The organism is Enterococcus italicus (genome assembly GCF_023743875.1).
Lineage (GTDB): Bacteria > Bacillota > Bacilli > Lactobacillales > Enterococcaceae > Enterococcus_G > Enterococcus_G italicus.
In genome coordinates this window covers 1,323,702-1,381,372 of the sequence record NZ_JAMRVB010000001.1, presented here as the reverse complement: position 1 = coordinate 1,381,372, position 57,671 = coordinate 1,323,702, and the positions used below count along the sequence as shown (strand labels likewise).

Annotated in this window: 55 protein-coding genes, 1 pseudogene and 1 other annotated feature (1 of these 57 only partly in view); of the genes and pseudogenes, 22 read left to right on the top strand and 34 right to left on the bottom strand. The window is 38.6% G+C overall.

Annotation, left to right across the window (positions count from 1 at the left end):
* The 14 genes from NE257_RS11760 to dnaA form a co-directional block, all read right to left on the bottom strand.
* A protein-coding gene (locus NE257_RS11760; RefSeq protein ID WP_350028887.1) for a VOC family protein crosses the window boundary here: on the bottom strand, positions 1–29 show its start. It extends 151 nt beyond the left edge of the window; only the first 29 of its 180 coding nucleotides appear in the window; it begins with the start codon at positions 27–29; the stop codon falls past the left edge of the window.
* A gap of 255 nt (positions 30–284) precedes the next feature.
* Positions 285–1,577 (bottom strand): adenylosuccinate synthase, encoded by a 1,293-nt coding sequence (locus tag NE257_RS06725; RefSeq protein WP_251854606.1) that lies wholly within the window; start codon positions 1,575–1,577, stop codon positions 285–287.
* A 219-nt stretch (positions 1,578–1,796) separates the two neighbouring features.
* A complete protein-coding gene (dnaB, locus tag NE257_RS06720; protein ID WP_251886060.1) occupies positions 1,797–3,167 on the bottom strand; it encodes a replicative DNA helicase in 1,371 nt (456 codons plus the stop codon).
* 32 nt (positions 3,168–3,199) lie between these two features.
* Positions 3,200–3,655 carry a 50S ribosomal protein L9 gene (gene rplI / locus NE257_RS06715; protein ID WP_007207808.1) on the bottom strand — a complete coding sequence of 152 codons (456 nt, stop codon included), beginning with the start codon at positions 3,653–3,655 and terminating at the stop codon, positions 3,200–3,202.
* 5 nt (positions 3,656–3,660) lie between these two features.
* Complete coding sequence (locus NE257_RS06710) at positions 3,661–5,118, bottom strand: GGDEF domain-containing protein (RefSeq protein ID WP_251854607.1); 1,458 nt, start codon at positions 5,116–5,118, stop codon at positions 3,661–3,663.
* Positions 5,119–5,321: 203 nt separating this feature from the next.
* On the bottom strand, positions 5,322–5,558 hold the full coding sequence (gene rpsR, locus NE257_RS06705; protein ID WP_007207810.1) for a 30S ribosomal protein S18: 237 nt from the start codon (positions 5,556–5,558) through the stop codon (positions 5,322–5,324).
* 26 nt (positions 5,559–5,584) lie between these two features.
* Positions 5,585–6,082 carry a single-stranded DNA-binding protein gene (gene ssb / locus NE257_RS06700; protein ID WP_007207811.1) on the bottom strand — a complete coding sequence of 166 codons (498 nt, stop codon included), beginning with the start codon at positions 6,080–6,082 and terminating at the stop codon, positions 5,585–5,587.
* Between the two features lie 40 nt (positions 6,083–6,122).
* The gene (gene rpsF / locus NE257_RS06695) at positions 6,123–6,422 is read right to left on the bottom strand and encodes a 30S ribosomal protein S6 (RefSeq protein WP_007207812.1); all 300 of its coding nucleotides are present in this window, start codon (positions 6,420–6,422) and stop codon (positions 6,123–6,125) included.
* A gap of 308 nt (positions 6,423–6,730) precedes the next feature.
* A complete protein-coding gene (gene gyrA, locus NE257_RS06690; RefSeq protein WP_007207813.1) occupies positions 6,731–9,202 on the bottom strand; it encodes a DNA gyrase subunit A in 2,472 nt (823 codons plus the stop codon).
* A gap of 23 nt (positions 9,203–9,225) precedes the next feature.
* Entirely contained in the window at positions 9,226–11,175 is a 1,950-nt protein-coding gene (gyrB, locus tag NE257_RS06685; protein WP_007207814.1) for a DNA topoisomerase (ATP-hydrolyzing) subunit B, read from the bottom strand.
* Positions 11,172–12,293 (bottom strand): DNA replication/repair protein RecF, encoded by a 1,122-nt coding sequence (gene recF, locus NE257_RS06680; protein WP_251886059.1) that lies wholly within the window; start codon positions 12,291–12,293, stop codon positions 11,172–11,174. Before recF ends, gyrB begins: the two co-directional genes overlap by 4 nt.
* The gene (yaaA, locus tag NE257_RS06675; RefSeq protein WP_007207816.1) at positions 12,280–12,516 is read right to left on the bottom strand and encodes a S4 domain-containing protein YaaA; all 237 of its coding nucleotides are present in this window, start codon (positions 12,514–12,516) and stop codon (positions 12,280–12,282) included. The genes recF and yaaA overlap by 14 nt, the downstream gene beginning before the upstream one ends.
* Positions 12,517–12,734: 218 nt before the next feature.
* Positions 12,735–13,865: a DNA polymerase III subunit beta gene (dnaN, locus tag NE257_RS06670; protein ID WP_251886058.1), complete on the bottom strand. Its 1,131-nt coding sequence runs from the start codon at positions 13,863–13,865 to the stop codon at positions 12,735–12,737.
* Positions 13,866–14,032: 167 nt separating this feature from the next.
* Complete coding sequence (gene dnaA / locus NE257_RS06665; protein WP_007207818.1) at positions 14,033–15,373, bottom strand: chromosomal replication initiator protein DnaA; 1,341 nt, start codon at positions 15,371–15,373, stop codon at positions 14,033–14,035.
* 537 nt (positions 15,374–15,910) lie between these two features.
* On the opposite strand from dnaA, the gene rpmH reads away from it, so the two are divergent.
* The 5 genes from rpmH (at position 15,911) to NE257_RS06640 (ending at position 19,068) form a co-directional block, all read left to right on the top strand.
* Positions 15,911–16,045, top strand: a complete 135-nt coding sequence (gene rpmH / locus NE257_RS06660) for a 50S ribosomal protein L34 (RefSeq protein WP_007207820.1) — start codon at positions 15,911–15,913, stop codon at positions 16,043–16,045.
* Positions 16,046–16,165: 120 nt separating this feature from the next.
* Positions 16,166–16,504, top strand: coding sequence for a ribonuclease P protein component (rnpA, locus tag NE257_RS06655; protein WP_007207821.1), 339 nt, complete (start codon positions 16,166–16,168; stop codon positions 16,502–16,504).
* Between the two features lie 17 nt (positions 16,505–16,521).
* Complete coding sequence (locus NE257_RS06650; protein WP_040366353.1) at positions 16,522–17,355, top strand: YidC/Oxa1 family membrane protein insertase; 834 nt, start codon at positions 16,522–16,524, stop codon at positions 17,353–17,355.
* A 29-nt stretch (positions 17,356–17,384) separates the two neighbouring features.
* The gene (gene jag, locus NE257_RS06645) at positions 17,385–18,077 is read left to right on the top strand and encodes an RNA-binding cell elongation regulator Jag/EloR (protein ID WP_251886057.1); all 693 of its coding nucleotides are present in this window, start codon (positions 17,385–17,387) and stop codon (positions 18,075–18,077) included.
* Between the two features lie 220 nt (positions 18,078–18,297).
* On the top strand, positions 18,298–19,068 hold the full coding sequence (locus NE257_RS06640; protein WP_251886056.1) for a hypothetical protein: 771 nt from the start codon (positions 18,298–18,300) through the stop codon (positions 19,066–19,068).
* A 131-nt stretch (positions 19,069–19,199) separates the two neighbouring features.
* Here the strand turns inward: NE257_RS06640 and NE257_RS06635 are convergent, their stop codons facing one another.
* Positions 19,200–19,544 (bottom strand): heavy metal-binding domain-containing protein, encoded by a 345-nt coding sequence (locus NE257_RS06635; protein WP_040366355.1) that lies wholly within the window; start codon positions 19,542–19,544, stop codon positions 19,200–19,202.
* A 215-nt stretch (positions 19,545–19,759) separates the two neighbouring features.
* On the opposite strand from NE257_RS06635, the gene mnmE reads away from it, so the two are divergent.
* Together mnmE and mnmG are read left to right on the top strand one after the other, a co-directional pair.
* Positions 19,760–21,157 carry a tRNA uridine-5-carboxymethylaminomethyl(34) synthesis GTPase MnmE gene (gene mnmE, locus NE257_RS06630; RefSeq protein ID WP_251870152.1) on the top strand — a complete coding sequence of 466 codons (1,398 nt, stop codon included), beginning with the start codon at positions 19,760–19,762 and terminating at the stop codon, positions 21,155–21,157.
* Positions 21,158–21,176: 19 nt separating this feature from the next.
* On the top strand, positions 21,177–23,072 hold the full coding sequence (gene mnmG, locus NE257_RS06625) for a tRNA uridine-5-carboxymethylaminomethyl(34) synthesis enzyme MnmG (protein ID WP_251886055.1): 1,896 nt from the start codon (positions 21,177–21,179) through the stop codon (positions 23,070–23,072).
* Between the two features lie 76 nt (positions 23,073–23,148).
* Here mnmG and NE257_RS06620 read toward each other — a convergent pair whose 3' ends face one another.
* Positions 23,149–24,312: a site-specific integrase gene (locus NE257_RS06620; protein ID WP_251886054.1), complete on the bottom strand. Its 1,164-nt coding sequence runs from the start codon at positions 24,310–24,312 to the stop codon at positions 23,149–23,151.
* 100 nt (positions 24,313–24,412) lie between these two features.
* A complete protein-coding gene (locus tag NE257_RS06615) occupies positions 24,413–25,012 on the bottom strand; it encodes a helix-turn-helix domain-containing protein (protein WP_251886053.1) in 600 nt (199 codons plus the stop codon).
* Positions 25,013–25,275: 263 nt separating this feature from the next.
* On the opposite strand from NE257_RS06615, the gene NE257_RS06610 reads away from it, so the two are divergent.
* Both NE257_RS06610 and NE257_RS06605 read left to right on the top strand, forming a co-directional pair.
* Positions 25,276–25,533 (top strand): DNA-binding protein, encoded by a 258-nt coding sequence (locus tag NE257_RS06610; protein WP_251886052.1) that lies wholly within the window; start codon positions 25,276–25,278, stop codon positions 25,531–25,533.
* Between the two features lie 123 nt (positions 25,534–25,656).
* Positions 25,657–25,821: pseudogene (locus NE257_RS06605) on the top strand (IS30 family transposase); the annotation flags it as partial.
* Between the two features lie 1,507 nt (positions 25,822–27,328).
* Here NE257_RS06605 and NE257_RS06595 read toward each other — a convergent pair.
* From NE257_RS06595 to NE257_RS11755, 9 genes are all read right to left on the bottom strand, one after another.
* Positions 27,329–28,966: a glycoside hydrolase family 13 protein gene (locus NE257_RS06595; RefSeq protein ID WP_251886050.1), complete on the bottom strand. Its 1,638-nt coding sequence runs from the start codon at positions 28,964–28,966 to the stop codon at positions 27,329–27,331.
* The gene (locus NE257_RS06590; protein ID WP_144316837.1) at positions 28,956–29,669 is read right to left on the bottom strand and encodes a hypothetical protein; all 714 of its coding nucleotides are present in this window, start codon (positions 29,667–29,669) and stop codon (positions 28,956–28,958) included. The genes NE257_RS06595 and NE257_RS06590 overlap by 11 nt, the downstream gene beginning before the upstream one ends.
* On the bottom strand, positions 29,663–30,697 hold the full coding sequence (locus NE257_RS06585; RefSeq protein WP_161999456.1) for a LacI family DNA-binding transcriptional regulator: 1,035 nt from the start codon (positions 30,695–30,697) through the stop codon (positions 29,663–29,665). The genes NE257_RS06590 and NE257_RS06585 overlap by 7 nt, the downstream gene beginning before the upstream one ends.
* A gap of 17 nt (positions 30,698–30,714) precedes the next feature.
* Positions 30,715–32,988 (bottom strand): glycosyl hydrolase family 65 domain-containing protein, encoded by a 2,274-nt coding sequence (locus NE257_RS06580; RefSeq protein WP_251886049.1) that lies wholly within the window; start codon positions 32,986–32,988, stop codon positions 30,715–30,717.
* A 13-nt stretch (positions 32,989–33,001) separates the two neighbouring features.
* On the bottom strand, positions 33,002–34,717 hold the full coding sequence (locus NE257_RS06575) for a glycoside hydrolase family 36 protein (RefSeq protein ID WP_251886048.1): 1,716 nt from the start codon (positions 34,715–34,717) through the stop codon (positions 33,002–33,004).
* Positions 34,717–35,541, bottom strand: a complete 825-nt coding sequence (locus tag NE257_RS06570; RefSeq protein WP_144316833.1) for a carbohydrate ABC transporter permease — start codon at positions 35,539–35,541, stop codon at positions 34,717–34,719. The genes NE257_RS06575 and NE257_RS06570 overlap by 1 nt, the downstream gene beginning before the upstream one ends.
* 1 nt (position 35,542) lies before the next feature.
* Positions 35,543–36,442, bottom strand: a complete 900-nt coding sequence (locus tag NE257_RS06565; RefSeq protein WP_229084974.1) for a carbohydrate ABC transporter permease — start codon at positions 36,440–36,442, stop codon at positions 35,543–35,545.
* Between the two features lie 108 nt (positions 36,443–36,550).
* On the bottom strand, positions 36,551–37,813 hold the full coding sequence (locus NE257_RS06560) for an ABC transporter substrate-binding protein (RefSeq protein ID WP_251886047.1): 1,263 nt from the start codon (positions 37,811–37,813) through the stop codon (positions 36,551–36,553).
* Between the two features lie 382 nt (positions 37,814–38,195).
* Positions 38,196–38,402 carry a DUF3955 domain-containing protein gene (locus NE257_RS11755; RefSeq protein ID WP_420871120.1) on the bottom strand — a complete coding sequence of 69 codons (207 nt, stop codon included), beginning with the start codon at positions 38,400–38,402 and terminating at the stop codon, positions 38,196–38,198.
* Positions 38,403–38,621: 219 nt separating this feature from the next.
* On the opposite strand from NE257_RS11755, the gene NE257_RS06555 reads away from it, so the two are divergent.
* The 3 genes from NE257_RS06555 (at position 38,622) to NE257_RS11670 (ending at position 41,665) form a co-directional block, all read left to right on the top strand.
* Entirely contained in the window at positions 38,622–39,800 is a 1,179-nt protein-coding gene (locus tag NE257_RS06555; RefSeq protein ID WP_251886046.1) for an IS256 family transposase, read from the top strand.
* A 1,148-nt stretch (positions 39,801–40,948) separates the two neighbouring features.
* Positions 40,949–41,209, top strand: a complete 261-nt coding sequence (locus NE257_RS11675) for a hypothetical protein (protein ID WP_338127549.1) — start codon at positions 40,949–40,951, stop codon at positions 41,207–41,209.
* A gap of 30 nt (positions 41,210–41,239) precedes the next feature.
* Positions 41,240–41,665 (top strand): DUF2087 domain-containing protein, encoded by a 426-nt coding sequence (locus NE257_RS11670; RefSeq protein ID WP_338127548.1) that lies wholly within the window; start codon positions 41,240–41,242, stop codon positions 41,663–41,665.
* Between the two features lie 3 nt (positions 41,666–41,668).
* Here the strand turns inward: NE257_RS11670 and NE257_RS06545 are convergent, their stop codons facing one another.
* Complete coding sequence (locus NE257_RS06545) at positions 41,669–42,295, bottom strand: SdpI family protein (RefSeq protein ID WP_251851889.1); 627 nt, start codon at positions 42,293–42,295, stop codon at positions 41,669–41,671.
* 113 nt (positions 42,296–42,408) lie between these two features.
* Here NE257_RS06545 and NE257_RS06540 point away from each other — a divergent pair, with 113 nt between their 5' ends.
* The gene (locus NE257_RS06540; protein ID WP_251886045.1) at positions 42,409–43,221 is read left to right on the top strand and encodes an alpha/beta hydrolase; all 813 of its coding nucleotides are present in this window, start codon (positions 42,409–42,411) and stop codon (positions 43,219–43,221) included.
* A gap of 289 nt (positions 43,222–43,510) precedes the next feature.
* On the opposite strand, the gene NE257_RS06535 is transcribed toward NE257_RS06540, so the two are convergent.
* Positions 43,511–43,981, bottom strand: a complete 471-nt coding sequence (locus NE257_RS06535; protein ID WP_251851886.1) for an NUDIX hydrolase — start codon at positions 43,979–43,981, stop codon at positions 43,511–43,513.
* An 89-nt stretch (positions 43,982–44,070) separates the two neighbouring features.
* Here NE257_RS06535 and NE257_RS06530 point away from each other — a divergent pair, with 89 nt between their 5' ends.
* Positions 44,071–44,574: a hypothetical protein gene (locus NE257_RS06530; RefSeq protein WP_251886044.1), complete on the top strand. Its 504-nt coding sequence runs from the start codon at positions 44,071–44,073 to the stop codon at positions 44,572–44,574.
* A gap of 130 nt (positions 44,575–44,704) precedes the next feature.
* Here the strand turns inward: NE257_RS06530 and NE257_RS06525 are convergent, their stop codons facing one another.
* Complete coding sequence (locus tag NE257_RS06525) at positions 44,705–45,112, bottom strand: GNAT family N-acetyltransferase (RefSeq protein WP_251851884.1); 408 nt, start codon at positions 45,110–45,112, stop codon at positions 44,705–44,707.
* 206 nt (positions 45,113–45,318) lie between these two features.
* Between NE257_RS06525 and NE257_RS06520 the strand changes: the two genes are divergently transcribed.
* From NE257_RS06520 to guaB, 8 genes are all read left to right on the top strand, one after another.
* Positions 45,319–45,591, top strand: a complete 273-nt coding sequence (locus NE257_RS06520; protein ID WP_251886043.1) for a DUF2922 family protein — start codon at positions 45,319–45,321, stop codon at positions 45,589–45,591.
* Between the two features lie 216 nt (positions 45,592–45,807).
* Entirely contained in the window at positions 45,808–46,524 is a 717-nt protein-coding gene (rsmG, locus tag NE257_RS06515) for a 16S rRNA (guanine(527)-N(7))-methyltransferase RsmG (protein WP_251886042.1), read from the top strand.
* Between the two features lie 12 nt (positions 46,525–46,536).
* Positions 46,537–47,301 carry a ParA family protein gene (locus NE257_RS06510; protein WP_007207853.1) on the top strand — a complete coding sequence of 255 codons (765 nt, stop codon included), beginning with the start codon at positions 46,537–46,539 and terminating at the stop codon, positions 47,299–47,301.
* Positions 47,291–48,178, top strand: coding sequence for a ParB/RepB/Spo0J family partition protein (locus NE257_RS06505; protein WP_007207854.1), 888 nt, complete (start codon positions 47,291–47,293; stop codon positions 48,176–48,178). Before NE257_RS06510 ends, NE257_RS06505 begins: the two co-directional genes overlap by 11 nt.
* 24 nt (positions 48,179–48,202) lie before the next feature.
* Positions 48,203–48,391, top strand: a complete 189-nt coding sequence (locus tag NE257_RS06500) for a DUF951 domain-containing protein (RefSeq protein ID WP_007207855.1) — start codon at positions 48,203–48,205, stop codon at positions 48,389–48,391.
* A gap of 7 nt (positions 48,392–48,398) precedes the next feature.
* Complete coding sequence (ychF, locus tag NE257_RS06495; RefSeq protein ID WP_251886041.1) at positions 48,399–49,499, top strand: redox-regulated ATPase YchF; 1,101 nt, start codon at positions 48,399–48,401, stop codon at positions 49,497–49,499.
* A 22-nt stretch (positions 49,500–49,521) separates the two neighbouring features.
* A complete protein-coding gene (locus NE257_RS06490) occupies positions 49,522–50,220 on the top strand; it encodes a DUF1129 domain-containing protein (protein WP_040366359.1) in 699 nt (232 codons plus the stop codon).
* Between the two features lie 303 nt (positions 50,221–50,523).
* The gene (gene guaB, locus NE257_RS06485) at positions 50,524–52,008 is read left to right on the top strand and encodes an IMP dehydrogenase (RefSeq protein ID WP_251886040.1); all 1,485 of its coding nucleotides are present in this window, start codon (positions 50,524–50,526) and stop codon (positions 52,006–52,008) included.
* Between the two features lie 97 nt (positions 52,009–52,105).
* Here guaB and NE257_RS06480 read toward each other — a convergent pair whose 3' ends face one another.
* From NE257_RS06480 to croR, 5 genes are all read right to left on the bottom strand, one after another.
* Positions 52,106–52,813, bottom strand: a complete 708-nt coding sequence (locus NE257_RS06480; RefSeq protein WP_251886452.1) for a polysaccharide deacetylase family protein — start codon at positions 52,811–52,813, stop codon at positions 52,106–52,108.
* A gap of 208 nt (positions 52,814–53,021) precedes the next feature.
* A complete protein-coding gene (locus NE257_RS06475; RefSeq protein WP_251886039.1) occupies positions 53,022–53,558 on the bottom strand; it encodes a hypothetical protein in 537 nt (178 codons plus the stop codon).
* Positions 53,559–53,704: 146 nt separating this feature from the next.
* Complete coding sequence (gene serS / locus NE257_RS06470) at positions 53,705–54,985, bottom strand: serine--tRNA ligase (protein ID WP_251886038.1); 1,281 nt, start codon at positions 54,983–54,985, stop codon at positions 53,705–53,707.
* A 57-nt stretch (positions 54,986–55,042) separates the two neighbouring features.
* Positions 55,043–55,240, bottom strand: a binding site (T-box leader).
* A 34-nt stretch (positions 55,241–55,274) separates the two neighbouring features.
* The gene (locus tag NE257_RS06465; RefSeq protein WP_007207860.1) at positions 55,275–56,453 is read right to left on the bottom strand and encodes a sensor histidine kinase; all 1,179 of its coding nucleotides are present in this window, start codon (positions 56,451–56,453) and stop codon (positions 55,275–55,277) included.
* Positions 56,443–57,132 carry a response regulator transcription factor CroR gene (gene croR, locus NE257_RS06460; RefSeq protein WP_007207861.1) on the bottom strand — a complete coding sequence of 230 codons (690 nt, stop codon included), beginning with the start codon at positions 57,130–57,132 and terminating at the stop codon, positions 56,443–56,445. The genes NE257_RS06465 and croR overlap by 11 nt, the downstream gene beginning before the upstream one ends.
* Between the last annotated feature and the right edge of the window lie 539 nt (positions 57,133–57,671).

Here is a 57,671-nt window from a genome sequence, read left to right as displayed (position 1 = left end):
TCCTTGAAAAATTTCGTCGCCTCATCCATATCAGGTACAGTCATACCTAAATGATTGATTCCTAAAATAAACTTTGTCCTATACTCACTCCCTTTCTTTTACTATAAAGAAACAGTTGAAAAAAGAAACAGAAGAGGCACTCACTTCTCGATCTAATCAGAATAGTTGACAGAAAGGTGAAAAATGGACTTGATACATTTGTTGCCATGGCAAGACAGCATGAACGAAAAAAAAGAAAAGCCAAAAGTTTAAGAATCGACTTCCGGATTTTCTAGTCTTTATGCTTATATTTGCGACCAAACGCTTTCTAAAATATTCGTTTGCGTCCGATCTGGTCCAACAGAGAACGTCGAAATGCGTACACCAACTAATTCCGATACGCGACGGACATAGTTGCGCGCATTTTCCGGTAAGTCAGCTAATGTCTTACAACTTGTAATATCTTCTGACCAACCAGCTAATTCTTCATAGACTGGCTTGCAGCGTTGCAATTCTTTCAAGCTTGCTGGGTAATGGTAAATTAATTGACCATCTAGCTCATACGCTGTACAAATTTTCACTGTTTCTAACCCACTTAAGACGTCGATTGAATTCAGTGATAAATTAGTAATACCTGACACGCGACGAGAGTGACGCATAACAACGGAATCAAACCAACCAACTCTACGTGGGCGGCCAGTTGTCGTGCCATATTCACGGCCGACTTCACGAATCTGACTACCAATTTCATCAAATAACTCAGTAGGGAAGGGACCATCGCCGACACGTGAAGTGTAAGCTTTACAAACACCTACCACTTTGTTAATTTTTGAAGGACCTACACCGCTACCGATTGTTACACCACCGGCTACAGGATTAGAAGAAGTCACAAATGGATACGTTCCTTGGTCAATATCCAGCATAACGCCTTGAGCACCTTCAAATAAAACTCGTTTTCCTTCATCGAGAGCATCATTTAAAATCACCGAAGTATCGGTTACATATTTTTTAATTTGTTGGCCGTATTCGTAGTATTCTTCAAAAATATTTTCGAATGCTAAAGCTTCAGAATCAAACATACGCTCAAATTGCCGATTTTTATCTTCTAAATTCGCACGTAGGCGTTCTTCAAAGATTTCCTTGTCTAATAAGTCAGCAATCCGAATACCTACACGTGCAGCTTTGTCCATGTAAGCTGGGCCGATTCCTTTATTAGTCGTACCGATTTTATTGACGCCTTTTGCCTCTTCTTGCAATTGATCTAATTTTATATGATAAGGTAAAATCACATGTGCGCGATCAGAAATTCGTAAATTGTCAGTGTCGACATGATGTTCTGCTAAATAAGCAAGCTCTTTCACTAGCGATTTAGGATTGACTACGACCCCATTACCAATGACACTAATTTTTTCTTTGTAAAAAATACCAGAAGGAATCAGATGCAATTTATACGTCACGCCATCAAATTTAATGGTATGTCCTGCATTGTCCCCACCTTGATAACGAGCAATCACTTCTGCATTTTCGCTAAGAAAATCCGTAATCTTCCCTTTTCCTTCGTCGCCCCATTGCGTTCCAACTACTACTACTGATGACATATGAATACCTCTTTCTTTGTTTGTTGTATTCCCAAAACATTGTAGCAATTTTTTGTATAAAATTCAAGCAATAATCGAATGTTGAAGCATATGCATTGCAAAAATACACCAAAATACGAACATTAATGGGTTGGTACCTAATTGTTCTCTTATCAGCTAGAATTTAGGTAAAAAAGAAGGGAGCGTGAAAAACTCTCACACTCCCCTATGGATACACACTTACGCAAACTCTTCCCTTAATGATAGTGAGGAGAATTTGTTGTACTCTTTTATAAAAAGTAGCTCAACGGTACCTCGTGCGCCACTTCTATTTTTTTCAATGATTACTTCTACTTTGTTGTTCACTTCTTTTTCTTCGTGATCTTCATCTTGATCGCCTTCGCGTTCATAGTAATCCTCACGATATAAGAAAGCCACAATATCCGCATCTTGTTCAATTGACCCTGATTCACGGATGTCACTTAAAACAGGTCGCTTGTCTTGTCTTTGCTCAACTCCCCGAGAAAGCTGCGATAAAGCAATCACTGGGACTTTTAGTTCTTTCGCTAATTTCTTTAGCTGTCTTGAAATTTCCGATACTTCTTGTTGACGGCTTTCACGACCAGTCCCTTCAATTAGTTGCAAATAATCAATTAGAATGAGTCCTAAATTGCCTTTTTCTTGTGCCAATTTACGACAACGGGCACGAATCTCAGAAATTTTAATCCCTGGCGTATCATCAATGTAAATATTGGCACGCGATAAGCTTCCCATAGCGACGATCAGCGAGCGCCATTCTTCATCAGTCAATTGACCTGTCCGCAGATTCCCTGCTTGAATCGAACCTTCTGCACAGAGCATCCGATTGACCAGCGACTCTGCCCCCATTTCAAGACTAAAGATTGCCACTGATTGGTCGGTCTTAGTCCCAATATTTTGCGCAATGTTTAGGGCGAAAGCTGTCTTCCCAACAGCAGGTCTGGCCGCTATGATAATCAGCTCTTCTTGATGCAAGCCAGCTGTCATTTTATCCAACGCTTGATACCCTGTCGGTAACCCTGTGATTGCTTCACCTTGTTGTGCCAGCTGATCAATATTTTCAATTGCTGTATTTAAGACATCGGCAATCGACTTAAAGCCTGAACTGTTGCGTTTTTCCGTTACTTCCAAAATACTACGTTCTGCATCATCGACGATTGATTGAACATCCTCGCCTTGTTCAAATCCCTTGGTTACGATTTGATTGGCTGTGTGAATCAAATTACGCAACACAGCTTTGTCATCGACAATCTTCGCATAATAACTAATACTTGCTGCTGAAGGTGACGCTTGACTTAGCTCTGTTAAGTACAAGATGCCACCGATATCTTCCAATGACTGTATACTTTCTAGTTCTGCTTTCAACGTAATGACATCAATCGCTTCGTTACGATCGTTTAATTGGATCATTGCTTGAAAAATAATTTGATGCGCACGGCGATAAAAGGCTCTTGGTTCAAGAATCTCCATGGCATCAATGATGGTGTCATTATCTAAAAAAATCGCACCTAAAACAGCTTGTTCTGCCTCAATATCTTGTGGCGGAATGCGATCTTGCCCAACTTCATTCATCCGTTACGCTCCTATGCTTCTTTTACTCTAGACTATTTACCTTCTTCAATATGAACCCGGATAGAAGCAGTCAATTCAGGATGCAACTTCACTGGGATATCTGTATAGCCCAAGCTTCTAATTGGTTGTTTCAAATCAACTTTTCGCTTGTCAACTTTGATGCTGTATTGTTTTTCAAGTGCATCGGTAATTTGTTTTGATGGAATCGAGCCAAATAGACGACCATCTTGGCCTGCTTTGGCCTTTAGTGTTACGACTGTTTTTTCATCTTCTAAGACTTTTTTTAATTCTTTTGCTTCGGCTAGAATTTCTTCTTCGTGTTTCGCTTGAGCTTTTTGTTTCCCAGCTAACGCAGAAATACTTTCTTTTGTTGCTTCTTTTGCCAAATTATTTTTAAGAAGGTAGTTTTGGGCATATCCTGTGGGTACTTCCTTAACGTCACCTTTTTTCCCTTTACCTTTTACATCTGCTAAAAAAATTACTTTCATTTTGGTCACTCCTTGGTACGTTCTAGTTTATCTAATTCTTGAAATAGCTCTTGCTGGACTTCATCTAAGGTTTTCCCTTTGATTTGAGTAGCAGCATTGGTGAAATGGCCCCCTCCGCCTAGTGCCTCCATGATGGTCTGGACATTGATGGTCCCCGAGCTTCTAGCACTAATGCCAATCACATCACCTGCTTGTTTGGTAATCACAAATGACGCATGAATGCCATTTAATGACAGTAGGGTATCGGCTGTTTTGGCGACTGTCACACCGTCGTATACTTCTCGTTCATCTGCTACGGATACTACGATATCTTTTCGGTAATAATCACTTCGGGCGACAAGGCGACTAATCGATAAATACGAATCCAAATCAGAACTCAAAAGGTACTGGACTAATGCAATATCAGCCCCCTGTGTTTTTAAGAAACTAGCCATATCAAATGTTTTCCCCGTCGTACGGACAGCAAAGCTCTTCGTATCCACGTAGATTCCAGCCAACAATAACGTCGGTACAAATTTAGGCAATCGTATTTTACGATTGGTTTGAAATTGAATAAATTCCGATACTAATTCGGACGCTGAGGAAGCTGACGTTTCAATATACGTTAAGAGTGGCTTATTGGGAAATTCATCTCCCCGTCGATGGTGATCGATGATAATAATTTTTTCAAAGGCATCATAGACCGTTTGCGAGATTGACAGTGATGGCTTATGGTAATCTACCATCACCAAGACACTACGATGATCAATTTTTTGCAGCGCTTCTTTTTCAGTTATGACCATCTCAGATAATTCTGTATATTTATCCAATTCGTTCAAACAGCGCGTCATATCAGGATTGACTTCTTCCCGATTGAGCAAGACATACGCTTCTCGATTGGCCAATTTAGCTAAGCCAGCAATTCCAAAAGCTGCCCCCACAGCATCCATATCAGGGAAACGATGGCCCATAATAAATACTTTTTGATTTTCTAAGAAGATCTTCTTTAGCGCCAAACTCATAGCTCGAGAACGTGTTCTTGTACGTCGTATGGTCCCATCCGTATTGCCCCCGAAAAATTGGGGCTTAGCATTTGGATCAGTGTCTTTGACGACCACTTGATCACCACCACGAGCCTGTGCCAAGTCAAGATTATTTTGCGCAATCTCGCCGATCTTCTCGATCTCAGCATCGCCATATGCAATGCCCATGCTCAATGTCAACACGAGCTCACTATTGATCTCAGCTTCTTTGACTTGCTTCAAGAGCACAAACTGATGCTCTTTCATCCGGTCAACATCAGCTTCTTTTGCAACAAAAAAGTATCGTTCAGAGTTGATGCGCTTATAAAAAATATGGTTATCGTTTGCCCAATCTGATATCATCGTCGTGATTAATGTATTCAACGCTGAAACATATTTATCATCCATTCGATCAATGATGTCATCATAATTATCTAATGAGATAATCCCTATCGCTGTCATAATCCTACTCCTCATATTTTACCAATTAGTCCCCTAATTCTAATAGCCATTGACTACTTGTTCGCTTAGTTTGCGAAACTCATACTCTATTCTACCATAAAGTTGACTACACTCCTAGCTGGTACTATGTTTCACATGAAACATCCATACCGCATGAGTGCATGAAAAAAAGAACCTCACAAAGTGAGATTCTTTCGGGCTGATTATTCTTCAGTAGCAAATGGTAATAGACCCATGATACGTGCGCGTTTGATTGCAATCGTTAATTTACGTTGGTTTTTAGCGCCAGTACCTGTTACACGACGTGGTAAAATTTTGCCACGTTCAGAAATGAATCTTTTTAATAATTCGATATCTTTGTAATCAACATGTTCAATGTGATTTGCTGCTAAATAATCTACTTTACGACGTTTACGTCCGCCTCTTCTTTGTTGTGCCATCCTATTTCCCTCCTATCAAAAATTTTCTAGAATGGTAAGTCATCGTCTGAAATGTCAATTGATGAACTTCCGAATGGATCAGAAGTATCGCGATCAAAATTAGGCATTCCGTTTGATGGTTGAGATGTTTGAGTTTGATTATTGTTAAATGTTGTCGATTGATTCCCACTAAAGCCAGTGTCTGTCCCGCGACGCTCTGAAGCATTACGAGATTCTAACAATTGAAAGTTTTCTGCCACAACTTCTGTCACATATACTTTTTGACCTTGTTGATTTTCGTAGTTTCTAGTCTGAATTCTACCAGTCACCCCTAGAAGCGTACCTTTGCGAGCATAGTTCGCTAACGTTTCTGCTGGTTTGCGCCAAATCACACAGTTGATGAAATCTGCTTCTCTTTCACCGCTTTGATTCGTAAAATTACGATTGACAGCTAAAGAAAAAGTTGCTACAGCGGCACCATTTGCAGTATAACGTAATTCTGGGTCTCTTGTTAATCTTCCAACTAATACAACGTTGTTAATCAAGATTCATCATCTCCTCATCGTTTTGTTTCACGTGAAACAATTATTTTTCTTCTTTCACAATCATGTGGCGAACGATATCGTCATTGATTTTAGCAAGACGATCAAATTCGCTAACAGCGCTTGCTGATGATGGAGAAGAAACTTTAACGATGTGGTAGATACCTTCACGGAATCCGTTCATTTCGTACGCTAGACGGCGTTTTTCCCAATCCTTTGATTCGATAACTTCTGCTCCGTTATCTTTCAAGATTGAATCGAAACGTTCGATTAAAGCTGATTTTGCTTCTTCATCAATGTTTGGACGAATAATGTATAAAATTTCATAGTTCGTATTGTTCATTGATTTTTCACCTCCCTATGGACTTTGGCTCTTAATTCTCTAAGAGCAGAGAGAGTTGTCTTTAGACTACTCACAAACACAAATTATACAGAATTTGCTGTGAAAACGCAAGAAATTTCTTTTCGCTCGGTTTCTTCTCTTCTCACTATATAGTTACGTATGAAGAACGAGGCTAAGACAAAAATAATTTTATCCTGCTAAATTCCAAGAAACCGATGAAATAGCATGCGTGACAACAAAAAGCCATAAAATCCAAAAGTTTAAAAATGACTTCTGAATTTTATGGTCTTTTTGCTTGCAGCTTTTATTTACTCAGTTGGTTGATTGGTGGATTCTTCTGCTTCGATTTCTTCTGGTTCGACAGTCGCCATGGTAACAACTTTCGCCTCGTTTTCCATTTTCATCAATCGAACGCCCAGTGTGGCACGTCCGGTTTGTGAGACTGTGGCTACATTGAAGCGGATAATCACCCCTTTATCGGTGATGACTAAAATATCTTCTTCACCAGAAACCGTCGTTAAACCAGCGAGTGGTCCATTTTTAGGCGTAATATTGGCGGTCTTGATTCCTTTCCCACCACGGCCTTTCACAGGGTATTCTGAGCTAGCTGTCCGTTTTCCGTACCCATTTTCGGTGATGACCAATACTTCGCTCTCAGGCGTCAATATGGCCGTCCCAACGACATAGTCCCCTTCGCGTAATCGGATCCCTCTAACACCTGCTGCAGCACGTCCCATATCACGAACGACACTTTCAGCAAAGGTAACGGAATACCCACCATGAGTACCAATAATGATTGTGTCGCTTCCCTTTGTTTGTAGCACATTAACCAATTCGTCTTGCTCTTTTAAGCCAATAGCGATCAAGCCATTGCTGCGAATATTTGAGAATGCTTGCACATCAGTCCGCTTAACCACACCCAGCTTGGTCGTAAAGAAGAGGTACTGCTCGGCTGCTTCATGATTTTTCACCGCAATAATCGCCTGTATACGCTCAGATGAATCAATTCCTAATAAATTAATGACAGGAATTCCTTTTGCTGTCCGGCCATATTCTGGAATTTCATATCCTTTTGCTTTGTAGACTTTGCCGGCATTCGTAAAGAACAAGAGCGTATCGTGTGTGGAACAGGATACTAGCGTTTTGACAAAATCTTCATCGTGTACGCCCATTCCTTGGACACCGCGTCCACCCCGTCTTTGCGCACGAAACTCTGTGTTTGCGACGCGCTTGATGTAACCATTGTTGGTGAGTGTAATGACGATTTCTTCTTCTTCAATCAAGTCTTCATCTTCTAATGACAAGACTTCACCTACGAGTAATTCGGTGCGACGAGCATCGCCAAATCGTTTTCCTAAATCGAGTAATTCCTCTTTAATGATTTGTACAACACGTTCTGGACGAGCCAGAATATCTGTTAAATCAGCAATGAATGCCAACAACTCTTGGTATTCATTTTCGATTTTTTCGCGTTCCAATCCTGTCAAACGACGAAGACGCATGTCTAAAATGGCTTGCGCTTGACGATCAGAAAAGTCAAAGCGTTCGATTAACGTTGCTTTTGCCAAGTCATCACTTTTTGATCCTCGGATAATGGCAATGATTTCATCGATATGGTCTAATGCAATCCGCAGACCTTCTAAAATATGCGCACGTGCTTCTGCTTTTTTCTTATCGAAAATCGTACGACGGGTAATCACTTCTTTTTGATGCTCGATATAATTTTCTAAAATGCGTTTTAGGCTTAAAATTTTCGGAACGCCTTTTTCAATAGCTAGCATGTTAAAGCCAAAGGACGATTGCAAGGCGGTCATCTTGTAAATATTGTTCAAAATAACGGATGCACTCACATCGCGACGGACTTCAATCACGATACGCATGCCTTTGCGACTGGATTCATCGCGCAAAGCAGTAATTCCTTCAATCCGCTTGTCACGGTGTAATTCAGAGATGCGTTCGATTAACTTTGCTTTGTTCACCATGTATGGTAATTCGGTGATTAAAATGCGTTCTTTGCCATTGCTCATCTCATCGATTTCAACACGTCCACGAACGATGATGGAGCCTTTTCCGGTCTCATACGCCCGACGGATACCTGATTTCCCCATCACAATCCCACCAGTTGGGAAGTCTGGTCCAGGTAAGACCTCCATCAGTTCACTTGTTGTGACGTCTGGATTATCCATTAATAAATCGATAGCGGCGATTACTTCATTTAGATTATGAGGTGGAATATTGGTCGCCATCCCAACTGCAATCCCAGTTGTTCCATTAACCAATAAGTTAGGGAAACGGGCTGGCAAGACGGCTGGTTCGCGCTCAGTATCATCGTAGTTGCTTTGAAAATCAACGGTGTCTTTGTTGATGTCGCGCAGCATTTCGACTGCTAATTTACTCATACGAGCTTCGGTATACCGCATCGCTGCCGCTCCATCACCATCGACAGAACCAAAGTTTCCATGACCGTCGACAAGCATATAACGATAGCTAAACGGCTGTGCCATCCGAACCATCGACTCATAAATGGCACTATCACCGTGAGGATGGTATTTCCCCATTACATCGCCGACAATTCTGGCCGATTTTTTATGAGGTTTATCTGGTGTCACGCCTAATTCATTCATTCCGTATAAGATACGACGGTGAACAGGTTTTAGACCATCTCTGACATCTGGAAGGGCCCTAGCAACAATGACACTCATAGCATAATCAATAAAGGACTCTTTCATTTCACTGGTCAAATTGACACTGTGAATATTTTGTTTCGCTTCTTCACTCAACTACATTTCCTCCTTTATGACTGTTAGATATCTAAATTCTTCACGTAATGTGCATTCTCTTCGATAAATGCTCGGCGTGGCTCTACACGGTCTCCCATTAACATCTCAAATACTTGATCGGCTTCAATGGCATCATCGACACTTACTTGTAACATCATGCGATTTTCAGGGTCCATCGTGGTCTCCCAAAGTTGATGGTCATCCATTTCTCCAAGACCTTTGTAGCGCTGTACGTTGGGTTTTGGTGAAGCTGGTAGGGAAGAGACAATTTGTTTTAGCTCATCTTCTGCTTGCTTACCTGGTTGCACATAGGTGATATTTTTTCCTTGTTTGACCCCATACAATGGTGGTTGGGCAATATAAACATAGCCAGCCTCTACGATTGGGCGCATGTATCGATAAAATAGCGTTAGGAGTAACGTCCGAATATGCGCTCCATCCACATCCGCATCGGTCATAATAACTAATTTATGGTAGCGTGCTTTTGATACATCAAAATCCGCCCCAAATCCCGTTCCCATTGCTGTAAATAGTGAACGAATTTCTTCGTTGGCTAAAATTTTGTCCATGCTTGCTTTTTCGACGTTCAAAATTTTCCCACGAATAGGCAAAATGGCTTGAAATTCACGGTCACGTCCTTGTTTAGCTGATCCACCGGCTGAATCTCCTTCGACGATAAACAACTCACACTTATCCGCCTCACGACTCGAACAATCGGCTAGTTTACCAGGTAAACTACTAATTTCTAATGCCCCTTTGCGGCGTGTCACTTCTCGCGCCCGTTTGGCAGCCAAGCGAGCTTTTGAGGCCAATAGACCTTTTTCAACAATTTGGCGACCAACAGTCGGATTTTCCATCAAAAATTTCGCAAAGTGCTCTGAAAATAAGCGGTCTGTTACGGTACGCACTTCTGAATTACCTAATTTGGTTTTGGTTTGTCCTTCAAACTGTGGATCTGGATGCTTAATAGAAATGACCGCCGTCAATCCTTCACGCACATCTTCCCCTGAAAGATTTTCATCGGATTCTCTCATAAGTTTTTGCTTCCGGGCATAATCATTGATGACACGCGTTAACGCTGTTTTAAAGCCTGATTCATGCGTTCCACCTTCGTATGTATGGATATTATTGGCAAAGCTCAATAAATTCGTGTGGTAGCCATCTGTGTATTGCATGGATACTTCAACACTAATATCTTGTTGGTTGCCTTCTAGATAAATTGGCTCTGGGAAAAGAACTGTTTTCGTTGCATTTAAATGCTCGACATAACTTTTAATCCCGCCTTCAAAGTGGAATGCTCGAACTTCGGCTTCCTCTTTGCGCTTGTCTTCAATCGAAATATGTAGTCCACGATTTAAAAAGGCCAATTCACGAACCCGTGTTGCTAATTTTTCAAATTCAAAAGTCGTCGTTTCGCGGAAAATTTCAGGATCTGGTACAAAGTGAACTTCTGTCCCATGACGGTCAGTCTCACCAATAATCGTCAGATCAGATACGACAGCACCACGATGGTACTCTTGGAAATAGACTTTGCCTTCTTTGAATACTTTGACATCCAATGTCGTCGATAAGGCATTGACCACTGATGAACCCACACCATGTAGTCCACCAGATACTTTATATCCGCCACCGCCGAATTTTCCCCCAGCATGCAGTACGGTAAAGACCGTTTCGACAGCTGGACGACCAGTTTTCGCTTGAATATCGACTGGAATTCCACGACCATCATCTGTAACGGTAATACTATTGTCTTTTTCAACAACCACTTCGATTTTTGTGGCAAATCCTGCTAACGCTTCATCGATAGAATTGTCAACGATTTCCCAAACTAAGTGATGTAGACCTTCTGAACTAGTCGATCCGATATACATTCCCGGACGTTTTCGAACGGCCTCTAATCCTTCTAACACCTGAATTTGACTGGCATCATATTCTTTGGCGCGCTCGACTAAGCTTTTTTCCTCTTCAGTCATTCCGTCTTCTCTCCTTCTAATTTTCCTTGATTCACATAATAAATCGCCGGCTGCACGGTCATTTTATCGCGTACATGTTCAAGCGTTGTTGTCGTTAAAAAGGTTTGTACTTTGCCTTCAATTGCCTCTAGCAAATGCACTTGTCTTGAATCATCTAGCTCACTCATGACATCATCCAATAATAAAATCGGGTATTCGCCTGTTTCAGCTTTCATCAGATCAATTTCTGCTAATTTCACACTCAAAGCAGTCGTTCGTTGTTGCCCTTGAGAGCCATATGTCTGGACATTTTTGCCATTGATGAAAAAAACCAATTCATCTCGATGAGGGCCGATGAGCGTCATTTGCCGAAACAATTCTTTGGCACGAATCGCTGCAAATGCTTGGCTGTATGCCGCTTCGATGTCAGCCAAATTCGCCTCTTCAAATGTCACTGTCGCATCATAGTGCAACGTTAACGTTTCTTTTTCTTGGCTAATGAGCTGATGCAATTGATTGGCCCAATATTCCAACTTCTTAACGAAATTGATGCGTGTCCACAAAATTTTGCTACCAAACGTCACCAATTGCTCCGTCAAAATATCTAAATAAAGCGGATCTGTTTGTTTTTTTTCAGCTAATTGTTTTAAATACTGGTTACGCTGCTTCAATACTTGTTGATACTGGACCAAATTGTATAAATATACAGAATCAATCTGACCAATCTCCATATCAAGAAATTTTCGTCTTAATTGCGGCGTGCCTTTTACTAAAGACAAGTCTTCTGGCGCAAATAAAATAACATTCAATTGACCGATATAGCTGCTTAATTTTTTTTGTTCGATATGATTCACTTTGGTTTTGCGGCCTTTTTTACTTAAGCCTAATTCAAGTGGAATGGTTTGTTGCTTTTTTTCCACAACACCTGCTAAATAAGCCTCCGCGCAATCCCATTCAATTAATTCTTGCTCGTTGGTTGTCCGATGACTGCGTGTCATCGCCAAAACATAAATACTTTCAAGTAGATTGGTCTTTCCTTGCGCATTTTCGCCCAAAAAAATAATCAAATCTTTCGCAAATGGTAACTGCAACTCGTCGTAATTACGAAAATGTCGCAACGTTAAACTATTCAGCCGCATCGCTCGCCTGCTTTGCTATGAAATACGTCCCATAAGAAGGAATCTCGATCATCATACCACTGTATAACTTACGGCCACGACGATTTTCTAGTTCACCATCGACGAATACACTATTTTCTGCCAAAAACCATTTTGCTTGCCCACCACTACTAATAATGGAGGCCTCTTTTAGCATTTGTCCCAAAGTCATGTACTCTGATGTCAAAAAGATTTTCTCTTTCATTTTTTCCCTCTATTCTTCGTTAGACATATGTTCTTATTATACCCTTAAAATAGCGAGAAAACAAATTTTGATGGATATTTTTCGCTATACGCTTCGATAGACATTTTTGATAGATTTTAATAAAAACAAAAAACAGGGCTTAAACGTTCATTTAGGCCCTGTTTTTGTTTTTTCACTTGTTTTGTTCATTTTCACTTAGAATTTCAATTTTTTGAAAATTAGTTTGTCCGAACCGGGGTAATTAATTGAATGAACGATGCTTGTCCTTCAGTTGGTTCAAGCGTAAAGGGACGAATCGCTGAGATAAACTTAATTGCAATGGTCGTATCGCCAAATGCGCGTAAGGCGGCTTTCATGTAGTCCGGATTAAACGAAATGTCTAATGGATCGCCACTTACTTTGTCGTAACTCAACGACTCTTCGACTTTTCCGACTTCCGGTGAATTCCCATACAAAATAACATCTTGATCTGTAATTGATAATTTAACAATGTTGTTTCGGCCTTCATGAGATAACAAAGACGCACGCTCGATAGCCGCTAATAAAGCTGGTACTGAAAATTCAATTTCGGTATTAAAACTTGTCGGAATCAAGCGATTGGTATCAGGATAGGTCCCTTCTAGTAGACGTGAATAAAATTTCATTGTCTCTGTTTCAAACAACACTTGGTTTTCCATAATGCTAATGTCGATTTGTTCATCTGTTTCCGCTAATGATCGTGACAATTCCGTCAAACTTTTCCCTGGAATGACGATGTCTATTTGATCAGATTGGCTTTCTAGTGGGATGGTTCGTTGACTCAAACGGTGAGAGTCTGTCGCCACTGCTACGAGTTGATTATTTTTCAAGGTTATGTGGACACCAGTCAAGATAGGGCGGCTTTCATGTTGCGATACGGCAAAGACAGTTTCGCTAATTAGCTGATTCAAAACTTCGACAGGAATGGTTAGCTGCTGGTTGGTTTCGACAACTGGTAAATGTGGATAGTTATCCGCATCTAGACCATTGACGGTAAAGCTAGCTTTGCCAGAAGTAATAAGCACTTGATTGTTTTCAATTACTTCAAGCGTAAAGGTTTCTTCTGGTAAACGGCGGACAATTTCGCCAAAAAAGCGTGCTTGTAAGACGATTGCTCCTGTTTGCTCAATTTGCATGTTGGCTTTTTCATTGGTGGCACTTAAAAAAGTTTCAATGGAAATATCTGCATTGCTCCCAGTTAAAGTTAAGCCTTGATGACTCAATTGAATTTTGACACCCGTTAAGATGGGAATGGTAGTTTTACTAGAAATCGCACGTTGTACGGTTTGTAATTCTTGAATGAACGTTCCTCGATGCAAGGTTACTTTCATAGTGTTGGACAACTCCTTTTAATTAATGGTAAATAAAAAATAGTCGTAGTAATAGGCTTGTTTATTCTGTGGATAATTAGGATAAAAGTCAATATTGTCAAGTTTTCCACTTGTGTATAACTTGTGGAAAACTTCCTAGTTTTTTTGGGATAACTATCCACAGCGAATTAGCCAAGTATGATTTGTTTGATCTCAGCAACTTCATTTTGAAGAATTGCATCACTTTGGAGTAAATGCTGAATCTTTTCATGCGCATGAATAACAGTCGTGTGGTCTTTCCCACCAAATTCTGCCCCAATCTTAGGCAAAGAATTGTCTGTCAACTCGCGTGAAAGAAACATGGCAATCTGTCTTGGAACAACAATACTTTTTACCCGTTTTTTTCCTTTTAAGTCCTTTAGTGGAATATGGTAGTACTTTGCGACCTCTTCTTGGATGTGCAAAATAGATACTTGGTTTAAATGATGGGTCGACTTTAAGGCTTTTAAAGCTTCTGCTGCAAGACTTGTTGTTATATCGACGTTTCTCATGGCAGCAAAGGCCTGTACACGGACAAGTGCCCCTTCTAATTCACGGATATTGGAATCAATTTGACCAGCAATGTAGCTAAGCGTGTCATCAGGAATTTCCAAATTTTCGGCTTCTGCTTTTTTTCGTAAAATGGCCGTCCGTGTTTCTAAATCTGGTGGTGTAATATCGACAGACAAGCCCCAAGCAAAACGAGAGACCAGCCGTTCAGGCAAGGTCGGAATTTCATTGGGTAGTCGATCACTAGTCAAAACGATTTGTTTGTTGTTTAGGTAAAGTTCTTCAAAAGTATTGAAAAATTCTTCTTGCGTGCCCTCTTTGTTCACCAAAAATTGAATATCATCGACTAGTAATAAGTCGACAGTGCGGTATTCATTACGAAATTCTTCCATTTCCTTCCGTTTAATAGAATTAATGAAATCATTTGTAAAATTTTCGCTACTGACATATTTAATCCGTGCATTGGGGCGTTTTTGGAGCATTTGATGCCCAATCGCGTGCATCAAATGGGTTTTCCCTAGACCGACGCCACCATAGAAAAATAGTGGATTGTAAATAGATCCTGGATCTTCGGCTACTACGAGTGCAGCAGCATGTGCCATTTGGTTCCCTTTCCCAATGACAAACGTATCAAATGTGTATTTTGGATTCAGCATGGCTTTTGATGGCACTTCTTCGGCTTGTTCAGGCTGAACAGCTTGAGGTTCTTTCTTTTTTTGATAAACGTCGGCTTCTTCTGGTGTCATGAATGTCGGAAATAATTCTTCACCATTTAATAGATAGCCCGTTTCTAAAATTTGACCGGCTAAATTTTTTTCCCAGTAATTTTTATGTAATTCGCTAGGAACTTCGATAATTAGTTGGTTATCTTGAAAAGAAAGAGGCTTGGCGGTGTCGACCCAAGTGTTGTAACTGACAAAATTCATCTCTTTTTTGTAACGTTCTTGTAGCTCTTTCCAAATGGTATCAAGAGATGGCATAGTCGTTCCTCCCAATTCTAAAAAATTTCTAAAGCATAGATAGTATTAATGTAGCATGGATAGGAAAAGTTTTCCACAGAATAAGATAAGAAAATAAAAAAAACACAAATTTTTCCACACTGTGAAAAAATAAAAAGAAAAAAGTAAACAGGTGTGAAATAAGTTTTCCACAAGTATGAAACAGTCTGTGGATAATGAATTATTTTTTTGAGTTATGCACAGATGTTCGTGGAAAAGAAAGATGGTTATACAAGAGTTTACCCAATTCTATCCACAGGAAAAAACTAGCGTGTGGATATCTTTTACAAGCTAGTGAATTTGTGTAAAAGTACCCCCAAAAGTCTTCGCAAGTATGTTAGGTGAAAGACAATCGTCCACAAGGCAATTGACACGATTTTTTCGTATTGTGGATAAAAATGTCTTATTTGAACGAGTTGTTGTTCATTTTTTTATTGACAAAATTGACGGAAAGTCGTTATAATATCAAGGTATGTCTGTACATAGAGATAACGGGAAATTTTTTTGGAGGTGAATTGAATGAAAAGAACGTATCAACCAAATAAAAGAAAACATCAAAAAGTTCATGGTTTCCGTAAACGCATGAGCACAAAAAACGGACGTCGCGTCTTAGCTAGTCGTCGTCGTAAAGGCAGAAAGGTTATTTCTGCATAAGCCACTGAGCCTCAGTGGTTTTTTTTATGCCTTTTTTTAGGATAAACAGGTGAAGAGTCAGCCAGTAATATGGTATGATTGGCAAGTGAGTATATAAGAAAAGGAATGAATAAACACAGGATGAGAAAGGCATATCGCGTCAAAAAAGAACTCGATTTTCAACGAGTGTACCAAACCAAAAATTCATATGCGAATCGTAAGTTTATTGTGTACGTATTGGCAAAACCGGAGCAAAAACATTTTCGTGTAGGAATATCGGTAGGCAAAAAAGTAGGCAATGCCGTCCATCGCAATGCGGTCAAACGCAAAATTCGGGCTAGTATTCAAGCAATGCAAGCAGAGATTGTCGCCCAACAAGACTTTATCGTGATTGCTCGTCCAGGTGTCTCAGACCTTTCTTCTCAAGAAGTGTACTCGAACTTAAAACATGTCTTCGCACTTGCGGGAATTACTAACTAAAGAGAGGAATGTGTTTCGTGAAAAAAAGGAAGCGTCTACTTATGACCGGAAGCTTTGCGGTTTTAGCATTGCTTTTATCCGCATGCGGAACGAGTCAAGTAACGGCTCAGAGTACTGGAATCTGGGATCGTTACATTGTGTATTATTTTGCGGAGGCGATCAAAGGACTGTCATTTGGTAATGCAGGGATTGGGATTATTTTATTTACAATCATCATTCGCGTGATTTTGCTCCCATTGATGCATTTTCAAACAAAGAGCATGCGCAAAACGCAAGACTTGCAACCACAATTAAAAAAATTGCAAGCACAGTATTCTTCAAGAGATACGCAAACGCAACAAAAATTGCGAGAAGAAACACAAAAACTGTACGCAGAAAATAATGTAAATCCTTATATCGGCTGCCTGCCATTACTTGTGCAAATGCCAATTTTAATGGCATTGTGGCAAGCTATTTCACGCGTACCAGCATTAACAGAAGGCCATTTTTTATGGTTACAACTAGGTCTAAAAGATCCCTATTACATTTTGCCAATCTTGGCGGCGCTGTTTACGTTTGCTAGTACATATTTATCAAGCATGAGCCAAGTGGAATCAAATGCGAGCATGAAGATTATGACTTTTGTTATGCCATTGATGATTTTATTTATGGGGGTTAACTTAGCGAGTGGATTGTCACTGTACTGGGTTATCTCTAACGGCTTCCAAGTGATTCAAACACTACTAATCAATAATCCATTTGTGATCCGTAAAGAGCGTGAAGAGGCAGCTTTATTAGCCAAAGAAAAAGAACGAGCTTTGAAAAAAGCGAAAAACCAAGCATTAAACAGTAAGAAAAAACGAAAAAAATAAGAGCATTGAGGTAGAAAGGAGTTTTGACTATGCCAATTTATGAAGGAGCAACGGTTGAAGATGCCATTCGCCAGGGGTTATCCGATTTGGCTTTGACAGCTGAGCAAGTGACGATAACAACAGTAGCAGAAGGCAAAAAAGGTTTCTTAGGATTAGGGAAAAAAGTTGCTCGAGTCCAAATAGAGCCGCGCGTGGAGCCAGTTGCTACGATAGAGCCAATACCAGTTTCCATTAAAGAACCAGAAGAAAAACCAAAAGCTGCATCAGATGAAGAGACATTGACACAGCTAGCCTTATATCTCACTGCGATTACTAACGCACTAAACGCACCCGCAACGGTAACGTATACCCGCGAGCAAGATCAAGTGGTTGTCCACTTAGAGACGGAAAAACAAGGCATGTTGATTGGCAAGCACGGGAAGATATTGAATGCTTTACAATATTTGGCACAAGTCTTTGTTCATCGACTGGAAAAAAACCGGCTGTCGGTTGTTTTAAATGTCGGTGACTACCGTGAAAAGCGACAATTGATTTTGGAACGATTGGCACAAAAAACGGCCGATAAAGTCAAAAAAACAGGCCAACCAGTCTTTCTTGAACCAATGCCTGCCTTTGAGCGTAAGCAAATTCATGCGGCCTTAAGCAAAAATAAATTGATACAAACCCATTCAGAAGGCGATGAACCGTATCGTTACCTTGTCGTAGAACCAGTCAAAAAATAAGAGGCAAGACAGAATTGCTCAGCTACAAGCAAAAAACCAGAACATCCGAAAGTTGTTTCTCAAACTTTTGGATGTTCTGGCTTTTTGTCGTAGTAGCTAATTCTGTCTTGCCGTTTTATTTAGATGTAGCTGAGCAATTCTGTCTTGCCTCTTTTTTATAAGCACATTCATTTAGAAAGAGAAACGAACTTGTTATACTAATTCAAAAAGGAGGAACACAATGAACGCAACCTTTACATGGAATGAAACAGAATGTATCGGAGTATTGCCTGGAGGATACGGCACGGTGACCTTTTTACATAGCTTACCTGACCAACAGGTGCCAACAGGAGCGATTGCTTTGTTTATCAAGCAAGGGCAATTGGTCGCTATCTCTGACCAAAGCATAGAAAACTATGATCGGGTGCTACTGCTACAGCCTACGTGGGAAATGGAGCAAGCTTATTTTTTGCGCTATCTACAAAACTATAGCCAAGAGCAGCAGTGGCTACCACAGACTGAGATGCAGTCCGTGCCAGATCAATTTGAGAAAATCATCGCCCCATACGTCAAAGAAATACTCCTACTGTTGCACTGGTCGGGGTATAACTTTCAAGAACAAGCCAAAGCGCCTGCCAAAAAAGGTGGCAAAGCGGCACATAGATGGTCAAAAGCGGTCAGTACCATCCCGTTTTATACAGAATACGACGGAACCAAAGCGACCGTTTACTGGCAAAAACGGAATGAATTGGTCATTAAAAAAGGGGCAATCATGCGACAAGAGACACCCTTGAATAAAGATGGTTCAGTTGGTTTTGCGGCAAAGTTTGCTTTGACGTTGCGTCAGGAACAAGCGGATAAATACGATACAAACTTTGTCACGAAAGAAGATGTTGTCTTAAAAAGTGTCAATGAAGTCGGCCATTTTCTATACTTTGCCGGAACCAACAGTTGGTTACAGCTAAAAGATTCAGATGGAAAGACCATTGACGAGTGGACAGTAGTGAAATAAACCAATGAGACCGAAGTATCAAGCAGACCAGAAAACCTAGAAGTTTTGTCAAACGGTTGGATTTTCTGGTCTGCTTGATACTTTTGTCTCACCGTTTGCTACAAGTGCACAAAAGCCTATCACACTCGCTTTTAGCCGCCAATCGTGGATTGAACAAATTGAACTACGGTACCATATGCAAAAATCTCTAAAAATGTTGAACCATCTGGATGCACTAAATGCTCGTGTTCAAAATGACAGTGAATCACTGCATTGGCGCCATAAGCATCTGCTTTTTCGCGCAAACGATGTGAAATATCCGCCAATAAATCATTTGGATCGACTCGTGGATCAAATAGATCAACTTCCAGTTTTTCTGAAGCAAATACAATGTCTCGCACAATGTAGGGGCGATCGATGTTTCCAGTGGAAAGAATAATCTCGCGAATACGACGACGTTCTTCTTCTGTCTGATTGTCTTTACGAAATAAGCTCATAGTATCAGCACCTTTCAGTTTTTTTAAGTGTACCGTGTTTTTAAGATTCGTGCAAAGGACAGTGAAAAAGAAGCAACGAAACTTGTCAGTCATTAAAAAATATGCTACCCTATGACCAGAATAACGCGAACAAGCAGTCAAAGTGCAACGTTCACCTAAATGATAGGTGGAGTGGGCACTTTTTTTGTGCGATAAAATGAAAAGGAGCGAGGAAAGTGGCTGAAATTACGAAAGAATTTGATACGATTGCAGCAATTTCGACACCACCTGGCGAAGGAGCCATTAGCATTGTGCGTTTAAGTGGTGATCAAGCAATCGCCATCGCAGCAAACGTCTTTCAGGCAGGAACCAAACAACTAGCGGCTGTACCTAGCCATACGATCCATTACGGACATATTATAGATCCAAAGACAGAGCAGCTCGTCGATGAGGTGATGGTGTCTGTCATGCGTGCACCAAAAACCTTCACGAGAGAAGATGTCGTCGAAATCAATTGTCATGGCGGCATTGTCGTGGTCAATCAATTATTACAATTGCTATTACGCCAAGGTGCACGATTAGCAGAGCCGGGCGAGTTTACCAAGCGCGCATTCTTAAACGGACGGGTAGACTTGTCGCAAGCAGAAGCCGTGATGGACTTGATTCGCGCCAAGACAGACAAAGCGATGAATTTAGCCTTAAATCAATTGGATGGAAGACTATCAAACTTGATTCGTGCTTTGCGTCAGGAAATTTTAGAAACATTGGCTCAAGTGGAGGTTAATATCGATTATCCTGAATACGATGATGTAGAAGCGTTGACAAGCCAGCTATTGGTCGAAAAGGCGCACCACGTACAAGCGCAAATCCAAGCATTGCTACAAACAGCTAAACAAGGGAAAATTTTACGAGAAGGCTTAAATACGACAATTATTGGCCGGCCCAATGTTGGCAAGTCGAGCTTGTTGAACCATTTGTTACGCGAAGAGAAAGCCATCGTCACAGACGTGGCTGGTACGACGCGTGACGTGATTGAAGAATACGTCAATGTTCGCGGCGTACCACTGAAATTAGTTGATACAGCAGGTATCCGTGAAACCGAAGACATCGTCGAGCGGATTGGTGTCCAACGGAGTCGTCAAGCATTAGCGAAAGCCGATTTGATTTTGCTAGTACTGAATCAAAGTGAGCCCCTATTGGAGGAAGATCGTCAGTTACTGCAAGCGACCGATGCTACCAAGCGGATTGTTTTACTGAACAAAACGGACTTACCGAGCCAATTGGATCGATCGGCATTGGCTTCTCTCGTCGGCGATGCACCTGTCTTTGAAGTCTCAGTCTTAGAGAATGCCGGCCTTGATAAATTAGAACAAGCGATTGCTGATTTATTCTTTGGTGGTCAAACGACAGACAAAGATGCGTCGTATGTTTCAAATACGCGCCACATTGCTTTATTAGAGCATGCCTCTCAGGCGCTCTCTGACGTCATCTCAGGCATTGAAGCAGGTATGCCGGTAGATTTGGTCCAGATAGATATGACACGCTGCTGGGACGATCTAGGAGAGATTGTCGGCGATAGTGTCCAAGATGAACTGATTACCCAATTATTTAGTCAATTTTGCTTAGGAAAATAAAAAAAGGAGTAACGAAGCGATGCAAGAATATCAAGGAGAATCATTTGACGTCATAGTAGTCGGCGCTGGCCATGCCGGTTCAGAAGCTGCCCTTGCTGCTAGTCGAATGGGAAACAAAACATTGTTGTTAACAATCAATTTAGACATGGTCGGATTTATGCCGTGTAATCCATCTGTCGGCGGTCCGGCTAAAGGAGTCGTTGTACGTGAAATTGATGCACTCGGTGGCGAAATGGGGCGCAACATCGATAAGACCTATATCCAAATGCGGATGCTTAATACTGGGAAAGGCCCAGCAGTACGCGCATTAAGAGCACAAGCAGACAAGCATGCGTATTCAGCTGAAATGAAGCATACCATCGAACAAGAACCAAATTTGACCTTACGTCAAGGTCTAGTTGAACGCCTGATTGTCGAAGATCACGTCTGTAAAGGAGTTATTACCGCTACCGGTGCACGCTATGCAGCCAAAGCCGTCGTCATTACTGCAGGCACAGCGCTACGAGGGGAAATTATTATTGGTGAGCTGAAATATTCTTCTGGTCCCAATAATTCTCAACCATCTATCGGTTTGGCAGATCATTTGAAAGAACTTGGGCTAGAAATTGCCCGCTTTAAAACAGGGACACCACCACGCGTAAAAGGCAGCACGATTGATTATAGCGTGACTGAAATTCAGCCTGGTGACGATGAACCCAATCATTTCAGTTTTGGCACCCCAGATAGTGCTTACAAGCTTGAACAAGAACCATGTTGGTTGACGTATACGAATGAAAAAACCCATGAAATTATCCACAAGAATCTACACCGTGCGCCCATGTTTACGGGGATTGTGGAGGGTGTTGGAGCCAGATATTGTCCATCGATTGAAGACAAAATTGTGCGCTTTTCAGACAAGCCACGCCATCAGCTTTTCTTAGAACCAGAAGGCTTGCATACGGAAGAAGTGTACGTTCAAGGCTTATCAACTTCATTGCCAGAAGATGTGCAAGTGGCAATGCTTCGCTCGATCGCAGGCTTAGAAGAAGTCGAAATGATGCGTACAGGCTATGCGATTGAGTATGACGTTGTTGTCCCTCACCAATTGCGCCCGACGCTAGAAACGAAGCCAATCGCTAACCTCTTCACTGCTGGCCAAACGAATGGAACAAGTGGGTACGAAGAAGCAGCAGGACAAGGAATTATTGCCGGTATTAATGCTGGCTTGAAGGTCCAAGGAAAAGAGCCATTGATTGTCAAACGCAGCGATGGGTATATCGGTGTGATGATTGATGATTTAGTAACAAAGGGAACAAATGAACCGTATCGTTTATTGACCTCACGTGCGGAATATCGGTTGTTGTTGCGTCATGACAATGCAGACTTGCGCTTAACAGAGATGGGTCATCAAATAGGACTGGTCAAAGAAGAGCAATACCAAGCCTTCTTAGACAAGAAAAAGCATGTAGAAGCTGAACTTAAACGCCTAAGAAACGAACGGTTGAAACCTACCCAAGAAGTACAAGCGATGCTAAGCCAACGCGGATCAGCCGAATTAAAAGATGGCATTTTGGCTGCTGATTTACTAAAACGTCCTGAACTAATGTACCAAGACATCGTACAATTTTTACCAGATACGCCTTCATTGACGAAAAAAGAAATCGAACAAGTCGAAATTCAATTGAAATACGAAGGCTATATTAATAAAGCACTCGAAAAAGTAGAAAAATTAAAACGCATGGAAGCCAAACGAATCCCAGAAAAAATTGATTACAGTGCAATCAATGGTCTCGCAACAGAAGCCAAACAAAAATTGCAAAAAATCCAACCAGAAACATTGGCTCAAGCTAGCCGCATTAGCGGTGTAAACCCAGCAGACATGAGCATTCTAATGGTCTACATCGAACAAGGGAAGATTGCAAAAGTCGAAGCTTAAAGGATTGATATTAAAGGATTAAGGGGGAAAAAGGTATCCTCATAATATCCTCTAACCCCGTTTTTGACCTCGCTTATCATCCGTTCATGTAAGACTCAAATAATTCGACTGTTTCATTTTGCCGATTTTTTGATACTTTAATATAAATGTCCATGGTTGTTTTAGAAGAAGAATGTCCTAGCCTATCTTGTACATCTTTTACTTGAGCACCTGCTTCAAAGAGAAGGGTAGCATGAGTCTTTCTAAAGCCATGGACTTTGATTATCTTCATATCCGGGAACTTCCGTGCTACTTTATCCATGACATGGTTAGGGTAGCCTTTGTAAAGGAAGTCCCTTTTTTTATTCCCTTTGATAGTGCTGATTACAGGTATATCATCTATATTATCTATCCGAATCCCCCTAGAAAGGTTCTTTTTTGTTACAGAACGTTTCCATTTTTTTAGAATACGTGAGGTTCCGTTATCAATTGAAATTACTCTCTTTGATTTGACTGTTTTTGTAGGATTAATACATAGAGAGCCATCGGATAGTTCTACTAACGTTTTGTTGAAACGGATAGTTTGATTATCGAAATCTATGTCTCTCCATGTCAGCCCGAGTATTTCTCCTTTTCGTGCCCCTGTATAAGAAGCTATTCTAAAGAATACTGAAGCACGTTCATCTTTTAACTTATGCAAACATTCAAAAAACAGATGTAGCTCCTCTTTTGAATAGACTTCCTCTTTGATTTCAGTAGAATTACTAATTGATTTAGGTGTAATTGTCCTCTCCATGGGATTGTTATCAATAACACCCAAAAGTACGTCATAGTTGAAAATTTGTGATGCGTAACTTCTAATTTTTTGAAAAGATTGATATTTTGTAGCCCAATCTGTTAGTATTTTTTGACATATAGAAGGAGTGATAGAGTCCAGTTTCATTTTTCCAAATGAAGGGAGTATTTGGTTAGTAAAGTAATTTCTTACCCGTTGCTCAGTCGTATTTCGGATGTTAAGGGTATGCTGACTCATCCACAGATTATATAGTTCGCTGTATGTCCGCACGGAGTTATTATTTACTCCTTTGGATTCGATTTCTAATTGTAATCTAGCTAAATCTAAGCAAGCTTCCTTTTTTGTTTTAAAACCTCTACGTGTTGTCCGTCTTTCTTTTCCAGTTATGGGATCTTTGCCCATGTAAAGCTTGTAGAACCACGCTGTTGTACCATCACTTTTCTTATATTGTTTCAGTATTGCCATTGATAAAACCTCCTTACAGAAGCCGTACAAGCCCGCTGAGAGCTCATAGGCTAATTTCCATCGCATTCCCCCCTTCTTTTAAACAAATTACCAGATGTACTCATTTTTGTATTTTATTACTTAGATATTTTATTAACAATTTCAATTCATCAATCGTTAGTTCGTTTTTTTCAATATCAATTAATAAATTCTCTACTTTCGGCGGAAGAGTTTTGACAAATAGATTTATTTTTAAGCTGTTCTCCGTATGCATCAAAAATAAATCTATAATATTAGCTATATCAAAATAATCAAAATGTAAACGTTTGGTATCCTCGATTACGTTTTTTATAATTAAACTCTTTTTGTCCTCGGACACAGATTCATAGAAACTGAATAGCTCATATTGTTGAGAATGTTTCAATTTATTTTTCACCTTGGAATACAGAAAGGACTCGGTTGTAAACAATGAAACGAGGTATTTCTCAAAATTTCCGTAGACAATATCTTCAACTGTTGTTTTACCTAGTATAGCAATCAGCTCAAGACTACCTTTATTAGGTAGCCTTTTTCCTTTTTCCCAATTAAAAACGGCGGCTTTTGTTGTGCCATTAATTAGCTGTCCGAATTGTTCCATTGTACAGTTAAAACTTTCACGAATAGTTTTAATTCTTTTCCCAACTACTGTAGGATCATAAAAATTGTATTTTTTATAATTCATTATTATCACCTGTTTTAATAATACTATTTTGTGTTTACTTAGTAAACACTTTTTATTGACTTATTCTTGTAAATGTTTTTTAATAGTGTTGTAAAAAAGAGTTTTCACGGGTTAGGGAATTTTTTTTTAGGGTTATTGACTTTTGTCAATAACCCTTTTTAAAGGCTTTTTATTAGTGTTATTCAACCTTTTTTATGTTGATATTCTATTCATTTACATATATGATTCGGTGTATAAATTTTGTTTTTTAGGAGGCTTTAAAATTGAAAATAGAGGTAAACACTGAAAGGGTATTTGAGGAATTCAAGTCAGAGTTGAGAAGTGAAATAAAGTTGATAACTGAAATAAATAGGTTTGGAGATTATCTCACTACATCGCAGACAAAAGAATATTTAGAAGATATTTCCACAAACACGTTGGCTAAATTACGTAAACAAGGATTAAAACGAGTTACTATTGATGGTCTGTGTCTATACAAGAAAGCAGACATTGTTGAGTTCTTAGATGAGCATAAGTATTGATTCACTTAACTTAAATAAAATTAATTATTTCGCCGATTGTAAAATTAAGCTAGACAAATAAAAAAGTCATTTGTGCTACACTCAAGATAGTTCCCGCAAAAGAATTATAAGGAGTGAAGAAAAATGGCCTATACCCATCTTACATCAAATGAACTTGCAATGATAGAGGCGTATTATAATAATCATCAATCTGTAGCCAAAACCGCAGTACTATTGAATATATTTAGACAAACGATTCATAAAGTTTACCAATTTTTCAAAACAGGGCACAATGCTCTAGATTATTTCGCCCCTTTTTTATCTTCTAATTTTCTTAAATTTATTTCTCGAGCACGGAATATTTTTTTGTTAAATTGAACATTAAAAATAATTCTTCATTTTTTTTTCTGTTTAAATGTTTCCTTTTTATACAGTTAAACGTTGTTAATAACGACTGGGATAAAAATCCTAGTTTGATCATTGATAACTAAATACAATTTTTGAACAACGTTCCCTGCTATTCGAGCTAGAAACTCAAGTACGCCATGACCTAATTAGCGATAAATACTTAGTGATTCTTTTTGTTTTGGGACAACAAAACGCCATGACGATAGCAGTATATAATGATACCTCCGTAAGGCTCGCCATAAACTGGCGGGAGGTGAAATTCCTATGCGCTTACCCAATGCAATTCAAAAATTTTAAATCATTATTTTAGGAGATGATTTTATAAAGTCGAAAGTCTACTTGAATAAAAAACAAACCTGTGAATTTCTAGGAGTTGATAATAATACTTTAGATAAATGGATTCGTATATACAATTTTCCAGTAATAAAAATTGATGGTGTAGTCCGTTTTGACATAGAAGATATCACAGATTTCATGAATACATTTAAAACAATTTGAAATTTTCTTCTTGCTGCATATACTAAAATTAGCGAAATATACTGCCTTACTTTTTTTAAGGAGTGAGGAATTTGCCTACAAAGCTTTCGAATGGAAAATATAAAACTAACGGTTCTATAATATTTCGTGTTGGTGGAAAATCGAAGCCGATTTTCTGCCAACACTTTTTTCTTTTATTCCAAATCAAAAAGAGACTCACATTTGGTAAAATTTAGTCGACTAAAACAATACCCTACCAAAGGAGTCTCTCAATGGACAATCATACTAGAAAATTACTTACAACTAGAAAGAAAAACCATGAGGTAGCTACCTAAATGGCTGGCTACTTCACGGTTTTGAAGGAATTTTTTTGCTTTTTTACCTGATTTCCTTTCAAAATTTAAACGAGCTTAGGTATCTTGTATCCAGCATTCACTATAATTTGTTTAACTAGAGAAGACACTATTTATTACAATAAAACATCTGCATATTCTAATTTTCCTAAAATTCTTTTTTTACAAAATGATATATGAAAAAGTTAGTCTAGTTTTTACGTACTATACGCCAACCCCACTTTATTAATTCTCTTTTGGTGAAAACAGAAGAACTGAAATAATTGTTCATTTATGGATTAACAACTAGCCAACCTTTTTCATTACACATTTTAAAACAGCGTTGGGACAAGTGTCAACCGCATAGTCAGCATTTTCCACATTGCCGTTGTCAGGAATAATTCACAGTCTACGGCCTACCTCAAAAACTTCAGGATTTCCTCATGCATAGTTCCCGGTGTGCACACAAATATTTTTGTTTTTGTTATAAGTAGATACTGAGACTCTCACCATGATACTAGCGATATCCATTAGCTAGTAATTATCTGTGGCAGAAATATTAATGTACCTGTAGTTTTAAATTGTCCAGTAGACACTATTTATTTGGCAAGAATTGCAAAAGCACCATAGGGCGGCAAACTCACTAAGTCTTCACTTAAATCAATAGGAGCGTTCGCAATCAACACTTCGTCTGCAAGGTCAAACTTACTTAAATCGAATTGATCCATATTATTGGAAATATTTGCCACTACCAACAACGTCTTCCCTTCATACGTTCGTGTATAAGCGAAGATGTTTTTATGGCTTTCCAATAATTGATAATCACCATAAACAACTAACGGATTATTCTTTCGATAATTAATCAGAAAACGATACACATTCAAGATAGAGTTTGGATCATTTAGTTGTGCGTGAACATTAATTTTCTTGTAATTTTGGTTGACTGGTAACCACGGCTTACCCGTGGTGAATCCAGCATTTTCACTATCATCCCACTGCATTGGCGTACGGGCGTTATCTCGCCCTTTAATATTAATCGCATGTAATAGAGTCTGCTCATCGTAGCCCTTTTTTAATCGATCAAAATACATATTACGTGCCTCAATATCATCGACTTGATCGATACTATCTACAGTGATATTAGTCATTCCTATTTCCTCACCTTGATAGACGTAAGGTGTTCCTTTTAGAAAATGCAAAAGAATTGCAAAAAGTTTAGCACTTTCTAGCCAATATTTATTATCATTTCCCCATCTAGAAACAATCCGAGGTAAATCATGATTATTCCAAAAAAGACTATTCCATCCTTGATTACCGAGGGCTATCTGCCATTTAGAAATAACCTCTTTCAAGTCTGCGATTTTTAAAGGTGCTAGATCCCATTTCTCTGAACTGTCTTTTTTATTCTTTTGGTCTAGCATCATATGTTCAAATTGAAAAATCATCGATAGTTCGTGTCGTTGTGGATCAGAAAATAATTTCCCAATTTCTGGTGTCGCGCCCCAAGTTTCCCCTACAGTTAAAATATTTGAATTCTTACCAAAGGTTGCTTGATTCATTTCTTGTAAGTATTCATGTAAATGTGGTCCATTCGCTGTAATTTTCTTGTCTGGATCTTTACCTACTAAATCAATCACATCCAAGCGAAAACCACCAATTCCCTTATCTAGCCAAAAATTCATCATATCATATATTTCATGGCGCATCTGGGTTGATTTCCAGTTGAGATCTGGTTGTTCTTCCGTAAATAAGTGAAGAAAATACTGTTCGCTTTCTTCATCAAACTTCCAGGCAGACCCACTAAATACCGAGGTCAAATCATTTGGGACTTGACCCTTGTATCCATCTCGCCATATATAATAGTCTCGGTAAGGATTTTCTTTACTCTTCCTGGCTTCAATAAACCACGGATGTTGATCCGAGGTATGATTTACAACTAAATCCATAATTAAACGAATCTCTCTCTTGCTGACTTCTGCAATCAACTTCTCCATATCAGCCATCGAGCCAAAATCTACTAAGATTTTTTTATAATCACTAATATCATAGCCATTGTCTTTATTGGGAGATTGATAAACAGGACATAGCCAAATTGCTTTAATTCCTAAATAGGTTAAATAATCTAATTTTTCAATAATCCCGGGAATATCCCCCATCCCATTACCAGTGGTATCTTTAAAACTACGGGGATAAATTTGATAAATGACTCCATCTTTCCACCAAACTTCATTTTTCATTAGATAAACTCTCCTGTTCTCCTACGTTCAATTGACGACTATAGAGAAAACTAATCATCACAGATACTGCGACAAAAATAAATAACGCCATCGCATCCTTTATCCCAGCTACTCTTAAACAAAGATAAACAAGAGCTGGTAAGGTCAGTAAGGATACAGTCATGGTTAACGCCTGACCGTTGGTTAGTTGTCTTTGAGTTACACTCTTTTTCAATAGTTGACTAAGTATCACTTCTGTCAATAATGACACAATAATAAAAGGTAAGGTCTTTAAATATAGGGTCAAAAAAGTAATATTCATTAAATCATTGTGACCGGCCTTCACTAATTGACCTAAGTCAGCTGCCGGCTCAGTATTATCTGAAAGATTTCGTAATAACTCATAATTAATAGAACCAACATTTTTTATGTTTAAACCCGTCTTTTCAATTGTAATGCCTGTCTCTTGTGACAAATTATCCAGACTATTCTTATCTGATAAAGGTGTAAGCACTTGGTTATCAGATATTTTGATTTTTGCACTCATTATTTCTCGACCGAACGCACCTAAGTTGACTTGACTGGCTTGAAAACCAATCAAAATTAAACTTAAGCCTAGCACTAAAATAAGTAAATAGGAAAGTGGCTTACTCTGGTTTTTTCCCTGATAACGGGAAATCTCGTTAAACTTAAACTGTAAGCCATTTGTAAAAAGCTCTAACATTTTTGCAACTCCCTTGTTGAATCACGAATGATTAAATCTACATCGATATCCCGATAACTTTGACTATCTACATCCTTGTTACCATTTTTTAACTCGATCAACAAGTTGATTGCTTGCGCACCCAATTCACCTGGATGCTGTGTAACAGTAGATAAAGAAGGCGTTACATACTGGGAAATATCCATCCCATCATAGCCGAGCACACTGAAATCTTCAGGCACTTTATAGCCCAAGTTCATTAATGTTTGTAGCACACCTATTCCCATCAAGTCACTTGCACAAAAAATCGCCATTTCTTTCGGTTTCAGTAACTCTGAGTTTACTTTCAAGACTTCTTGCGCACCTGAAAGTAAATAATGCCCGTTAAGCATATTGAACGAATCCAAATATGAGTGATACTTATTTTCAGCCTTCTCCACAGCCGCTAACCATTGTGAAGTAACCCAAGATTCTAAGGAACCATGTACAAAAAGCAAGTTGCGATAGCCACAATTCTCTAAAAGATACTTGAAACCAATATCCGCTGCTTTTTCAATATCTGAAACCACATAACCTGAGGTTTGGTTTGAAAGCCCAATATCAATAAAAACAGTAGGTATGCTTGATTCAAGTGCTTGCTTACAAAGTGGATCATCTGCATCGAAACCTTGTAAAATAGCTCCTGTCAAATTCCGCTCTGCAATAAACTGTTTAAATGATTTGTTTTTATGAATTTCTTCATTGTAGTAAATCATTACAATATCATAGCCAAGTACATTGGCTTGCTCCAGAGATTTCATAAAGAGTAAGAAAGTAAAATTATCTATTGGTGAACTGCCAACAGCATTTGAGCTAATGAAACCAAAGGTTTTCGAATCACGACTAACCAAACCTTGAGCTAAGATGTTAGGGGCATATCCCTCTCGATCTGCAATCGTTCGAATAGCTGCTTTTGTTTCTTGATTAACGTCATCATGATTATTTAATGCTCTTGAAACAGTGGTTACTGAATAACCTGATAATTTAGCAATATCTCGAATCGTAACCATTGGCTTCACCTCATTCTTTACTTGTATTCAACTAATATTGTGTTTTCCAAATGATATTTTTCACCAAATATATAAATATCTAGTGGCGCACCGCCATGTAGATCAACTCGAAAACGTTCATGGGAAATATCTACGGTCACCTTTCTCCTCAGAAAGATGATATTGTAGGATAATCCGTCCCATGCTTTTGGCAACCTAGGAGTTAGATGTAATTCTCCCTTTTCATTAGTAAATCCGCCAAAACCTTTGACTACATTTTGCCAAATCCCACCCATGGAAGCCGAATGAATACCCATGTCAGAGGATTTCATGTTATAACTACCAAGATCAATCTCAAAAGATTTTTCAAACAGCTCATAAGCCAATGTCTCTTCACCAATCATCAACGCGTAATTACAGTGCATGCAAAGTGAAAGGGAAGAATCATGTAAAGTCTTAGGATAATAGTAATCCCAATTGGCACGAAGTGCAGCTTTCGTATAATTCTCTGAAAAAAGTAACAACAGTAAGAGTACATCCGCCTGCTTGGAAACCTGCAATTCATTGACCTGTTCCAAATTATAGTCAAGAAATATTGTATTGACCTCAGCATCATTCAAATACTTAGATAAATCAACGATTGTCTTTTGCATATAGGTATCATCTTGTGGAAGAACATTATTTTCATTTAGTTGTGGTAAGTATATTTTATCAGAAACTGTTTGAATGGTCTGAATATCTTTTTTGTAAAATGTCTTTTTTTGATTATCATTTTGCTTCGCGTATTCAGACAAGGCTCGTTCCAAGGTAAATTTTGCTAAATAATTTGTATAGGCATTATTGTTCACATGTTCCTTATACTCATCAGGACCAATGACATCATGGATCTCATAACGATTGTTTTCTTCACTAAAAATCACTCGTGAACACCAGAACTTCGCCGCTTCCATGACCACTTCAAAATAGTCTACTGTTACCGATTGATCTTGTGTGGCACTTAGAAAATCACTCATGCCATAAACTACATCACCAGTTACATGATGTTCAATCTCACCTGTCAAAATTGGCGTAGGTTTACCTGTGATGATATCAATATCGCCAAGTTTTGGTGTCACTTCACCATCCGTTAACCAAGCGGATTCCCAAGGATATTGCGCGCCTTCATAACCATTCAATTGTGCATTTTTCTTAGCAGCAGCTAACCCTTTGATCCGATAATTCACTAAATTTTTAGCCTGATCTGGAAAAGTATAGGTAAAGTAAGGCAATATGAAAATTTCCGTATCCCAAAACGTATGTCCTTTATATCCTTCTCCACTCATTCCTTTTGCACCGATATTCAAACGGTTATCATGAGTTGGCGACATCACATGCATATGGTACCGAGCAAAATTTAAAAGTAACTGGTCATGGAAATCTTGCGCTTTTATTTTTACTTCAGCAATTCGCCAGACGTCTTCCCAAGCCTTGGCCGATGCTGTTAATTGGTCTTCATAACTACGTTCGATTTCAACTTTGAGTTTCTCAATCAATTCAGCCTTCAGGTACTCACTACTGTCCGCTTCCAGATCTCGTTGGGTGCAAACCAATACATATTTAGTAACCGATAAGCTTTCTTCGTCGGATAAAATTATTGATTTTACCTCGTGTAGTTTTCGTCGCCCCATCACTGGCCGACTACTCTCCACGCGAGACATTTTTAAATAACTGGCCAACCCTACTTCTACCTTGGTTTCTGTTGTATTTGTGTGCAAATACAGATACTTATTTTCAAAGAATCGTTTATCACCTTCTTCAAAATGTTGACTCCCAGAATTGGATTTTGTTCCATCAATTCCCGTTTTAAGATCAATCTTCACAGCTTTTCCAAGGTTCTTGATTTCTAAATCAATCAAGAGTAAATGCTTATTATGCATAGAGATAAATTTACGGAAAGTAAATGCCAATTTTTTTCCCGACTCATCTCCCCATGTAAAGGAACGAATAGATTCACCATTCTGATAATTGAAAACTCTTTGATAATTTTCGTGATATCCTTTTACTAGAGAAAAACGTTCACCATCTAAAAATATTTCAAAGTTCGTGACGTCCGGAAAATTCGCCAATTCTGTAACTTCTTCTTTGGAAAATTTATTAAAGACTCCCGCAACAAACATATCCCTCGTTTCACCAGGATACTCTTCTTCGTGAACATTTCTTAAACCCAAATATCCATTTCCCTGCGCCATGATAGCCTCATATTTACCTAAATGATTGGAATCGAAATAACGTTCCGAAATTTTCCATTCATCTATATATTCTATCGATTTCATTTGATTGCCTCCATTAAATCTCAGTCAGAACAAGCAAGCCACATGCTGGCACCGCAATTTTTTGAATTGCTGTTAATTTTAATTGGCCCTGATCCACTTTTTGCCCTTTTAAGTTAAAAATCTCAAAAGCAACCTCTTCCAAAAAATCATCTGTTGCAATAATCAGGTAATTACTTAAGGAGGCATTTATAATATCCACTTGTTTTGCCATGAATGATTTATCGAGATGAATCACTTGATCCGTTTGATAACTTGTCAGAATCCATTTATCATTGGAACCGGCACCAAGGAAGTTATAACCCAAGTGTGGATTCAATGCCACAAAATCTTGATGTAGTAATACCTTCTGATTTCTCATCTGATAATCTAGCCAAAATGTAATTATCTCTGCTTGTTCAGAATTCAGTTTCACCAAGTCCACAGATAATTGCACAACACCATACAAACAATTCAGAAATTGTAAGGTGACTGATGTTAAATTGTCTTCTAAATGAAAGAGGAGCATATCTCCGTGGGGTGCCACACTTGGTGCCAATAATCGAATATTTGTCAGACCCACTCGATTTTTGTTGAAATCATTAGGGCAGTCTTTCACCCTCATAATATTGCAATATTGAACCATATTGGGACCATAATAATCCTCTCTAAACTCGACTAAAAACTCTGGATTATCAGACAAACATATTGTCATGATTTCAGCTAATAAGGTATTAATACTTTCCTCAAGATTAGTAATATCCATATCTACAGTTTTTTTTGTATCTATTTCTTTAAAAGAGTCCACAAAGTCTATTTTTAACCCATCAAGATCCAGTTCTTTTACAAGCGTTACTATTTTGTTAACTAAATACGCTCGTACATCAGGATAACGAGGATCGAGTACACCTGCTTTTTGATACGTATCAAAATACAAAAACTTATCTTTAAAACGTGAAAAGGCTTGTGTCTTCTCCCCAATGTAAGGCAACGTCACCCATACCATATATTTAATTCCTTGAGATTTAATTTTACCCACATGATCAATCATAGTTGGAAACTTGTTTTGGGCAATCTCCCAATCTCCGGCAAAGGCATAACGACGACTACTATCTTCTGTCTGCCACCCATCATCCAAAATCAAGGTTTCTAAGTGATACTTTTTAAAATCCTGAGCTTGCTCCTCAATATTTGCCTGCGTGAGAGCTTGATGATAACTATACCAGGTAGAATAAACTGGTTTATATGCGGCTTCGTTATATGGTAAGAGCTGATACTCTTTTTGGTCATAAATCCAAGTTCTATTTTTCACCACACTTTGATAAAAAGGTTGTTTCCTGCCATCGAGTTGAACCATCAACTTCTCAGAACTTAATCCTTCAGGAAAAGAAAAGCTAGCAATCATTGAAGCAGATTCCTCATGAACGCCAATAGAAACTTCAACTTTTCGTAATGTTTCATTCAAGGAAATCGTTAACCGATTCTCTCCCAGTTCATTAAAAAACACAAAAATTGGCATAGAATAATTCGTAGAAACCACCATTGGTCCAGTCCATAAATTTGGCAAACTATCTATACCATTATTTGCCGGATACCAATACCTTGAAATTTCTTTCAAAGGAAAAACCAGTGAAAATTCCATTGAATCACTGTTTTTAGGAAAAGGTACTTCACTGTGAATTACATCATCTATTGCCTGTGGCAACTCAAAATTTTCAGGTGTTAAAATCCTTAAATCGGCTAGTATACTCATTATTTGTCTCCCCCGATTTTCATACCTTTCATAAAGTATTTATTAAGTAAGATATACATAACTACGATTGGTAAGATTGTAACTACAGCCGCCGCCATAATATAATTCCATTGCGTGGCGTGCTGTGATTGGAAAGATTGTAATCCTAGAGTTAGGGTATACTTCTCTTGTGAAGTAATGTAAAGCAATGGCTTCATAAAATCATTCCAAAATGCCAAGAATACAAAGATAGCCTGTGTACCAATTGAAGCACGCGCCATAGGCATAACAATTCTAAAGAAAATACCTAAACGATTTAAACCGTCGAGCTCAGCAGCTTCTTCAATTTCTTTTGGAAAAGAAATAAAAAACTGGCGCATCATAAAGATATAAGAAAAATTGATTGCTGAAGGAATAATCAATGCTGAATATGAATCTAATAGCCCCAATTGCTTCATAATCAAATAGTTCGGAATCAAAAGGATTTGAGCAGGCACCATAATACACACCAAGACAATCAAAAATAGTGTTTTTCGTCCTGGAAAATGCAGCCGAGCCAATGCATAACCGCACATACTATTGAAAATTACATTCAAAAACGTGCCTAAAGTTGCAATCGTAATCGAGTTTACCACCCATTTTGGAAATAGCGGATCTTGTGTAAAAATATAATTGAAATTATCTAAGGTCGGTTTCGATGGTAAGAGACTTAACCCACTACCAACAATCTCACTGTAGGGTTTAATTGATGCAAACAAAGCCCATAAAAATGGATAAACTGTAATCACTGCATAAACGATCAAAATTGCATACAATATCACTCTTGAAGGTTTGATTTTTTTCATCTTATAAGCCTCCTTCGCCAGTAATATCTTCATTGCTGAATTTTCTCAAAATCATTGTAATCACAAAGATAAAGATTGTTAGTACTACGGCAATCGCAGAAGCGTAACCCATGGTGCCGAATGTCTTGAACGCGTATTGATAAATAATCAATGACAATGTCAACGTGGCATTATTAGGGCCTCCTGACCCTCCAGAAACAATATATGTTTGGTCAAATAATTGGAAAGTAGAGGCTAATCCAACCATTAAAATATAATTCGTCACTGGTACTAATTGTGGCACAGTGATTCGAGTTAATCGTTGGATTGCATTTGCACCATCAATTTCAGCAGCTTCATACATAGCTCGCGGAATATCTTGCAGTCCAGCCAAATAAATTGTCATAAACATTGGCACGGTTGACCAAACATTCATAATGATAATGGCGTATAGTACCGTGGATCCATCATTCAAAAAACCAATCGGCGCATCCAAGATTCCTGTACCAACCAACAACTTGTTCACTGGACCATTTACACTAAATAAGAACATAAAAATCATCGTTAAAGCAGAACTTGATGTTAACGTTGGCAAAAATAATAGAGTTCTAAAGCCTGTTTGAAATTTAATTCCTGAATTTAAAATATACGCTAATAAAAGTGCTAATAAGGTTTGAATAGGAACCACTATTACTACATATTTTAACGTATTTTTCAAAGCGATAATGACCCGTGGGTCATTGATAGCATCAATATAGTTTTTCAAACCCGTAAAATTATAGGAAACTTCCCCCACTAAATTAACTTTATTAAAAGATAAATAAAACGAGTATAAGATTGGTAATAAAGTAAAAATCAGCAAAATGATTACCGCCGGCATCGAAAATATCCAGCCTTGGATTTTCTCACTATGACGCTTCATTATAAGTACCTCCTTTTGAATGATAAGGGGGAAGTGCATGTAACCATTTCTGGTAACCAGTATCTACCAGAGGCTACAATCACATCCCCTCAAAAAGTTAATTGTTAATCATTGATTATCGATATCCTTATTTGCTGATTCCGTTGCTTCTTTCATAGCTTGTTCCAATGTCATATCCCCTTTAAGCGCAGATGGGAACATATTTTCATAACGTTGCATAATTAAAGTCAAGTTAGGTCCATCTTGCCAAGGAGTCGCATAATTTGCTGCTTCAGCAAATGGTTTCATGATTGCATCTTCGTGAATCTTTAACTCATCCGCGACAGATTGACGCGAAGGTAACACTGAGGCCTCTTCAGCATAGTCCTTCATTGCATTATGTGTCATATAATTGATTAATTTCCAAGATTCATCTTTATGTTTTGTTGCTGCATTCATTGAATAACTTACTGTAAATACCATGTTGCGTTTCTCATCATGAATTTCAGGAATCTCTTTTACACCCCATTTAAGATCAGGAAAATTAGTTTTCAAGTGAGAAACCATCCAAGCTCCCTCGTCGCTAATTACAGCTCCACCACGGCCAAAAGTATCACCAGCCCAACCATCGCCTAAGTCAGCAGGCGTTTTAATTAGCCCCTTTTTGTAAAGATCAACTAATGGCTCCAATGCTTCCACAACTTTTGGATCATCTAAGTTAGCCTTACCATCTTTCACGATTTTACCACCAGTTGATTGCATGATATACATTTGACGTGCTAGTAATGGTGAGAACACCATTGGTTGCACATCAGGTAATTTTTCTTTCAGTGTTGCTAAAAATGCCTCCATGTCTTCATATTTTTTAGGTAAATCATTCACCGACATGCCAGCTTTCTTTAAAAGAACTTCATTATAGTAAAATCCTAAAGTAGAGTAATCTTTTGGCACACCATATTGTTTACCGTCTTCACCAGTAAAAGCTTTATAGATAGGTTCATAAAAATCATCTTTATTAAAATCTTTTTCTTTTGCAATATAATCATCTAGAGGTGCTAATACTTTTTGCTCATTCAAGCTAGGAATATTAGATACGTCCACATAAAATACATCAGGTGCGGTTCCACCAACAAGATCGGTCATTAATTGTGTTTCATAGTCATTGTAAACTTTTTCTTTTACCTTGATACCGGTTTCCTTCGTAAAATTAGCAAAAGCTTTTTTACGTGCAGAATCTTCAGATGTTGAATCGCCCTTCCAAAAACCAACCGTCAATGTCACATCTTTTTTATCACCACTACTTGAATTATCATTTGAACCACAGGCGGCTAAACTAATAAGTGTTCCTAAAGATAATGCGACAACTCCAAGTTTCTTAAGGCTGCTTTTCATTGTACTTCCCCTCCAAATTTCATTTTATTGAAAGCGCTTGCTTCAAGGTGAAGTATAATCCAAAACGTTTCGGATGTCAACAGACATCATCATTTAAAAACAAACTCATTTGAATATAAAGAAAACGATAGTCATATAAAACTAGCGTTATGTTCTTTCTTTTTAATTTAAAGACTTTAGTTAGTTTTTCAGCAGAGCATACGAAGTAAGAAAATCACACGTTTCTACGCATAGACGAAATAGCTTTAGTGATAAGGACTTCCTTTGACATATTAATGAATAACTACTAGCTGCTCATCATACCGAAAGGAGCGTTTTCATGTAAAATGACGATAAAAAATCCACCCGTTTTCACGGGTGGATAAGTTATTGGAATATTTTACTACTTACTACGAGGGGACGTTAGTTTAATTTTTCCTATCCAAATTAAGGAAGATATTAAAGAAAGTAGAATGACTGGCATTAGCTTGAGTCCGGGCTCATGAACGATTCCATTGGAATCTACATAAATCATTTGTAATGCGATTAAAGGGGTAACAATTAATCCCAGAATAAGTAGCAATAAGGGAAATTTGTACTTCTTTAGCATAATGAATCACCTCAATAATTAATCTAATCATGATTATGATAACATAAATTAGATTGAATCCGTTATTTATCTTATTGATTTAATTTTTTTTATATTTTTGCTAAAAATAATTGAGAGTGTAAAATATTTTGTGTAAATGAATAAAATCATACAAAAAAGGAAGTCCCTTCTGTAGAATAAAGTTAACGACAACCAATTCACAGAAAAGAGGACTTCCCTATGAATGATTTTACTACAGAAATTGTACAAACTCTAGTCACTAAAGGCGATTTAAATGAATTATTCCGGTCACACTTAGAAAGAGCGACAAACACTCTCCTACGGACAGAATTAACGGCTTTCTTGGATTATGAAAAATATGACCGCACTGGTTTTAATTCCGGTAATTCGAGGAACGGTTCTTATTTTCGATCAATCAAAACCGAATATGGTGAACTAACATTGGAGATACCTAGAGATCGAAATGGTGAGTTTAAACAACAAACTTTACCAGCCTACAAAAGAACAAACGACACATTGGAAACAACCATTATCCATTTGTTCAAAAAAGGCGTTACGATGTCTGAAATCGCTGATTTAATCGAAAAAATGTATGGACATCATTATACTCCACAAACCATGTCAAACATGACTAAAGTGTTGACTGAAGAAGTAAACGCATTTAAAGCCAGAGCCTTAAATGATAAGCATGTCTCTATTTTTATGGACGCTACTTATATTCCACTAAAACGTCAAACCGTGTCAAAAGAAGCCATTTACATTGCCATTGGAATACGAGAAGATGGTACTAAAGAAGTACTAGGTTATGTGATTGCCCCGACTGAGTCAACACACGTTTGGAATGAGCTACTACAAAATATTAGCTCCAGAGGCGTTCAAGATGTCTTGCTCTTTATTACGGATGGCTTAAAAGCTATGAAAGATACCATTCATAAAATTTATCCGAAAGCAAAATACCAACACTGTTGTATCCAGGTATCTCGTAATATTGCTCATAAAGTACGTGTCAAAGACCGAAAAGAAATCTGTGATGACTTTAAGACTGTTTATCAAGCCAATTCAAAGGAAGAAGCGAGTACCTTCTTGTCCTGTATGGTTGAGAAGTGGCAGAAAACTTATCCTAAAGTGACGCAGTCGCTCATAGAAAACCAAGATTTATTGACTTTCTATGAGTTTCCGCCTAGTATTCGCAGAACCATTTACTCAACCAATCTGTTCGAGTCATTCAATAAGCAAATCAAGAAATACAGCCGCAGAAAAGAGCAGTTTCAAAATGAAGAATCATTAGAACGTTTCCTAGTATCCATCTTTGATACATACAATCAAAAATTTCTAAACAGAAGCCATAAAGGTTTCCAGCAAGTAACCGATACATTAGCTTCAATGTTTAATAAGTGACAGATTATTTTGCAGAAGGACGATTTATTTACACAAAAATATTGACGCTCTCTTATGAATTTAGCCATCAAATAATGTATATAGATAGTAAGCACTACACAAAATTAAAATTAGTTTAACCTTATTAGTTTAAGGTTGGTTGGCATACAAGTAATCTTCATTTTTTAAATTATTCAAAACAAATTAGACGTCCCGAGTATGATTATGCCAGTAAGAAACGGTAATCATGTAAATGAAGTTAAAGGAATTATTATAAATACTGATATAAAAATTTTTATAAGAAATTAGTCTTTATCAGACCTGCTATCTAATTTAACGAAAGTTAGTAATGCGGTATCAGAGTAAGTTAGTAAAGACAACCCGCTTAGGTTACTTGAAAATGAAAAAAATTATTATGTGATACTTAATAATGCGCAGGTAATTGATTATAACGAATTATTTAAGAAAGCTATTAAATAATGATTCCTCCATCTTTTTCATTTATTTACCCCACCCCGTTGTTATATGACCGTGTCTCAAGAGGAACCAATAGAAAGTATAGGCTAACTTGGGGTTCCTTTTTCTTTAGTTTTTTTGGAATCCGCTTAAGTGAAATGCATCTGAAATGAAATGGGGATAGAGACATTTTTTACTATAGTGGCAAGGCTTTAGTTGTTTCAGATACCATGTAGCCGAAAATAGTTTATTGAGAAAATAGGAGAGTATTTGATACTAACTAGTAGGAAAAAATGAGATAAAAAGTAAATGGAATCGTTTCAGGTAATCTGAAATAAAAAAATATACAGCCCCATAGGTAAAGGGCCACAGGGCTGTATATATTTTTTTACTCTCAGCGTTTTTGACTCCGTGTCTGACTCCGTTTTATTGATTTTAAATGTTATTAAATGACCATTTAACAGGTCACGTTTGATGTTTTTGACTCCGTATGAAGCCGTTTGATATCTAGTGATATAGTGATTTGAGTCTACATCGAACAAGGAAAAATAGCAAAAGTGACAGAATAAAACAACGCCTAGTACTACTCTTGTAAGAGTGTTGCTAGGCGTTGTTTCATGTGAAACAAAAAATACGTCTCCCAAAATAATTTGCAAACGATTTTTCGTTTTGTCAGAATATGAAAAAACAAATCGAAAGAAGGTTGGTTTATTATGGAAAATGCATTTAATCTGATTGAGTATAAAAATGGTTATAGTGCGAGCGATGAGACATTTCAATGTCTGTATTGTGAGCAGCAATATATGGTTGATGAAATTGTTGCGCTTGATGAAAAGCTAGTCACGGCCAGACATGCCATCAAAAAACATTTAATTGACCAACACGGAGGGCCACTTTTAGGTCTTTTAAGCCAGACTAAGGAACAATTAGGTGTGACACAAACGCAAAAAGATATTCTCGTGCTCTTTGCCTAACAATTAAGTGACACGATCATTGCTCAACGCTTGGAAATTTCGACATCAGCTGTCCGCAATCAACGATTTAAATTAAAAGAAAAAGAACGACAAGCCACGCAGTTTTTAAGTGTGATGAGTCTCTTAAACAATGGCCACGATTGGCAAGTACATCGCGGTGCAACGATGATTGATGAACGTTATCAGATTCATGAAGAAGAAAGACAACATGTCTGTGATACGTATTTTGACGAGCAAGGACGGCTAAAACAACTTCCCAGCAAAGAAAAACGGAAAATAATTGTACTCCAACAACTCAGTCAGCTGTTTGATTTTCAAAAAAATTATTCAGAACGTGCCGTAAATGATCTGTTGAAAATGAAAGTCGACGACTATGTAACTGTCCGCAGATACTTAATCGAGTATGACTTTTTCAGACGAACCAAAGATGGTGCAACGTATTGGAGACAAGGGTAGCTATCAAATACCTTTTCGATACAAAAAATAAGAATACGCAATCGGTAGGGCGATGGCCGCAATAATTGGAAGATAAATAAGCTTTGCAGCGAAGAAAGCTAAGAAAAAGACACAAGCCCCACAAACGAGAAACACTTTACCTGCAAAGCGATGCGTCATGTTCCAATTCTTCTCGCTATGCAAGGTCCAGGGAACTTTGATACCAATCGTCGTATTTTGTTTGGTATAAGGTAAAATAAAACCAATGGCAAGAAAAATAAGCGCAACGAAAATCTCAGGAAAATACCGCAATGAAGCGAGATTAACACCCAATGCATAGCCATAAATAGCTAACATACAAACAGATCCAATAATCGGTACCAGCCAATAGCTATAGCGGACAATCGTTTGGTTACGAGTATTTTGCGGGTCATTTTCAATAAAGAAAACCACAATCAGCTGAATAATAAGAAAAATCAAGGGCAAGCCAATGACAGTAAATGGCTTTGAACTCCAGCCATTAGGAACCCATTCACTAGAAAAATGAGTGGCTATTTGGTTAGGTAATTGGTGCCAAAAGAGCGCGCCTAATAAAGAAAAGAGAATGATTGGCAGGCAAGAACGTAACAGTCGTTTGTATTTTTTTGGCATAAGACATCTCCTCAAATCGTCATTCATTACTGTTATCATATGCCGTATAGCTCAAAGAAGCAACTCTTCATGGAGACTAAAACGTCAGGCAGCATCAAGGAAAGAGGAAAAGTATGACACGATTGCAAACAAAATTAGGTGAACTTTTTTATGTTTATCGAAGGGCAGATCAAAATCAACGAACGGTATTATTTATTCCAGGTTTTGTTGGAGATAGTTGTTATTATAATTTCAAATCGATTATTGACCGATTGCCTCCAGAATGTGGGTATTTAGCTATTGATACGATAGGAACGGGTCGTAGTATTCAGTCATACATGGAACGATCAACAGAAACTATTTTACAAAATTTAATAGCGGTCCTAAAGGAAGAGCAAATCACCAGTGTCACCCTTTTTGGCCATAGTATGGGAGGTAGTTATGCTTTATTATTTGCGTATCGCTATCCAGAATTAGTAGAGCAGATACTAGTAATCGAACCGACCTACAATGGAGTGAAGGCATTAGTAATAGCTGAAACAAAAGAACAGCAACACCAAACGCCAGAGAGCATTCAAAAAGCTAAAAACGAAGGCGAGTTAACAATTGAAGATTTTTTAGCAGTAGTCAATCCCAATAATTTACCAGGTGAACGCCTTGAAAATGCGACTATTTTTTTTGCTGCATATGGAAATCAGTCATTATTGTACGAAGATGACCACGTACTAAAGGTATTGGAAGACTTAGAGATCGTGGAGCAAAACGTACCAAAGAAAAAAATAGTTATCTTAGCAACGAATGAGCGGCTTACTGAATACCAACATTCGCTGTTTCTAAAATCCACTACTGTTCATCTGTATTCGGTCGCAGGGAATCATTATTTGCAGTGGAGCGCAGTGCTTTTTGTGAGTATGCACGTGAACCAGTTACTGACAAGCGAAAAATAAAAAAACTCACTAGTTGGGGGCTAGCGAGTCAGGGAGAAAGAAATGAAAAAAAGTTTGGTTTGTTTGGGTATGAGTGAAGTATAGCGAGTCGAACTTAAAGAAACCATAAAGCCAAAAAGAAAGAAAAAAACCTGCTAGTGGGGGCTAGCAGGTCAGGGAGAAAAGAAATGAAAAAAGGTTAGGTTTGTTTGGGTATGGATGAAGTATAAGCAAAAAAGATTAAAGGAGTACTAAGAAAGTTTGAAGAGTTTTTGAACATGTGTAAAAAATTCATGAACACTTGGTCTTTTTATCGAGCCAAATAATCAATAAAGGCAGGCTCTTGATTGATTATATGGGTGAAAGTTGAAAATGGCTGGTGAACGAGTTCATTTAAAATAGCTGGGCGTAGCTGTGTCACTTGCTCTTTGGGTAACCATTGCGATGTACAACCATCTTCACTTTTAGGATCTCGCTTCCTAGGATCACTAAGGTGCACGTCATAGACAAAAAGTAGTTGCTGATACGGCTGATTATCTATACAAAAGTGATTTTCAATTAGCGCTAATAAGCGATTTGAGGTGACTTGTAAAGCAGTCTCTTCAAAAAATTCACGGACAACGGCATCTTCTGTTGTTTCGCCAACTTTAATAGCGCCACCATGTAAGGTCTGTGTTCCGTCATTTTCAGTGGAAACAAGGTAATCATCGCCGTTTCGTAACAAACCACACGCGCGAATATCAACTGAAACACCAGCAATTTTTGTTCGAATATCTTGCATAAATTCATCTCCTTATTAGTGTCAGTATAGACTATCAAGGGAGCAAATACCTATTTATATGAAAACGAATTGTAAGAGGAGAGTAGCGAGTGAAAAAACTACGTGGGTTAAAGCGTAAGTGGCGCCGTATGTTCGAACATTTAGATACGCTAGCACACTTAGATGGACAGGAGGATGAAATTTTTATTGCAGAGTCCTTTAGTTATTACAAAAGAAAAATCACACAAGCACATCAAGCGGAAGTATTTGATAAATTGGTAGCTATTCTTCGCCAAAAGCAACGTACCGATTCTTCTAGAGAATATTTGTTGTGGTATTTGACAGAAGACGTTTTTGAATCAAGTATTTATATGTTTCCCTCTCTTTTTGAAGTCCAAAAATTTTTTAATGAACGAAATGCGAACCGTACTGATAGCGATCATTATCTACTCACAGTAGCGCCAGCAGTCACGCTACCAAGTTATCTAGTGAGTCGGATAGAAGAACCAATTGAGGCAATCAGTGTGAAGGCTAGACTAAAAGCACATTCAGATGAGACTAAAGTGGTACTTATTGCGAATGAAAAGCTAATACATGTGGCAAAAAGAGAGTGAAACTAAAAAAAAACTCGCTAGTTGGGGGCTAGCGAGTCAGGGAGAAAGAAATGAAAAAAAGTTTGGTTTGTTTGGGTATGAATAGAGTATAAGATGGGAAGCTTAAACAAACCTAAAAAGAGTAAAACACCTAAAATTCACGATAAAAGGCTACGGCTTCTCCTTGATCACAAGAGGAGAAGCCCATTTTTTGATAAAAATGCCGCGTGTCGGGTGCTTCTTCAGTGAGTAAAACTTTCTGCCGTACTTGTGGATAACTTTCAATCATTTTTTGCATTAACTGAGTGCCGATTGTTTGATTTTGGTAACTAGGTAGCACGAGTAGGTCTTGGATATATAAAATAGTTACGCCATCGCCTACCGCGCGTACCAATCCCACTAATTCGTCGCCGTTCCATGCTGATATAACAGCAATGGAGTGGGTTATGGCTGCTTGTAATTGCTCGGGATCCTGCGTATAAGCAGACCACCCCACTTGAGTGTAAAGGTTCATCAAATCAGGTAGAGCAATCGCGGCGTCTTGTTGATAAGTAATCATTATCGGTCCCTCCTAATAATCTGTGGATAACTTTTCTGTTTGTATGGACAGTTACATTGTATAACAAATGTATCATTATGCAAAATAAAGTGATAAATACCCATGTATATTTATACATAAAAGCATATCGATTCACAAAAAAGAAAACGCTTAATTTTTTGACATTTGTCTCTTTCATTTCGTTTATAGAGTAAAGGAGTGATTAAATGAGACGACTAAAGATTACATTTGAGAACAAAGAGGGACGGCGGCACACATTTGTAACGCAGAACTTTTCTGAGTTATTATCGAATGAAGAAATTGTTGCGATTGTAACGGATTTTTTGGCACAGGAGCAGTTTGCAGGGAATGGGGAATTTGAAAAGATTGTCAAAATTCGTATTGTTGAAAAGAAGACACAAAAGTTATTTTCGTGCTACCACTATAAAAATGAGCGTTATTACATTGCAAATAAACGAATGATGAGAAAACAATCATGAGTTTTCCGGAAAAGAAGTTGTTTCACGTGAAACAACTTCTTTTTTTTGTAATTAAAAAAACGCAATGATTTTTTAAAGGAATACACATAGAGGCTGGCATCTATTGTAAGAAGAGTGAATTTGCGGTAAACTTAGACTTAGTCTGTGAAACATTCAATCTGTTTCACGAAATTGAAAACGAGCCAGTTTAGGCTGCTTCGTTGAAAGGAACGATTCATGTTACCAGAAGAATTTAAGACTCAGCTACAAAGCCAAGGAATTCAGTTGACGGATGAACAAATGTACCAGTTTAAACGGTATTTCGAGCTATTGGTTGAGTGGAATGAAAAGATTAATTTAACGGCCATTACTGAAGAAAAAGAAGTGTACCTGAAGCATTTCTATGATTCAATTTTATTAGCATTTTCTGAGGATTTTGATGCCAGTGCGAGCTTGTGTGATGTTGGGTCCGGAGCTGGATTTCCAAGTATTCCTCTTAAAATAGTTTTTCCAACGTTACAAGTGACGATTGTGGATTCATTAAATAAGCGGATTATGTTTTTAAATGAGCTTGTCCAAGAACTAGGACTAGAGCAGGTTTCGTTATACCATGATCGTGCGGAAACATTCGGACAAAATCGCGATTTTCGCGAGTCGTTCGATTATGTGACTGCCCGTGCTGTGGCGCGCTTGAATGTCTTGAGCGAGCTATGCTTACCGTTAGTGAAAAAAGGCGGCGTGTTCTACGCTTTGAAGGCAACGAAAGCTGAAGAAGAATTGACAGAAGCCAAGCCAGCAATCGCACAACTAGGTGGAAAGTTCAAAGAAGATGTGGTTATGACGTTACCTATTACGGGTGACACACGTCATTTTGTAGTAATTGAAAAGAAAAAAGAAACACCAAAAAAATACCCGAGAAAGCCAGGGTTACCAAATAAACAACCGATTAAGTAGGGAGGATCTATCATGGCACGAATTATCTCAGTTGCGAATCAAAAAGGCGGCGTTGGCAAAACGACAACGACGGTTAACCTAGGATCTTGTTTGGCCTATATGGGTCAAAAAGTTCTCCTTGTCGATATGGATGCGCAAGGAAATGCTACAAGTGGTATGGGGATTCGCAAACCTGATGTGGAGCAAGATATCTACGATGTATTAGTCAATGAAGTGCCTATTGCAGATGCGATTTTGCCAAGTTCACGTGAAAATTTAGATATTGTACCAGCAACGTTGCAATTAGCGGGAGCAGAGATTGAATTGACTTCCATGATGGCACGCGAGTCTCGTTTGAAAACAGCCTTAAGTGAGCTTCATGCAAACTACGACTTTATTTTGATTGACTGTCCACCTTCATTAGGACATCTGACTATTAATGCCTTTACGGCAAGTGATGCGATTTTGATCCCTGTCCAATGTGAATATTATGCACTTGAAGGACTGAGTCAATTATTGAATACCGTTCGCTTGGTTCAAAAACACTTTAATCCAAGTCTAGAAATTGAAGGCGTGCTGTTAACGATGTTTGATGCTCGGACCAATTTAGGGGCTGAAGTCGTCGAAGAAGTTCGTCGCTATTTCCAAGAAAAAGTGTACGACACAGTGATTCCGAGAAATGTCCGTTTATCTGAAGCACCTAGTCATGGGCTATCGATTGTCGACTACGATATTCGCTCGAAAGGTGCTGAAGTGTATCAAGCATTAGCAAAGGAAGTGTTGGCTCGTGAAAAATAAGGGCAAAGGATTAGGTAAAGGAATAGACGCATTGTTTCAAGATATGGCTAGCTTGGAAGAAGTTGACGTTCAAAGAGATGAAGTAATCGAAGTCCCTTTAAATGAACTACGACCAAATCCCTATCAACCACGGAAGACATTTGATGAGTCTTCGTTGCAAGAGCTAGCTAGTTCTATAGAGCAATCTGGGGTCTTTCAACCAATCATTATTCGTAAGTCAGCGGTCAAAGGCTATGAAATTATTGCAGGTGAACGTCGGTTTCGGGCATCAAAACTAGCCAAAAAAGAAACCATTCCTGCAATCATCCGCTCATTTGATGAAGAAGCGATGATGCAAGTCGCCGTTCTTGAAAACTTGCAACGGGAAGACTTGAATCCGCTAGAAGAAGCAGAAGCCTATGATATGTTAATGAAGAATTTAAAGCTGACTCAAGCAGAAGTGGCTGAGCGCTTAGGTAAGAGCCGTCCGTATATCGCGAACTATTTGCGCCTTTTGGCATTACCCAAGCTAGTCAAAGAAATGGTACAAGATGAACGCTTATCGATGGGACAAGCGCGTACGCTCTTAGGGTTGAAGAAAAAAGATCAAATGCTAAAAATGGCCAATCGTTGCGTGAAAGAAAATCTAACTGTTCGTCAATTGGAGCAGTTGGTTGCAGCAACGAATGAAGCACGAGGCAAGAAGAAAGTCCCACGTATGATCAAAGAAAAGCCCTACTATCTAAGAGAAAGCGAAGACCGTCTCATGGATAAATTCGGTACGAGTGTAGAGATTCGTGAAAAAGAAGGCAAAGGGAAAATTGAAATCGAGTATCTTTCGCAAAGTGATTTGACTCGTATTTTAGACTTATTAGAAATTCATTTTGATGAAGCATAGCAAAACGAGTTGGAGGAAAGAAGCATGTACGATTTTGGAGACATTGTCATGATGAAAAAACCTCATGCTTGCCAAACGAATCGTTGGCAAATCATTCGTATGGGGGCAGACATCAAGATTAAATGCGAAAATTGTGGACACATCGTGATGATGCCACGCCGAGAATTTGATAAAAAATTAAAAAAAGTACTAGAAAAAGCAGAGAAAGAGTGAAGAAAAAATGGCATTGACTGCTGGAATCGTAGGATTACCAAACGTTGGTAAATCTACATTATTTAACGCAATTACGAAAGCGGGCGCTGAGGCGGCGAACTATCCGTTTGCAACAATCGACCCAAATGTAGGGATGGTGGAAGTACCAGATTGGCGCTTGCAACGATTAACAGAGCTTGTACGTCCTAAAAAGACTGTTCCGACAACTTTTGAATTTACCGATATTGCTGGGATTGTCCGTGGAGCAAGTAAAGGGGAAGGATTGGGCAACCAATTTTTGAGCCATATTCGCCAAGTTGATGCAATTTGTCATGTGGTTCGTTGTTTTGACGACGACAATATTACGCACGTAGAAGGTCGGGTTAATCCATTAGAAGATATTGATACAATTAACCTAGAATTAGTATTAGCCGACTTGGACTCGATTACGAAACGCTACACGCGCGTAGCCAAAGTCGCTAAAACCAAAGACAAACAAGCAGTCGCTGAATTAGCGGTGCTAGATAAAATTAAACCAGTCCTAGAAGAAGGACTATCTGCACGTTCCATTGAATTTACTGAAGAAGAACAAAAAATTGTCAAGAGCTTGTTCTTATTGACGACTAAACCAGTGCTGTACGTCGCTAATGTCGCAGAAGAAGATGTCGCTGATACAGAGGACAATCATTATGTTCAAGAAGTACGTAATTTTGCAGCAAGTGAAAATGCAGAAGTCATTGTCGTGTGTGCACGCGCTGAAGAAGAAATTGCTGAGTTAGAAGAAGAGGATAAGGCTGAATTTTTAGAAGCTTTAGGTATCGAAGAATCTGGCTTAGATAAATTAATCCGAGCAGCGTATGACTTACTGGGCTTGGCTACGTACTTTACAGCAGGTGAGCAAGAAGTAAGAGCTTGGACTTTCCGTAAAGGGATTAAAGCACCGCAAGCGGCCGGGATCATCCATTCTGATTTTGAACGAGGGTTTATTCGAGCTGAGACTGTTTCATTTGAAGATTTAGATCACTACGGCAATATGCAAGCAGCCAAAGAAGCAGGTCGTGTTCGTTTAGAAGGAAAAGAATACGTCGTGCAAGATGGCGATGTTATGTTGTTTAGATTTAATGTATAAGCGAGAGCAAGGGGGAAATAAGATGGAACCAGAAGTACTTCGTTCATACGTCAGTGAAAATAGAGAACTAGAAACACAACTGACCAAGCGCAATGAACAATATATCTTTGATTTAAAAAAATCAATGGTCGCAGCCAACCTTTCTGAAGAAGAACAAGCGAAAACATTACATGAAATGTTGCCAGTATTAGTAAGAGAACAAAAAACAGGGAAAACAGCTCGCCAATTATTTGGCACAGTCTCTGAAAAGATGGATCGTCTATTGGAAGAACCACCAGTCGAAGAAACAAAATCACCCTGGTGGATGTGGCTAGACAATACGTTGTTGATCTTTGGGTTATTTGGGGTTGTTACAGGCTTGATGAGTCTATTAACCAAAAGTGAGAGTCAGACATTTGGCTTTGTTACCCTACTTGTTACTTCAGCAGTAGGAGGATGGGTATTTTACCTGTCATACAAATACATTTACCAATATGAACAGCCCGGTGCTGACCGCAGTCAACGTCCGAAAATGTGGAAGACAATCTTGATTTTAATGGCTGCCTTTTTCGTTTGGTTTGCTCTATTGTCAGTAACACAGTTGTTACCAGCACCGTATAACTTTACCTTACCATCCATTGTGACGATTGCATTGGGTGCCGTGGCCCTAGCTGGTCGCTTTTATTTAAAGAAAAAATTCAACATCGCCAGCAGTATGGCAACACAACGTCCGAAAAAATAATGAGTGGCAAAGTTCTTAGCCTTTTGCTGAGAACTTTGCGTTATTCGTTTTAAGGAAGCGAATCATAAAGCAATTTGTGCTACTAAATCCAAAAAAACGACAAGCAAAAAGCCAGAACACCCAAAAGGTTGCAAAACAGTTTTTGAGTGTTCTTGTCTTTATATAGAATACTTAAAAAAACGAGAAGATTCTCAGTGAATTATTGCCAACGTCTCATTTCGAAAAGAAATCATTGACGTAGGCTCTTTTTTTTGCTATTTTCTTTGATAAAAATAAAAATGATTTGAAGGAGTGGTTACGAAAATGTCCAACTGGGAATCAAAATTCGCCAAGAAGGGTTTTACGTTCGATGATGTGTTACTGATACCTGCAGAAAGTCATGTTTTGCCAAACGATGTGGATATGAGCGTGCAGCTTGCAAAAAATTTAAAATTAAATATCCCCATTATCAGTGCCAGTATGGATACCGTAACAGATAGCAAAATGGCTATCGCAATGGCACGCCAAGGCGGATTGGGTGTCATTCATAAAAATATGAGTATTGCCGCGCAAGCTGATGAAGTTCGGAAAGTAAAACGTTCTGAAAGTGGCGTGATTATTGATCCATTTTTCTTAACGCCAGAACATACGATTGCGGAAGCAGAAGAATTAATGAGTCGCTACCGTATCAGTGGCGTACCGATCGTAGAAACACTAGATAGCCGCAAACTTATTGGTATCTTAACAAACCGTGACTTGCGCTTTGTTACAGATTATGCGGTTAGTATCTCTGAAGTGATGACAAAAGACAATTTGGTCACTGCGCCAGTCGGTACGTCTTTAAAAGAAGCAGAAAAAACATTACAAAAACACAAAATCGAAAAATTACCGTTGATTGATGAAGAGGGACGTTTGAGTGGCTTAATCACAATTAAGGATATCGAAAAAGTAATCGAGTTTCCTAAAGCAGCCAAAGATGAACATGGTAGATTGCTAGTTGCTGCAGCAGTCGGTGTGACGAGTGATACATTTGATCGCGCAGAGGCGTTATTAGAAGCGGGTGCTGATGCGATTATTATAGATACTGCTCATGGTCACAGTGCAGGAGTATTACGTAAGATTTCAGAAATTCGTGCGAAGTTCCCGGAAGCCACGTTAATTGCCGGTAACGTGGCGACAGCTGAAGGAACCAAAGCATTATATGATGCGGGTGTGGATGTTGTAAAAGTGGGGATTGGTCCAGGTTCAATCTGTACGACACGAGTCGTAGCGGGTGTCGGTGTGCCACAATTAACAGCAATTTATGATTCTGCATCAGTGGCTCGTCAATATGGCAAAGCTATTATCGCTGACGGTGGGATTAAATATTCTGGTGATATCGTGAAAGCTTTGGCAGCAGGTGGACATGCAGTTATGCTAGGTAGTATGTTAGCCGGTACTGATGAATCTCCTGGTGAATTTGAAATTTATCAAGGCCGTCGCTTTAAAACTTATCGTGGCATGGGCTCACTTGGTGCGATGGAAAAAGGTTCAAGTGATCGTTATTTCCAATCAGGTGTCAATGAAGCCAATAAGTTAGTTCCAGAAGGCATTGAAGGTCGTGTGGCGTATAAAGGAAGTGTCGCTGACATTCTTTTCCAATTAATCGGTGGTCTAAAAGCAGGTATGGGCTACGTTGGTGCAGGTACATTAAAAGCACTAAGAGAAGATGCACAATTTATTCAAATGAGTGGCAATGGCTTGAAAGAGTCTCACCCACATGATGTTCAAATTACCAAAGAGGCACCAAACTATTCTGTTCATTCATAAAATGGCGAGATAGTGTTAAAAAAGCCAACAAATCCAAAAGGTTTTCTCAAACTTTTGGATTTGTTGGCTTTTTTATTGTGGCTATGTTCAAATTCTTTTATGAAATGGCTCGTTCATCAGTGGCACTAAAATACTCGTGATACGCTTTTTCTTGTGATTGTAACAGCTGATTGATGGTCACGAGTTGGTACCCTTGTTGCTTGAGCCAATGAATAATTTTTGGTAAGGCAGTGACGGTACTTGGCTGAATATCATGCATGAGAATAATGCCATTATCAATAATCGTTTGTTGAATTTGCGTGAGTGTTTTTTCAGCATCTTTACTTGCCCAATCTCTAGAATCAACGTCCCACTGAATAATTGGTCGTCCTGCTGTTTGGGCTACGGTGGCATTCACTGCACCATAGGGAGGACGTACGAGTTTAGGTAGTTTGCCAGTAGCAAGATAAATTGCCTTGTCTGTATCTGTCAGCTCTTTTTGAATGGTAGCTAGTGGATAGCTTGGCAATTTGTAATGGTGATAGGTATGGCTGCCAATTTCATGTCCTTCATCCGCTACTCGTTTGACGAGTGTTGGGTAGCGCTCGGAGTTACTGCCTAATTGGAAGAAGGTGGCATGGACATTGTTATCCTTTAATGTGTCCAATATAGCGGGTGTTGTATTTGGGTCAGGGCCATCATCAAAGGTTAGGGCAATTTGTTTTTGATTTTCTTCGTTTTTTGGTGTCAACGACTGTGCCAAACTTGGATCAAGATACGATAAATCAAGGGCGGTCGCAAGTTGTGTAGTATAGGGTAAATGCACGGTTGTTTCTTCTAAGGCACCTTGCTTAGCAACTGTCACCGTCAATTCTTTGGGTGAATAGGTGATGGGCGTTTGCCATGTAAAAGCTGGGATTGCGAGCACGTCATCGAGTATGGCTTTTGGATTGCTTGCTTGATCAAGTAAGGCTTGTTGGGCCAACGTACGAATGACGGCTAGATTTTGTTCATTATTTTGTAAGAGCAGTTGACTAGTAATGGGTGCACCTGTTTGTGCTTGAATGTAGATCGTCTTTATTTTTTTTTTGCTGTTGTTGGACGAAAGCTTTTTTCCGAATATTCCATTGATAGTGTGTAATGCCGGCTTGGACTTTGCTGGCGTTTGGCGCATAGGACTGGACGTGGATATAAGAAAGCCAAAAATTATCACTGTTTTTATTCCATTTTTTGGTGATTGTTTGAAATTGACTGGTGATCTCTTCTTTGATATTGCTAGGAATAGCGGTATCACGTAAGTCGACAGCATAACTTTTTTCATCAGTAACTTGTATGGCCGACTCTTTTTGGAAATAAGATTGTTTGGCTTGACTAATCAGTTGAGATTTAGCAGCTGCTTGTTGTTTGGCGATGGTTTCTTGGTTGACTGTAGCAATTAAGTAAAAACTAGCAGGTAGAATAATCCCCAGTAACAGCACGAGTAATCCGATAAAGGTCCATTTATTTGTTAAAAAAGCAACGGTTTGCTTTGATGTTGTCTTTTTGGTGTGGCTACGAAATTTTTCTGACATAATTTCCTCCAAAGTGAAATATCATAGAAATAATTGTAACATTTTTGTAAAATAAATACAAAAGACTTCATCTTTTAAGCGATTAAAAGCCAAAAGATGAAGTCTTTGATTATCTGGATAAATAGAAGCAGTCAGAAAAGCTAGGCTTAGGCTTCTTTAGTAATTTTTGTCAGTCCGCCCATGTAGTTTACAAGTACGTCAGGGATTGTCACGCTACCGTCTGCATTTTGGTAGTTTTCTAAGACAGCTGCAACAGTGCGTCCAACGGCTAAACCTGAGCCATTTAATGTATGGACATAGCGGATCTTACCATTGCTGTCGCGGTAACGAATCATGGCACGGCGCGCTTGGAAATCCTCGGTATTTGAACAAGAACTGATTTCGCGGTACGTATTTTGGGCAGGAATCCATACTTCTAAGTCATATGTTTTCGCTGCAGAGAAGCCCATATCCCCAGTAGAAAGGGCAACGACACGGTAAGGAAGTTCTAGTTTTTGTAAAATTTCTTCTGCATTTTGAGTCATTTTTTCTAATTCTTCATATGAATGATCCGCATCACTGAATTTAACCATTTCTACTTTGTTAAATTGATGTAGACGGATTAATCCGCGAGTATCACGACCAGCACTACCAGCTTCAGAACGGAAAGAAGGGCTTAGTGCGGTAAAGTAGATGGGCAAATCTTTTTCATCCAAAATTTCTTGACTGTAAAAATTGGTCAAAGGAACTTCAGCAGTTGGGATAAGTGTTAAGTCGGTATTTTCTAGTTGGAAGACATCTTCTTTGAATTTTGGAAATTGTCCTGTACCAAACATTGCTTGACTGTTTACAATATAAGGGGTAATCATTTCTGTGTAGCCTTGTTCATAGACATGGAGATCCAGCATAAAGTTGTAAAGGGCGCGTTCTAGGCGAGCACCTAGACCTTTGTAATAGACAAAACGGCTACCTGAAACTTTTGCACCACGTTCAAAGTCGAGAATACCAAGATCTTCCGCTACTTCCCAATGTGGTTTTGGTTCAAAGTCAAATTCACGCGTTTTATGCCAACGACGTACTTCAACATTATCCTCTTCATTCGCACCAATAGGCACACTGTCATCAGGAATATTTGGCAAAGTAACAGCTATTTGCGTTAATTTTTCATCAATCGTCGCTAAAGTGCCATCAAGTTCTTTAATTTTTTGCCCGACTTGCTTCATTTCTTCAATTTTTTCGGTTGCGTCTTCTTTGCTTCTTTTTAGTTGGGCGATTTCGGCAGAGACATCATTACGGTGTTTTTTTAGTTCTTCTGTTTCGACCAATAAACGGCGGCGTTCTTCATCCAGTCCGACAAATTCGTTGATTTTGTCTTCAGCGACGCCTCTCGTGGCTAATTTTTCTTTTACTTGTTCAATGTTTTGACGGATCACTTTAATGTCTAACATTTTTGTTCCTCCTTAGCTTAATTGTATAAAAAAAGACTACTCCATCCCATAAAAAGTGCTTGGGACGAAGTAGTTATTCGCGGTACCACCCAAGTTCAGCCTAGTGCTGCCCTTGAAATCTCGTAACCTGAGAAAAGGATCTCTCTTTCAAAAGATACATACAATAGAACTGGATTCCAGTCTTGCTCAATGCTAATTTGCACCAACCATTAGCTCTCTTTAAAAGACACAATCTGTACTAGGTTCAATGTTGAACTATTAAATTTTCTCTAGCATAGCGGAAAATAGCTTATTCGTCAACTATTGTCTTAGTGAGAGGCTTTGTCGCTTCAATAGGTAAATGAATAATGAAAGAAGTCCACTGCGGATTGGATGTGGCATAGATGTAGCCACCATGTAGGGCGACAATGCTTTGCGCGATGGCCAATCCTAATCCTGTGCCGCCTGTTTCTTGTGAGCGCGACTCTTCCACGCGATAGAAGCGATCAAACAACAGATCTAAGGACCGTTTTGGAATCATTTTGCCGTTATTTTTGACCGTAATGACCGCTTCGGTACCGACTTTTTCGACCGACATGATAATGGTATCGGCATTTTTCCCGTATTTAAAGGCATTCGTTAATAAGTTACTAAAGACGCGTACCAATTTTTCTGTATCGCCATCCATCATCATTTGCTCAGGATTGGCCACGGTCTGAATGGCGATGCCTTTTTTATTCGCTTCTAGTTCAAAATCAGCCGCCAATTGTTCAATGAGTTGCACCATATCAAATGAAATGACATGAAGCGGGTTACTTGGCTGTCTGACTTTCGTGTATTCAAATAAATCGTCTACCAAAGACTTCATTTGTTTGGCTTTAATATAGGCCGTGTGGGTATATTTCAATAAATCCTCTTCAGAACGATACTGGCGGTCTTCAATTAAACCTAAATAACCGATGATTGACGTCAGTGGTGTGCGAATATCGTGGCTGACATTGGTGATTAATTCATCCTTAGACTTTTCAATCCGGCGCTCATCTTCAATGGCAGCAACCGTACTATCCACTAGGCCGTTGACACTGGTCACGACACGGTTAAGGTCACCGCTTAGTTCAAAGGGGATGCGGTGGTCGTAGTTTCCATCAGCAATGTAGTGCAGTTCACTAATAATGTGACGTAGCTGCATTTGATGGTAACGACGGATCAAGCGCCAATACAGCACAATACCATCTAATAGTAGAAAGAGTGGAAATAAAATATAGCGAGCATTCAAAAAAATATCTGTCTTGAAGTTTTCCGCAAAGATAAACCGTGCTTGGAAGACCGCATCTTGTAAAGAGGGGGCACTATTTACCAAGTTTGAAAGAATGACGACAATTGCGACATTTAATAGTAGAAGTAAGACGATGGTCACGATTGCTTCTGCAAATAGCTCGCTAATTTCCTTGGAAGTTAATACGACACGTTTATGAGAATCATTTCGCATCAATTTTGTAACCTACACCCCAGACCGTTTGAATAATTTTTTCGCCACCGGTTGCTTCTTCAATTTTATCCCGCAGATGACTGACGTGAACCATCACTGTTTTTGCGGAAACGACACTTTCTTGTTTCCAAACACGTTCAAAAATTTCGTCCGCGCTGAAAACACGATTCGGATGAGAAGCAAGCAGGTAGAGAATACCAAATTCAAGAGCTGTTAATTGGATGTCCTTTCCATCTAATGTCTTTACTTCATGTGAATCACGATTAATAATAAGAGAACTTACTTCAAGTACATCAGGTTGATCCGCCGTTACTTGCATGGTACTGCGACGCAAAAGTGACTTCACGCGAGCCATTACTTCTAATGGATTAAAAGGTTTTGTCACGTAATCGTCCGCACCAGCAACCAATCCTTTGATTTTATCCATATCCGTTGTTTTAGCAGTTAGCAAAATAATAGGGAGTTGCGATTCTTTTCGTAAAATTTTTACGACCTGCATGCCATCTACTTCAGGCATCATGATATCTAAGATTAATAGTTCAATATCATTGATGGTTCGAACTTTCGAAAGAGCTTCACGACCGTTATATGCTTGAATTGGCTCATACCCTTCATTTTTTAAATAAATACTCAATAGTTCAACGATCTCTTTATCATCATCAGCGACTAAAATCTTCATGTACAAACTCCTCCTATATCATTGTTCCATTCATTTATGTATAGTGTATCATCAAAAGTAAGAATAGAAAAATTTGATTAAAAAATTTAAGAGATATTAATAAAAAATAACAGTAAAGGTTTATTTCCGAACGAAAATTTCCATTCAAGTCTATAAGTTGACTATAAATAAGAAGAAAACGAATGAATGGAGAGGGAAACTTGAAAATCAAGAATGGTACACGAACGTTGGTCTATCAAGGATTTCAGTTGACTAATCTTAAAAAACTTGTTATATTAATAGACGTCTTAAAAAGAGAGCTTCATTTGAAATTTTATTTTTAAAAAGTGTTGACGAGCGTCAAATCAGATGGTAATATAACGAAGTTGATTTGTTTCTAGTTTTATAAATGCTGATGCAGCAGTTTAAAAAGCGAAAAAACATGTTGACAAATAACATTTCATTTGATAAGATAATCAAGTCGCTAAATGAGCGTCGAAAAACATTTTTAAAAATCTTATTTCTAACTGTTGACAACTCAACAAAGAAGTGTTAGGATG

Coding starts and splice junctions, on each gene's coding strand:
- rpmH (WP_007207820.1), top strand. CDS start 15,911: ATGAAAAGAACGTATCAACCAAATAAAAGAAAACATCAAAAAGTTCAT.
- NE257_RS06465 (WP_007207860.1), bottom strand. CDS start 56,453: ATGCGAAATGATTCTCATAAACGTGTCGTATTAACTTCCAAGGAAATT.
- rsmG (WP_251886042.1), top strand. CDS start 45,808: ATGTTACCAGAAGAATTTAAGACTCAGCTACAAAGCCAAGGAATTCAG.
- NE257_RS06535 (WP_251851886.1), bottom strand. CDS start 43,981: ATGCAAGATATTCGAACAAAAATTGCTGGTGTTTCAGTTGATATTCGC.
- rnpA (WP_007207821.1), top strand. CDS start 16,166: ATGAGAAAGGCATATCGCGTCAAAAAAGAACTCGATTTTCAACGAGTG.
- dnaN (WP_251886058.1), bottom strand. CDS start 13,865: ATGAAAGTAACCTTGCATCGAGGAACGTTCATTCAAGAATTACAAACC.
- guaB (WP_251886040.1), top strand. CDS start 50,524: ATGTCCAACTGGGAATCAAAATTCGCCAAGAAGGGTTTTACGTTCGAT.
- mnmG (WP_251886055.1), top strand. CDS start 21,177: ATGCAAGAATATCAAGGAGAATCATTTGACGTCATAGTAGTCGGCGCT.
- jag (WP_251886057.1), top strand. CDS start 17,385: ATGCCAATTTATGAAGGAGCAACGGTTGAAGATGCCATTCGCCAGGGG.
- NE257_RS06575 (WP_251886048.1), bottom strand. CDS start 34,717: ATGAGTATACTAGCCGATTTAAGGATTTTAACACCTGAAAATTTTGAG.
- rpsF (WP_007207812.1), bottom strand. CDS start 6,422: ATGAACAATACGAACTATGAAATTTTATACATTATTCGTCCAAACATT.
- NE257_RS06615 (WP_251886053.1), bottom strand. CDS start 25,012: ATGAATTATAAAAAATACAATTTTTATGATCCTACAGTAGTTGGGAAA.
- NE257_RS06560 (WP_251886047.1), bottom strand. CDS start 37,813: ATGAAAAGCAGCCTTAAGAAACTTGGAGTTGTCGCATTATCTTTAGGA.
- NE257_RS11755 (WP_420871120.1), bottom strand. CDS start 38,402: ATGCTAAAGAAGTACAAATTTCCCTTATTGCTACTTATTCTGGGATTA.
- NE257_RS06710 (WP_251854607.1), bottom strand. CDS start 5,118: ATGACAGCGATAGGGATTATCTCATTAGATAATTATGATGACATCATT.
- NE257_RS06570 (WP_144316833.1), bottom strand. CDS start 35,541: ATGAAAAAAATCAAACCTTCAAGAGTGATATTGTATGCAATTTTGATC.
- NE257_RS06585 (WP_161999456.1), bottom strand. CDS start 30,697: ATGGTTACGATTCGAGATATTGCTAAATTATCAGGTTATTCAGTAACC.
- NE257_RS06640 (WP_251886056.1), top strand. CDS start 18,298: ATGAACGCAACCTTTACATGGAATGAAACAGAATGTATCGGAGTATTG.
- rplI (WP_007207808.1), bottom strand. CDS start 3,655: ATGAAAGTAATTTTTTTAGCAGATGTAAAAGGTAAAGGGAAAAAAGGT.
- serS (WP_251886038.1), bottom strand. CDS start 54,985: ATGTTAGACATTAAAGTGATCCGTCAAAACATTGAACAAGTAAAAGAA.
- NE257_RS06490 (WP_040366359.1), top strand. CDS start 49,522: ATGGAACCAGAAGTACTTCGTTCATACGTCAGTGAAAATAGAGAACTA.
- NE257_RS06590 (WP_144316837.1), bottom strand. CDS start 29,669: ATGTTAGAGCTTTTTACAAATGGCTTACAGTTTAAGTTTAACGAGATT.
- NE257_RS06725 (WP_251854606.1), bottom strand. CDS start 1,577: ATGTCATCAGTAGTAGTAGTTGGAACGCAATGGGGCGACGAAGGAAAA.
- NE257_RS11675 (WP_338127549.1), top strand. CDS start 40,949: ATGGAAAATGCATTTAATCTGATTGAGTATAAAAATGGTTATAGTGCG.
- dnaA (WP_007207818.1), bottom strand. CDS start 15,373: ATGCCATCTCTTGATACCATTTGGAAAGAGCTACAAGAACGTTACAAA.
- NE257_RS06595 (WP_251886050.1), bottom strand. CDS start 28,966: ATGAAAAATGAAGTTTGGTGGAAAGATGGAGTCATTTATCAAATTTAT.
- NE257_RS06635 (WP_040366355.1), bottom strand. CDS start 19,544: ATGAGCTTATTTCGTAAAGACAATCAGACAGAAGAAGAACGTCGTCGT.
- recF (WP_251886059.1), bottom strand. CDS start 12,293: ATGCGGCTGAATAGTTTAACGTTGCGACATTTTCGTAATTACGACGAG.
- ychF (WP_251886041.1), top strand. CDS start 48,399: ATGGCATTGACTGCTGGAATCGTAGGATTACCAAACGTTGGTAAATCT.
- croR (WP_007207861.1), bottom strand. CDS start 57,132: ATGAAGATTTTAGTCGCTGATGATGATAAAGAGATCGTTGAACTATTG.
- rpsR (WP_007207810.1), bottom strand. CDS start 5,558: ATGGCACAACAAAGAAGAGGCGGACGTAAACGTCGTAAAGTAGATTAT.
- NE257_RS06540 (WP_251886045.1), top strand. CDS start 42,409: ATGACACGATTGCAAACAAAATTAGGTGAACTTTTTTATGTTTATCGA.
- gyrB (WP_007207814.1), bottom strand. CDS start 11,175: ATGACTGAAGAGGAAAAAAGCTTAGTCGAGCGCGCCAAAGAATATGAT.
- NE257_RS06520 (WP_251886043.1), top strand. CDS start 45,319: ATGAGACGACTAAAGATTACATTTGAGAACAAAGAGGGACGGCGGCAC.
- NE257_RS06555 (WP_251886046.1), top strand. CDS start 38,622: ATGAATGATTTTACTACAGAAATTGTACAAACTCTAGTCACTAAAGGC.
- yaaA (WP_007207816.1), bottom strand. CDS start 12,516: ATGAAAGAGAAAATCTTTTTGACATCAGAGTACATGACTTTGGGACAA.
- NE257_RS06545 (WP_251851889.1), bottom strand. CDS start 42,295: ATGCCAAAAAAATACAAACGACTGTTACGTTCTTGCCTGCCAATCATT.
- NE257_RS06510 (WP_007207853.1), top strand. CDS start 46,537: ATGGCACGAATTATCTCAGTTGCGAATCAAAAAGGCGGCGTTGGCAAA.
- NE257_RS06620 (WP_251886054.1), bottom strand. CDS start 24,312: ATGGCAATACTGAAACAATATAAGAAAAGTGATGGTACAACAGCGTGG.
- NE257_RS06580 (WP_251886049.1), bottom strand. CDS start 32,988: ATGAAATCGATAGAATATATAGATGAATGGAAAATTTCGGAACGTTAT.
- NE257_RS06500 (WP_007207855.1), top strand. CDS start 48,203: ATGTACGATTTTGGAGACATTGTCATGATGAAAAAACCTCATGCTTGC.
- NE257_RS06565 (WP_229084974.1), bottom strand. CDS start 36,442: ATGAAGCGTCATAGTGAGAAAATCCAAGGCTGGATATTTTCGATGCCG.
- dnaB (WP_251886060.1), bottom strand. CDS start 3,167: ATGAATGAAGTTGGGCAAGATCGCATTCCGCCACAAGATATTGAGGCA.
- NE257_RS06475 (WP_251886039.1), bottom strand. CDS start 53,558: ATGTCAGAAAAATTTCGTAGCCACACCAAAAAGACAACATCAAAGCAA.
- NE257_RS06525 (WP_251851884.1), bottom strand. CDS start 45,112: ATGATTACTTATCAACAAGACGCCGCGATTGCTCTACCTGATTTGATG.